Annotated in this window: 37 protein-coding genes; 24 read left to right on the top strand and 13 right to left on the bottom strand. The window is 67.5% G+C overall.

The annotated features are described in order from the left end of the window. Positions 1 to 200: hypothetical protein (locus IPJ59_RS29965; RefSeq protein WP_293274350.1), on the bottom strand; the 200-nt coding region annotated here is incomplete at its 3' end. A gap of 63 nt (positions 201 to 263) precedes the next feature. On the opposite strand from IPJ59_RS29965, the gene IPJ59_RS29970 reads away from it, so the two are divergent. The 4 genes from IPJ59_RS29970 (at position 264) to IPJ59_RS29985 (ending at position 3,891) form a co-directional block, all read left to right on the top strand. Beyond that, positions 264 to 533, top strand: coding sequence for a hypothetical protein (locus IPJ59_RS29970; protein ID WP_293274352.1), 270 nt, complete (start codon positions 264 to 266; stop codon positions 531 to 533). Between the two features lie 444 nt (positions 534 to 977). Beyond that, complete coding sequence (locus IPJ59_RS29975; protein ID WP_293274354.1) at positions 978 to 1,301, top strand: hypothetical protein; 324 nt, start codon at positions 978 to 980, stop codon at positions 1,299 to 1,301. 910 nt (positions 1,302 to 2,211) lie between these two features. Next, positions 2,212 to 2,568, top strand: coding sequence for a hypothetical protein (locus IPJ59_RS29980; RefSeq protein ID WP_293274356.1), 357 nt, complete (start codon positions 2,212 to 2,214; stop codon positions 2,566 to 2,568). A 69-nt stretch (positions 2,569 to 2,637) separates the two neighbouring features. Beyond that, the gene (locus IPJ59_RS29985; RefSeq protein ID WP_293274357.1) at positions 2,638 to 3,891 is read left to right on the top strand and encodes a site-specific integrase; all 1,254 of its coding nucleotides are present in this window, start codon (positions 2,638 to 2,640) and stop codon (positions 3,889 to 3,891) included. Between the two features lie 70 nt (positions 3,892 to 3,961). Here IPJ59_RS29985 and IPJ59_RS29990 read toward each other — a convergent pair whose 3' ends face one another. Then, on the bottom strand, positions 3,962 to 4,657 hold the full coding sequence (locus tag IPJ59_RS29990) for a hypothetical protein (RefSeq protein WP_293274359.1): 696 nt from the start codon (positions 4,655 to 4,657) through the stop codon (positions 3,962 to 3,964). A 391-nt stretch (positions 4,658 to 5,048) separates the two neighbouring features. Here IPJ59_RS29990 and IPJ59_RS29995 point away from each other — a divergent pair, with 391 nt between their 5' ends. From IPJ59_RS29995 to IPJ59_RS30010, 4 genes are all read left to right on the top strand, one after another. Further along, complete coding sequence (locus tag IPJ59_RS29995) at positions 5,049 to 5,315, top strand: hypothetical protein (RefSeq protein ID WP_293274360.1); 267 nt, start codon at positions 5,049 to 5,051, stop codon at positions 5,313 to 5,315. Between the two features lie 442 nt (positions 5,316 to 5,757). Beyond that, on the top strand, positions 5,758 to 6,552 hold the full coding sequence (locus tag IPJ59_RS30000) for a DEAD/DEAH box helicase (RefSeq protein ID WP_293274361.1): 795 nt from the start codon (positions 5,758 to 5,760) through the stop codon (positions 6,550 to 6,552). 30 nt (positions 6,553 to 6,582) lie between these two features. Beyond that, positions 6,583 to 7,365, top strand: a complete 783-nt coding sequence (locus IPJ59_RS30005; protein ID WP_293274362.1) for a helicase-related protein — start codon at positions 6,583 to 6,585, stop codon at positions 7,363 to 7,365. Beyond that, positions 7,358 to 10,441: an ATP-binding protein gene (locus IPJ59_RS30010; RefSeq protein WP_293274364.1), complete on the top strand. Its 3,084-nt coding sequence runs from the start codon at positions 7,358 to 7,360 to the stop codon at positions 10,439 to 10,441. The genes IPJ59_RS30005 and IPJ59_RS30010 overlap by 8 nt, the downstream gene beginning before the upstream one ends. A 125-nt stretch (positions 10,442 to 10,566) precedes the next feature. Here the strand turns inward: IPJ59_RS30010 and IPJ59_RS30015 are convergent, their stop codons facing one another. Together IPJ59_RS30015 and IPJ59_RS30020 are read right to left on the bottom strand one after the other, a co-directional pair. Next, entirely contained in the window at positions 10,567 to 14,613 is a 4,047-nt protein-coding gene (locus IPJ59_RS30015) for a TIR domain-containing protein (protein WP_293274365.1), read from the bottom strand. A gap of 234 nt (positions 14,614 to 14,847) precedes the next feature. Beyond that, a complete protein-coding gene (locus tag IPJ59_RS30020; protein ID WP_293274367.1) occupies positions 14,848 to 15,660 on the bottom strand; it encodes a toll/interleukin-1 receptor domain-containing protein in 813 nt (270 codons plus the stop codon). Positions 15,661 to 16,654: 994 nt separating this feature from the next. On the opposite strand from IPJ59_RS30020, the gene IPJ59_RS30025 reads away from it, so the two are divergent. The 4 genes from IPJ59_RS30025 to IPJ59_RS30040 all read left to right on the top strand — a co-directional run bounded on the left by IPJ59_RS30025 (position 16,655) and on the right by IPJ59_RS30040 (position 22,486). Further along, entirely contained in the window at positions 16,655 to 18,583 is a 1,929-nt protein-coding gene (locus IPJ59_RS30025) for a serine/threonine protein kinase (protein WP_293274369.1), read from the top strand. 9 nt (positions 18,584 to 18,592) lie between these two features. Beyond that, positions 18,593 to 19,480, top strand: coding sequence for a hypothetical protein (locus IPJ59_RS30030; RefSeq protein WP_293274371.1), 888 nt, complete (start codon positions 18,593 to 18,595; stop codon positions 19,478 to 19,480). A gap of 19 nt (positions 19,481 to 19,499) precedes the next feature. Then, entirely contained in the window at positions 19,500 to 21,227 is a 1,728-nt protein-coding gene (locus IPJ59_RS30035; protein WP_293274373.1) for a hypothetical protein, read from the top strand. A 119-nt stretch (positions 21,228 to 21,346) separates the two neighbouring features. Beyond that, positions 21,347 to 22,486 carry an HNH endonuclease gene (locus IPJ59_RS30040; RefSeq protein ID WP_293274375.1) on the top strand — a complete coding sequence of 380 codons (1,140 nt, stop codon included), beginning with the start codon at positions 21,347 to 21,349 and terminating at the stop codon, positions 22,484 to 22,486. Between the two features lie 126 nt (positions 22,487 to 22,612). Here the strand turns inward: IPJ59_RS30040 and IPJ59_RS30045 are convergent, their stop codons facing one another. The 7 genes from IPJ59_RS30045 to IPJ59_RS30075 all read right to left on the bottom strand — a co-directional run bounded on the left by IPJ59_RS30045 (position 22,613) and on the right by IPJ59_RS30075 (position 35,081). Continuing rightward, positions 22,613 to 23,017 (bottom strand): hypothetical protein, encoded by a 405-nt coding sequence (locus tag IPJ59_RS30045; RefSeq protein WP_293274377.1) that lies wholly within the window; start codon positions 23,015 to 23,017, stop codon positions 22,613 to 22,615. A gap of 35 nt (positions 23,018 to 23,052) precedes the next feature. Next, complete coding sequence (locus IPJ59_RS30050) at positions 23,053 to 23,490, bottom strand: hypothetical protein (protein WP_293274379.1); 438 nt, start codon at positions 23,488 to 23,490, stop codon at positions 23,053 to 23,055. 277 nt (positions 23,491 to 23,767) lie between these two features. Then, entirely contained in the window at positions 23,768 to 24,403 is a 636-nt protein-coding gene (locus IPJ59_RS30055) for an SMI1/KNR4 family protein (RefSeq protein WP_293274381.1), read from the bottom strand. Next, entirely contained in the window at positions 24,400 to 30,396 is a 5,997-nt protein-coding gene (locus IPJ59_RS30060; RefSeq protein WP_463673380.1) for an FG-GAP-like repeat-containing protein, read from the bottom strand. Before IPJ59_RS30060 ends, IPJ59_RS30055 begins: the two co-directional genes overlap by 4 nt. Before the next feature lie 168 nt (positions 30,397 to 30,564). Beyond that, positions 30,565 to 34,107 carry a hypothetical protein gene (locus IPJ59_RS30065; protein WP_293274382.1) on the bottom strand — a complete coding sequence of 1,181 codons (3,543 nt, stop codon included), beginning with the start codon at positions 34,105 to 34,107 and terminating at the stop codon, positions 30,565 to 30,567. 65 nt (positions 34,108 to 34,172) lie between these two features. Next, positions 34,173 to 34,445, bottom strand: a complete 273-nt coding sequence (locus tag IPJ59_RS30070) for a hypothetical protein (RefSeq protein ID WP_293274384.1) — start codon at positions 34,443 to 34,445, stop codon at positions 34,173 to 34,175. 144 nt (positions 34,446 to 34,589) lie between these two features. Beyond that, entirely contained in the window at positions 34,590 to 35,081 is a 492-nt protein-coding gene (locus IPJ59_RS30075) for a hypothetical protein (RefSeq protein ID WP_293274386.1), read from the bottom strand. Between the two features lie 124 nt (positions 35,082 to 35,205). On the opposite strand from IPJ59_RS30075, the gene IPJ59_RS30080 reads away from it, so the two are divergent. Further along, positions 35,206 to 35,562 (top strand): helix-turn-helix domain-containing protein, encoded by a 357-nt coding sequence (locus tag IPJ59_RS30080; protein ID WP_293274388.1) that lies wholly within the window; start codon positions 35,206 to 35,208, stop codon positions 35,560 to 35,562. 672 nt (positions 35,563 to 36,234) lie between these two features. Here IPJ59_RS30080 and IPJ59_RS30085 read toward each other — a convergent pair. Continuing rightward, the gene (locus tag IPJ59_RS30085) at positions 36,235 to 36,540 is read right to left on the bottom strand and encodes a hypothetical protein (RefSeq protein WP_293274390.1); all 306 of its coding nucleotides are present in this window, start codon (positions 36,538 to 36,540) and stop codon (positions 36,235 to 36,237) included. Between the two features lie 228 nt (positions 36,541 to 36,768). Next, complete coding sequence (locus tag IPJ59_RS30090; protein WP_293274392.1) at positions 36,769 to 37,539, bottom strand: hypothetical protein; 771 nt, start codon at positions 37,537 to 37,539, stop codon at positions 36,769 to 36,771. A gap of 355 nt (positions 37,540 to 37,894) precedes the next feature. Between IPJ59_RS30090 and IPJ59_RS30095 the strand changes: the two genes are divergently transcribed. From IPJ59_RS30095 to IPJ59_RS30145, 11 genes are all read left to right on the top strand, one after another. Then, complete coding sequence (locus IPJ59_RS30095; RefSeq protein WP_293274394.1) at positions 37,895 to 38,398, top strand: hypothetical protein; 504 nt, start codon at positions 37,895 to 37,897, stop codon at positions 38,396 to 38,398. Positions 38,399 to 38,466: 68 nt separating this feature from the next. Next, positions 38,467 to 38,841, top strand: coding sequence for a hypothetical protein (locus IPJ59_RS30100; RefSeq protein ID WP_293274395.1), 375 nt, complete (start codon positions 38,467 to 38,469; stop codon positions 38,839 to 38,841). Continuing rightward, positions 38,838 to 39,203: a hypothetical protein gene (locus IPJ59_RS30105; RefSeq protein ID WP_293274396.1), complete on the top strand. Its 366-nt coding sequence runs from the start codon at positions 38,838 to 38,840 to the stop codon at positions 39,201 to 39,203. Before IPJ59_RS30100 ends, IPJ59_RS30105 begins: the two co-directional genes overlap by 4 nt. Positions 39,204 to 39,262: 59 nt before the next feature. Next, positions 39,263 to 39,472: a hypothetical protein gene (locus IPJ59_RS30110; protein ID WP_293274397.1), complete on the top strand. Its 210-nt coding sequence runs from the start codon at positions 39,263 to 39,265 to the stop codon at positions 39,470 to 39,472. A 140-nt stretch (positions 39,473 to 39,612) separates the two neighbouring features. Then, positions 39,613 to 40,173, top strand: a complete 561-nt coding sequence (locus IPJ59_RS30115; RefSeq protein ID WP_293274398.1) for a hypothetical protein — start codon at positions 39,613 to 39,615, stop codon at positions 40,171 to 40,173. After that, complete coding sequence (locus IPJ59_RS30120; RefSeq protein WP_293274400.1) at positions 40,152 to 40,391, top strand: hypothetical protein; 240 nt, start codon at positions 40,152 to 40,154, stop codon at positions 40,389 to 40,391. Before IPJ59_RS30115 ends, IPJ59_RS30120 begins: the two co-directional genes overlap by 22 nt. Before the next feature lie 54 nt (positions 40,392 to 40,445). Continuing rightward, on the top strand, positions 40,446 to 42,074 hold the full coding sequence (locus IPJ59_RS30125) for a hypothetical protein (RefSeq protein ID WP_293274402.1): 1,629 nt from the start codon (positions 40,446 to 40,448) through the stop codon (positions 42,072 to 42,074). Next, positions 42,071 to 42,928 (top strand): hypothetical protein, encoded by an 858-nt coding sequence (locus IPJ59_RS30130; protein ID WP_293274404.1) that lies wholly within the window; start codon positions 42,071 to 42,073, stop codon positions 42,926 to 42,928. The genes IPJ59_RS30125 and IPJ59_RS30130 overlap by 4 nt, the downstream gene beginning before the upstream one ends. Continuing rightward, positions 42,925 to 43,962 carry a hypothetical protein gene (locus tag IPJ59_RS30135; protein WP_293274406.1) on the top strand — a complete coding sequence of 346 codons (1,038 nt, stop codon included), beginning with the start codon at positions 42,925 to 42,927 and terminating at the stop codon, positions 43,960 to 43,962. The genes IPJ59_RS30130 and IPJ59_RS30135 overlap by 4 nt, the downstream gene beginning before the upstream one ends. Continuing rightward, the gene (locus IPJ59_RS30140; protein ID WP_293274407.1) at positions 43,941 to 44,180 is read left to right on the top strand and encodes a hypothetical protein; all 240 of its coding nucleotides are present in this window, start codon (positions 43,941 to 43,943) and stop codon (positions 44,178 to 44,180) included. Before IPJ59_RS30135 ends, IPJ59_RS30140 begins: the two co-directional genes overlap by 22 nt. A gap of 182 nt (positions 44,181 to 44,362) precedes the next feature. Continuing rightward, the coding region (locus IPJ59_RS30145) for a hypothetical protein (RefSeq protein WP_293274408.1) at positions 44,363 to 45,526 on the top strand (1,164 nt) is incomplete at its 3' end.

Here is a 45,526-nt window from a genome sequence, read left to right on the forward strand (position 1 = left end):
GGTGTCCGCGGCTGATCGGTCGCTTCGCGCCCGGCGCCGCCCACCGCGAAGACAGTGACGAAGCGTGACGAGCGGGTACCAGAAGAGACACCTCTCGGCGACATCGGCGGCGGGCTATGACCGCCGGCGGGGCGGTCGCGGGCGGGATCAGCAGCGGCAATCAGGGCGGTCTCCGGCGCCGTCAGGTCAGTCGCGTCCATCGCCAGCGACGTGGCGAACGCGATCGCCAGCGCGGCCCAGGGGCGGTCGGCTCAGCGGCCCAGGTGTTCGTTACGATCGGCGCGGCGGCCCGGGTGCTGATCAAGAACGTCGCCACGGCTGCGCCCCGCCTGCTCGAGGACTTCGCGGGCACGGCGATCGCGGCGGCGACGCGGCTGGCCGATCGACGTCGCCGACGAGGTCACGGTCATCGCCCTGATCGTGGTCGACGGGGTGCAGGCATCGTCAAGACGGTGGTCGAGAACGTCGAGTCGGCGGCCAGGCTGGCGGTCGCGTTCTTCAAGCGCGTCGGCGTGAGTAGTCAGGCGTGGTAACTTCCTGGCCGCGCTGTTACGGCTGGGACGCGATCCGCGATCCAGAGCGACCTGAAGGCGATGTTCGACGCGCTGGGGCGTCGCTGGCGCTGATCGAGGACCAGCGGGCCGCGCTGCCCCGGGTCGATCGCGCGGCTCGGGCGGCCCTCTCCGGAGTCGAGCAGGGGCGGTTCGATTGGGGGCAGGGGCGGCTCGTCGATCAGTGCCTTCATAAACTCTCGGCGGCCAATTACGAGTACCTGATGGGCCGGCTCGGTCGTTGCTCGCCGACGCGTTCAGGACGTGCTGTCGGCGCTCGGCCCGGTCGGCGAGCAGATCGCGGCGTGGCCAGCGCGGTGGCCCGGCGAGTCCAGGCCTTCCGTCCAGTCGGTCGTGGCGTCACGTCCCCGCTGTTCGCGGCGGTGACCGACCCGGCAACTGATCGGCGTAGGCGCCGACGCGGTAATGAGCCTCGTCCGGCGTTCGCGGCCAGGCGCGCTCGGCGGCGTCGCCGCGAAGGTCCCTCGACGCGGTGCTGGCGATCGCGCCGATGCTGGCCTCGGCGATCCGTCAGGTCCTGCAGCGGCGGATCTCGTCCCGTTGCTGACCGGCTTCATCGAGCTGGTGGTGTTCCTGCCGCCGGCAGCTCAGCCTCGGTCGCTGATCACCCTGGTGACCGCGGCGTTCCTCCACTGCGCGCGCACGCTGTTCACTGCGGCGCGCGAGCTATCGTTCGACGCCGGCCCGGAGGGCCGATCGACCCCGAGGCGGTGCTGGCGATCGTGCTGAGCATGTTGACGATCGTGGTGACGGACTCGGCGATCTCCGGCGGCGAAACGGCAGGACATCGCCAGGGCGATCGACTCGATCTTCGGCATCCTCGGCACCTTGATGGCGCCACCGCACTCGGTCCCGCAGTCGAGGGCTTCTTCTTCCCGGCGGTGGGCGTGCTTGGGGCTTCCAACGTGCTCGCGTCAGTGGTGCAGGTGGCCGACGGTCAGCGGGCCGCCGGGGGGATACCCTCACTCGGCGGCTTACAGAAGGGCCTGTCCGGCCTACTTCGGGGTGTGCATCCTGGCCACGGCGGGGGCTTTGGCACGGGCTCCGGGTTTACCTTCGGCGGCGAAGGCGAGGCACCCTCACGGGCCTCGACCTCCCGGGAACCAGATCATGTCCGGGCTCAACGACTTCGGCCCGCTGCTCCCCTCAAGGCGGCCCCGGCCGCGACGATCGCGTCCTGTGTGGTCGGCATCGGCCTGGGAGTCGGGCATCCGCTTCTCGGTGACCTACCCCGACGCGCAGTTCAGGTGGGCCCCCGACGACGCCGTGGGCGGTCGCGCGACCCACGATCGTCGGATCGAGACAAATTGCCGCGTAACATTTGTCGCGGCATGCGCCACGCCCGGGCGCAGGGCGCCGACGTGCCGCTTGTCTGGCCCGTCGGCCCGCCTCTACGGTGTCTCAATACGGTTTGGCCGATAGGGATGGGGTCTTCGATCGTTGGTTGTTTTCTGAGCAAGGTGCAGCGATGACGCGGCCACGGCGAGCGCGACCGACAGCTCGTCGGGTGGTGGGAGCGACACAGGCACCAGCACGAGCGGCCTACTGCCACCGACCAGCGCGGGCGACGGGACCACGGAGCCCCGACGCCAGGGCGTCTCCGCGACCGGCACCGGCAGCACCGGCGGCACCAGCAGCGATGGGGCCGCCAGCACCGGCCCCATCAACACCACCGGCAGCAGGCACCGGCCCGGCGCCGACCTGCGGCGACGGTGTCATCGACCCGGACGGGCCTGCGACGACGGTCGAACAACGCCGACGACGGCCCCTCACCACCCAGTGCCAGCTCGCAGTCTGCGGCGACGGCCCGGTCGGCCCCAGTGAGACCTGCGACGGACGCCAGCCAGGTCGACGACGACGGGGTACCAACAACTGCGCGCTCGCCTCGTGCGGCGACGGCATCAAGCAGCCGGCCGAGGCCTGCGACGACGGCAATGTCGAGTACATGGTCCAATTTGGCGCATACTGCTCGAATTCGATATTTTATGTCTCTTAGGACAGGCCGGTTTAAGGCCTTGCGCTGGTTCGGTTTTGGATCGATTTGGTTAGGGGTCTGGAGGTTGCCATGCTCACGAACACGCAAGCCCGCGAGGCCAAGCCCCGCTCCATCCGCTACGAGATCACCTGCGACTCACTCCCCGGTTTCATCCTGCGAGTGCTTCCGACGGGCAAGAGAGTGTTTTTTGCCCGGTACCGGGACGCCGCCGGCAAGGACCATCGGCACCGCCTCGGGCTCATGAGTCCGAGCTTCGGCGCCGACGAAGCGCGCAGGGAGGCCATGGCCATCCTCGCACAACGCGATGAAGTAGCGAGCGCGGGCGAGCGGGCGCCGGCCGCGAAGACGGCTGTCACCGCGCCGCAGATCGGCCCGAAGTCGCCCACGATCCGCGAGTTCGCGAAGCGTTTTGAACATGACCATATCGACATGTACTTAAAGCCAGGTACGGCGGCGAAATATCGGAGCACGCTCCGCCTCTACATCCTCCCGAAGCTCGGCGACATGCGTCTCGATGAGGTCACGCCGGCCGACGTTCAGCGCGTCCACAACGCCCTCAAGACGATGCCGTGCGCGGCGAACTACGTGCGGTGCGTGTTGAGCGTGATGTACACGAAGGCCGTGGAGTGGGATCGCAAGCCGCTCCATAACCCGGCGGCGGCGGTCCAGAAGTTCAAAGAGCGGGCCGTCGAGCGCTTCCTGGACCCCGACGAGCGCCAGGCGCTCGAGCGCGTGCTCGCGGCGGCCGAGCACATCCCCTCGGGCCAGCCCGGCCACATCGGCCGCGAGGCGATCTGGGCCGTGCGCCTGCTGGCCCTCACCGGCATGCGCCGCGACGAGGTCCGGGACCTGCGCTGGGAGATGGTCGACTGGCGGCAGGGCACGCTGCACCTGCCGGAGACGAAGACCGGCAAGCGGGACATCGTCGTCTCCGACGAGGTCCTGTCGGTGCTTGCCAAGATCGCCGCCGAGAAGGGCAAGCCCAAGCGCGGCCTGGTCGTCTGCTCGTCACGGGGCAAGCGGCTGTGGAGCCTGTGCCGGAGCTGGAAGCACGCCCGCAAGCTCGCCGGGATCCCCGACGTGCGGCTGCACGACCTGCGGCACTCCGTCGCCAGCGACGCGATCATGAACGGTGTCCCGCTCGAGGTCGTCGGCAAGATGCTCGGCCACAAGAACTACCGCACGACGCAGCGTTACGCCCACATCGCCGATTACGTGCTGCGCGACGCGGTGAACCTGACTAGCAAGACGATCGTTCGGGCCGGTCGGTCCGGTCGCAAGGCCAGGCGGGCGCCACAGGGCCGCCCGCGCAGGCCGCGGTAGGTTCCGTGGTAGGCCGGGCTCTCGCCCCGCCGATGGACCAAACTCCCTCCCGCCGATGACCCAGCTCGGGTCAGGCTCTTCTTGGTGGTGATTGCACGGCAATTGATTTGATGTGCTCATCAAGATAAAGCATGTGGTAATTCTCCTTCATCCCCGCGATCCTTTTCGATGACTGAGCTAAAGTCGGCTCCGATTTTGAAGGATTGTTCATCACCATAACTGCCTTCGTAGAATAGTCTGGGATTACGGCCACCATTCCAGGAAGAATATCCTTGTCACCTGTAACTACTACGTGGGCCATTCCTGGGTTAGAAACGCCTTCGCGGACGATGCGCGCTACGAGCGCTGTGTCAGCCATTTTCTCCCGGTAGTTACTGCCGATGATCGCGCGCAGCATCCAGTCCTCATACGTCACTTCGAAGCATCCATTTTTCTGGAAGCCGGCACTTTGAGCGTCTCTGGCAAAGTATCGACGAGCATATACGAGTGCATTCAACTTGACTAAGGGGTCTTTAGGGTTACTGGGGTCATCGGGGCGTGGAACACCCCGGAAGAGAGCCATGTACATGAAGAGGTCTTGCCGTTGCAAACCATCGCCGAGAAATGATTTAATCTGTTCATCGAACAGATCGAGCATCTTGTTAAAGTCTAAACGGACAGTGGAAGTCGACCCGACTATCTTGGCCCAGAGCTTACCACCGCACTGCTTGAATAGCCAGGAGCCGTCAATGTAGACGTTGTAGCGGGTTGGTGAGACGACGTTCATGGTGTACTCCGTGTCGAGATCTGCCGTCTGGCGTTCGCAAACTTCGATGGCCTCAAGTAGACGACGCTACACGCGGGGTTCTGTTCTGTGCAAGAAGAATCAAGATCATTGACGTTTGTCCGCATAACTGCGTTCGGGTGGACCGTCAGACGGGTGGCCCGTGGGCGGACCAGGGTGGCCCACCCGCGGGCCAGAAAACGGTGGAACAGCGGTCGCTAGCGAGCAATGCGAGTTCATGGACGGGCGCCATGCCGCCGCGGGGCCCGACGCACGATCTTCAGTTGACCACCTGTCGCCGCCAGGCCGCGTCGGCGCTTCGCTGCGGATCCTGGCCGTCGTCAACAATCCCGGCTGCCAGGGTGGCGTTCCACTCTGGGCGAGCATCGCGGGCATGGTGTCGGCGGCAGGGCTTGCGGCGTTCGGCAGTATGGCGAGCAAGGCGGATGCACACGACGCCAACGCGGCGACGCCAGCGCCACCGGACCCCGCGGCGAAGCACGTCCCCGCCGTCGCAGCCAAGCCCGCCCCCGAGACGAGCCCGCCCCCGTGGATGCCGCTGACCCAGCAGGAGCAGCCCGCGCGCTGGGGCATGGGTCAAGCGCAAGGCGACCGCGCCGCCTGGACGCGACGAGGTGGACCCGATCCTCGCCGCCACTAAAGCTTCCGGAGACTCCGGCGAACCATGTCGTACTCGCCGGCTCGCGGAAATCCGGCCTGAAGACGCTTAATTGTAGCGGTGAGGTTCAGTATCATTCGCGCGTGCCCACTGCGTCCGCCGTTACATGGCTGAGCCAGTTTTGACCGACCGGTTCAACGCAGACGAGTTGCGGCAGCTCGCCTACTCACGGTGGGCCGGAACTCTACAAAGCATTGCCTCCGTCGCCCAATTCCACCGCTCAACCTCGCCTTCGACCTCGCCCAGAGGCTTGCGGACCGTGGCCTGCTCAACCGCGACTTATTGGCCGCGTTGGTCCGCCAGCGACCTGCCTTTAAAGCCGTACTGGTCCAGCAACATGAGCTCTTCGGCGGAGCATCGATACCGCCGTCGACGCTGAGCGACGACGAGGCGGGCCTGTACCGAGAACGTCTCGACGCTCGGGGTGTCGCTGACGGCACCGAAGGTCCCCGGCTCCTACTTCGACGGTGTCCGAGACAGGCTGAACCTCAAGACCCTGCGTACCTGCCAGCAGGAGGCGTTCTGGGCCCTTGCCGACTACTACGGCTCGGGCAGTCGGAGCGCTGCGTGCGTGATGGCCGTCGGCGCGGGCAAGACGGCTCTGGGTATCACGGCAGTGCTCGCGTTCACGCGCCGCCGGGCACTAATCGTGTCTCCGGGGAAAGTCATCCGCAGCACGTTTGATAAGGCGCTCAATCACACCGCACTGGGCAACGTCCTCTACGGCCTCCCTGGCGGCCCGCTGATCCCCGGCCTGCGCCCGCCCGCTGTTTTGACGCTCGACGGCGACGAGGGGCCCGTCCGTGAAATAACCGGCGACGCGCTCAGGGCCGCTGACATCATTATCACCAACTTCCATTTACTAGGCACCGGCGGCGACGCCGACGACCTGCTCGCCAAGCTCGCGCCGGACGACATCGACATCATCGTCGTCGACGAGGCGCACATCGCGGCCTCCGAGTCGTACCAGCGCCTATTTGCGCACTTCTCCGGCGCCCGGACCCTCTTGATGTCGGCCTGCTTCCAGCGCCTCGACGGCAAGCCCATCGACGCCGACATCGTCTATCGCTACCGCCTCATCGACTCGATCGCAGACGGCAACGCGAAGAACCTGCGCATCGAGCGTTTCGCGCCGGAGAGCGACGAAACCGTCTATGAGATGGTCTGGCCCGACGGCTCCCGTGAGGAGATCGTGGGGCGCGAGGAACTGCTCACCTGATCGGCGACGAGCGGAAACTCCGGGCGGATCGTGGCGAAGTCTGACGCGTCCATCCGCCAGGTCATGCGGGTAGTCAGGGACTGCCTCGACCGACAGCGCGAGGTCCTTGCCCCGGTCAAGCCGCGGTGCCTCTTCTCCGCACTCAGCGATCGGCACGCCGCACAGATCAGGCGCATCGCCGAGGCGTACGGAATCGCCACGGCGTACCTGCACCACGCCATGACCGACAGCGCAATTCGGGCAGTGCGGAATCGCTTCGAGCAAGAAAGCGGCGACCTCGACGCCGTCGTCCAGCTCAAGATGCTTGGCCAAGGCTACGACTTCCCGCCGATCAGTATCGTCGTGCCGATGCGCCCATACGGCTCGTTCTCGGAGTTCTACCAGTTCGTCGGTCGCGGGATCCGCGTGCTGCTTCACCCCGCGGTTATTGGCCGTGTCGCCCCGGACCAGCAGTTCCTCGACGTCGTGTACCACGCTGAGTTCGGGCTGGACGGCCACATCGACACCATCTACCGCGAGAACGACATGGACCGGCCCATGGTCCACAACCCGCCGACGTTAGGCAAGTCCGGCCTGGGCGATCTACCCGGATCGGCCGGTGTGGACACGGCCACGCGCCCGGACACCTTCGTGTTGTTCGAGCCGGGCTCCATCACGAGCCGTGTCGTCCACGACCGAGCCCGCGTCGAGCAGCGGCGGCTCGAGCGGGAGCGGGAGGCCCTCGCGGCTCAATACGCGGCATACGCATCCAACTCGGACAGCCCCGTGACCTTCGACAAGTTCACGCAGCTCCTGAAGGAGATGAGTGAGTAGCGAGGCCGCCCGCAAGATCGAGGCCCAGGCGATCGAGGCGGTCGAGCAGGGCGACTACACGAAGGCAGCCGGCCTTTGGCGCAAGGCACTCGAGGCCGAACGCCGCTCTCGCGACCGCGACGACGATTTCGGACTCAGATACATCGAGGGCCGGCTCGGCGACGCGCTACTGAACGCGGGCGACCCCATCGAGGCAGAGCGCGTGCTCGAGGCCTCCGTGGCCGCGGGTTCCGACATTCCGGCGACGATTGGGATGCTGCACCAGTTGTGGCTCGCCGGCGACGAGTACGACAAGGTCGAGCAGGCGGTTAGGACTGACGCAGAGAGGGTGCGAAGGGCACAGGGGCCCTTCTGGAACGATGCGAGCCTGCTTCTGCGACTCGCGGGTCGGGCCGTCCACTGGGCCGAGGCGGGCCGCGACCACAAGGAGCCGCTCGTCCGCGCTGAGGCGCTCGCCCACGAGATCGGGAACCGCGAGGTTGAATGGCTCGTGCGCCAAAGGCGGGGCCTCGCCGCGGAGGCCCTCGGCGACACCGATGGGGCCATCGCGTGCTACTGCACGCTCGTGAACGAGGGGTGCGACCACGAGGAGACGATCGAGCGGCTCCTGATCCTCCTCGAGCGTACCGGTCGCAGTTCCGACGCCCTGCGGATATCCACCGCGCTCGCTACGCAGCTCCGTCCCGGGACGCTCCGCGACAGCGTGGCGAAGCGTGCGACGCGGCTCGCCAAACAGGCCAGCAAGGTGCCAACGAAGGCGCGCAAGCCAAAACCTATCACGCGACAGACCTTCGGCGCCCGCGTGGCCCTTGCCGAACTCCTGAGCGACGTCCTAGCCCTTGAGGACACCAACAATAGGTCCGCGAGGTTCCGTGCCCTCGACGCACTCACCGGCCGTCTGCTCGCTGCGAGGCTCGCCGGCCAGCCAGTTGCGACCGCGCAGAGGAACCGCGACCGGGTCGAGCTCCCATCGCTGACATGTGAAGAGCGCGACCTCATCGTCGAGGCGTACTCCGTCGAGCGGATCGAGTCGCGTGGGTCGTGGTCCATCCCCGACGAGATCCGGGTGCCCGGCTCGGTCATGGACCCGAACCGGACGGAGATGGAGCGAGGACGCTCAAAGGTGAAGGGCAACCCGGAGGCGGTTTATCTGTGGGCAGTACTCGCCCCAGCATTTGCAGCAATACACTCACCGATCGAGGTCAGGAAGCGCGTTGGAAGCTCGCCAGCACAGCAGAAGGCCCAGTGGCAGGGCGTGTACGACCTGTTCGAGCAACTCGGCGTCGACGTCCGTCTTCTCATGGACCCGATGCGATACGGCGGCGGTTGGTCGCGATTGACTGCCGATCAGCGCGCGGCCGTCGTCGCGCGTCTCACCGGCGCGCTGTCGGAGTGGGCGCCGGAGGCGGCCCGGCGCTGGCGCGCCCTGGTCCTGCGGGACCTCGTTCGCGCCTACTACGCCAAGGCAGATGCCGACGGTAGGGCGCTGCGTACGCGGGTCGTCACCGCAAGCCTCAAGCCGGACCTCGTCGCGTACTTCGGGGGCGACTGGCTTGCCTTCCTGGAATACCTCGGCGAGCTCCCGCACCCCAGCGAGCAGATCGCTACCGCGCTCCCCAAGTCTCGCGTGCTGGTCGCGGGCGCATCGAAGGCCGCGGCCGCCGCAGCCGCCCTCGGCATCCCGCCTGAGGAGGCGGCCAAGATCGCCGCCTCCTACTGGTCGGCCGACTCCGGCGTCTCGCCCGTGGAGGACCGCGTCGTCGCCCTGAAGCGCTACTGGGCGACCTTCGACGAGGTCCACGCGCGCCACGCGAAGGGCATGCCCTCACTGTGGGGCCTGGTGGCCGAGCAGGATCTACCAGTCGACTTCGGTGGGTTCGGCGACGGACGATCGACCCCATACGCGTTCGCGGCGCTCCTGCCACCTGATCTCCTCGGCGAGATCGACCGGCTGTGGGGCCGCCAGATGTCGCCGACGAGCCCGGACGTCGTCATCAGCACCCCGTCGCCCCACTACATCGTCGCACAGGCCCTCGGGCCCGCCCTGGCCTTCTGGCACGGCATCGCCCTGACGGCATGGTTCATCTGCGAGGGCCCATACAGCCGCACCAGCTTCGAAGGCGCCACCGAGTACTACGCGAGGAATCTCGCCGAGCTAGAGGCCCTTGGGGCCCCGGTGGACCGCGCACTCTTCTCTGACCTCGTCGCGGGGCAGCGCCATCTCCGGCCGCGAGTCCGACGGTACAAAGACAAGGGCCCCAGCACCAACGGTCCTGCGATCGTCATCACGATGTCGGTCGGCGGCGACCAGTACGACGGGTTCGAGCACTTGCGCGACGTGATCACGCGCTATCGCCGCGCCTGGGCGACGGCCCATCTCGACGCCTACCTGCGGCGCCGTTGGGACGCCTCGATCCGTGGTGCCTCGGTCCTGTACCACCGCCTGCTGAACGAGAATGGGCGACCGCCAACGCTCAAGGCCTACGGGCGGAAGGTCGCGGCCACGGCCAACACCTGGTTCGGCGGCGACGTGTCGATGCTCTACGCAGCGATCGGCGAGAAGTGCCCCGGCCCCGTGCGGACCGCGGACCGCATCCTGCCCGCCGACCCGCGCACGCTCTGGCTGGGGCTCGCGCCACTCGTCCCCGCCCTGCCCACCGCCAAGGGAACAGACGAGGAGTCGAAGCGCTGGGACCAATGGACGCTGGCTGCGTCCATTGGCCGCTTCGCGTACCGATGGGTCGCCGTCTGGGAGACCCTCGGCCGCGAGCCGTCCCTAACGGAGGCGGGGTCCAGACCGTTCATGACCGCGCAGACCGTCCGGCTCCGCTACGAGAACTACCGCGAGTACCGAGTGTTCGGACTCGACCCGGGCGACGCGTATGAACGCTTCGCTGCCATGGCCCGCCAGGCACTCGCAGCTCCACCGCCCGGCCCGCCGACCCTCCGGACGTACGAGCGCGCGCCGGACACCCGGATGACGATCCCGATCGAACTGCCGTCGCCGCAACCGAAGTCGACGGGGCTTGTCGGCCGGCTCCTCGGGTCGCTCCGCGGCACTCGCCGCCAAGGCTGATTCCCGATGCGGCGGCACCTCGTCGGGCCCTTCGAGGCGGTCCGCTGCGAGCTACTCGACCGGTACATCAACAACTGCGGCTGAGCCGACCTCCTCGTATGGACGTTGCGCGCCCGCCACCCGCGTCAGGGCTCCTGAATCTTCAGGAGCGCCAATTTAACGACATCGTCGACTGATCGCTCCCTCAGATCCAGATAACCTACCGTGGGGTGCATGCCAGGGATCTCGGTATCGTCAAGCCGCAGCGGCAAGATGTACTCCCTGCTGTCGGTGAAAGCACGTGCCTGAGCAGCCCTTCGTTCGTGGTTTGTCCAAAGCTTGGCGGCATAATGCTGGCTGATGAGCATGATGCAAAACCTTGCTTTGTGGCGGTGGATATCGGCCAGGTACTCGTAGAGATCCTTGCCCCAAAGCTTATCTACTTCGAACTCATCATAGAATACGGAGATACCTTGGGTCTTCAACTTCTCCGCCAACTCTTTGACGACAGCGCGATCTTCTCCAGCGAAGGTGAATGCGAACTGGTAGGTGTGGCTTGTTGTAGGGGCGGCAAGAGCTGGAGCGGCCACCTTCGCCACCTGGGCGGGCGGCGTGGCGCAAGGTGAGGGCACCGCAGCTCCTGTCCTCGCCAGTGAGTCCAAATGGCGGATGGCACCAAGGCCAAACTGGCGATAAAGTTGCACCAATCGAGCCTCGGCCACGATCGACGTAATTCCAGCGTCTGCAACCAATCGTTGATCTGCCAAATGAAGCAACCAGTCACGAATCCCAGCCAATGCCGGGCTGTTTGCGGCGCCACGAAGGGCCGCTACGGAAGCCTCGCCCGGAATCGCCGCGAGCCAACCCGGCAGCTTATCACGGAAATCTTGAGCATGCTCTCGAGGCCCAATGAAGTGAGCCACTTCATGCTTCAGGTCGCTCTCCGGCGTTATGAAGGTATGAACCAGCGGCAGCAGTCGGGATAGGGCCGCTGGATCGTTTAGCACGTACAGCGGTAGGAGGCTATGGCCCTTTGTACAGTCATGAAGCCGATTGCAGACCCCCTCCATCAAATCAGAAGCTTCCTGGTGCGGGATTTCGGAAAGCGCTTCCACCAAATAGTCCAGAGCACGAGTGCCGTCTAGATTGAGCCAGCAGTGCCACCAGACCACGAAGCGGGGTCGATCGGAAATAGCGGCTTTGCACCTGGTTTCGGCCACGCCATCGAGTATCGAAACGGCCTCGCTCTCGGTCGACAGCAGCACGGTCAGCGCATGGCGCAGCGCCTCGAGTGTCGGAGGGTCCCGAGACTCAACCAACTGGGCCACGATTGGCGCACAAACAAGCCGTATTCTGACGTCAGCATGTGAGAGCTTGGCCAGGACATCGTTAACTGCCTCTGTTGAACCGTAATCTGCTGCCAAAGCTGGTTCGAGGGTCTTGGCCACCAAGGCGGGACGAACCTCGGCCAAATCCGCTAGCCACGTTGGGAACTGGTTCAATTCGGAGGCCGCGTAACCTGTTGCCCTAATGACGAGCAAATCACTAAGCGTTGAAACACCAAGTCCGTCCGCGAACTCGGAGTGAAGTCCCGTCAAGCCAAGCAGGACGGCACCCGGCGTGGTATTCCGGTGTTCTCGGGCATGGGGTAGCACTGGCTCTAGCTTACGCCAGATGGCTCGCCAACCGTCGCGGGCAGCCTCAGCGATCTGATTGCCATACTTCGCCTTGAGGGATTCGTGCGATGCCCACGTCCAAGAAGAAGTATGCGTTGCGTTGGACCAAAGGAACCAGAGGTTAGCGATGTCGTCGCCAGACCTCAGCAGATCGATCTGCTGAAGCAGCACATCGCAGTCATGCTCATGCTGACGCTCGCGGGCATTGTCTCGAGCTTTGCTCTGCCGTTGAAAGACTTGCGTCTGATGATGAAAATACGGCCGAGGGTTCAGCCACCGCTTGAGCCGCTTGTCTAGCGCAGGGTCCGTGTCAGCGACTTGACGCAAGAACTCCAGGTACCGAGCGCGCTCCTCCTCTGGACGTGGCATGTTCAACAAGACGTCAAACGCCAGCAAGCGTTCTCGTACGTCATCGCGCGCAATGGCGTCACGGGTCAGCCAATTGACGTCCGTCAAATTAGGCTTGTAGAGCTCAAGGCTCCAGACGACCTCGTTCTGCCGTGTTGGTGGGTGCCCGGCCCTTCTTTGGAGGGCATCGACATGTCGCCAGAACAGCGCGCGCCGTACTTCAGGGTATCGGGTCACAGCCGTGCGTACACCGTCCAATCCGTACCACTCGCGCATTCCCGCGCGGCTACACGACTGGACGAGGTCCAGCGCCTCCATAACCTGGGTGGGCAGTTCGACCGCGCCTCCTAGTTCTTCCAAGAGCGCCTCGACGAGTCTTCCCATCATCGGAAAGAGCCAATTATGCTCATGGCCGACCTTGGTCTGGCCATCGTGACAATGGACGCACATATGTTTTAGGAGCCGTTCGAGAAGGTCTAGGCGATGTTCAATATCGCCCAGTTTCTGGATCTCGTATTCAAGTACCACTTGAAGACTGGTCGTCTGATTCCGGGGCTTCCTTGCAGCCCGCGCAATTACTCGAAGTACACCATCAGCATCTAATGGGGCCGGGTAAAGTGCACGTACAAATGACCCGGCGACGTCCTGATCCCACACGTCAAGTTGATCGATAAGAGCTAGTAAGTCGTCCTTCCCCCCTAACGCGGCTGCCGCGCGGACTGCATACGAGCGGACATAATTGGGTGTCCTTGGGCCCATGGCCAGACTTAACGCAACAGGTGCGCATTCCATGATCCTGCCATGCTCGGCGAGCTGGAGCAGCATGGCAGCCAGATCCTCAGGTGTTTCCGGCAGGGAGAGTAGCGCGGCTATGGGCTCCGCCAATACAGGCGAGGAGAAACGGTCGAGGCTAGGCAGATCAAATCTTTGGAACTGACGTTCACGTTCTTTGTAACGGCTGGCATAGGCCGTCAAGATCGTACGCCGCTCGTCGTCGGAGAAACCACTTGGGTCGCCGTGACCGATCAGGAGAGCCGGAATCTCCGTGAGCATTTTGCGACGAAGCTCAACATCCCAAAGGCACAGCCAAGCCAAGACCGGACCGAGATGCTGGGGGACGGCCTGCTCTCCTCCGGTCCGACGCAGGAACAGAGACTCCAACGTCGTTCGTGTCATCCCTGCGGCTAGGAGTTCATTGAACCAACGTGCCGCGAGAAACTCCTGGACCGAACGATGGTGAATACGCACGCAGCCATAGCTTGACTCATCGAAGATGGGTCGGCGTAGAAGTTGCTGAATCTCATCGTCAGACCAATCATGTAACACCTCGTGAGGGTCGACGGCCGAGTCCCCTCGGGCGAGCGCAAGAGTCTCGTCAGGGACAAGAAATGAATAACGCCGCGTGAGGGTGGCGATGCCAGCAAGCGCCTGCAATCCCTCTACAGCCTTGGTTGCGGGCAGCGTGGATACACGCCCAGGACGTTCCCGTAATTTTTCACGAATGTCATCATCAATCAGTTCTCGTAGACTCCCAATTCGGCGGTGAGTATTCCAGTAACCACCAAGCCACTTCACATCGAGCGGCCGTTCGATAAATGCTTGAGCATAGTTGTCTTTGATCGCCGTCATGAATGACGCAACATCGGTGACCCCCACATGGGCTGCGAGCGTTGCGACCTGTGGGGACTCTAGCGGCGCGATCTGTACGACGTGAACTGTCGCGGCCGAACTATCCGGAATCACTGCCGCGATTTCGTCGCGATCTGCTCCTGCCATCCAGTCACTGACGCGACAGGAGATCACCAAGGCCACGCGACTCCATTCGGCGTGAATCGCATGGCGCAACTGGCGAAGACCGTCGCGGAGTGTGTGCCTGTAGAGTTTTGCCTCATCGAGTGAGTCGAGGAAAAAGATTGCTCGCGCGTCAGTGCCGCGCCACGCCGTAATCCGTTCCGAATCCTCCGGATCTACGGAGTTGATGAGACCGTTACTTGCAAGGGAAGTGATCTCTACAAAGAATGCCCAGTGCCCCTCTGAGGACAGTTGAGCCGCCTGTCGATCAAACTCGGTACTCTTTCCGGTCCCGGCCTCACCGAGTACGACAACGTATGGACGTTGCAAAAGCTGAGCCCAGGTTTCCTCCCGATGAAGGGTACGCGCGACTGCCACCGCTTGCTCAGCCGAGAGCCCCGCAGTTTCGTCATTAACCGCGACGAAACTGCGGTCGAGCGCCACACTATTCCGTGAGTAGCGGCCTGGCATGTCTTCCGCCTCGTATTATCGGCCTCGTAGCCTCGGTCTGCGCGCGAGGCCGCTCAAGTCGATGTGAGGTGCTCCACGAAGTGCCAGAGGTCAGCAATCTCGGTGCTACCGACCTGGTAGTTCTAAACCGCATCGAGAACATTACGTGAGCTTTTTCAGAAGGAGCTCAACGACCTTAGCGATCGTAGTGTGGCGAAGGTCAACGTACCCTACTGTATTCAAGACGCCCGGAATCGGGGTGTCGTCGATTTTAATGGGAAGAATATATTCCTTGCTCTCGGCAAATGCGCGAGCTTGCGCGGCTTTGCGCTCGTGGTTGGTCCACAGTTTTTTTGCATAGTGTTGACTGAGAATCATCACGCAGTATCGAGCCTTTGTCGTGTATACCTCGACGAGGTGGGTATAGAGATCCTTACCCCAAAGGTCCGCCTCCTCGTATTTATCGTAGAAAACCCGCACACCCTTTTTCTTCAAGAGCGATGCGAGCGTTTCCGCTTGGGCACGATCCTCTCCCGCAAATGAAAGGGCTACGTCGTAGTCGAAGCCGGCGGAGGTTGACGAGCCGGGCGTTGTTGTCGGGGTTGCTTTCACTGTCACTTTACGCGCTCCAGGAACGCTGACGGATTTTGCATTTTTCTTCGACCGAGAATGAACCTTGGCTTTGGCGATCTTCTTCGTTTTGCGTGTGGAGGAACGACGCACTGGTTGCGGCCAGTTGAACTTAAAGGTGTTCTCGAGTTTTTTGGAGCCAATCGTTCGGCCGAGAGTCCACTCGATCTCCTCGAGAGATTCATCCGTCCACTCTACTAGCAACTCACGGAGATCTTTATCTCCGCGAGCGTCTTTAACTGTCTTACCTCGGAGGCCTTCGGGAACATACGTAAGTACATCCTCGATCGCGTCCTCTTCGTCCTGAAAGGGCCTTTTGAGAGCGGATTTCAGGGCTCGCGTCACCTCACTGGTCGTCCTGTCCAATTCGAGGCTACGTCCCACAGTAGATCTTCGTCTGCCAGCACCTCTCGAATTGTGAGTTTTCCGTGGACCATGGTGATGCGCGCTCTTGGCACGGGAGGCTACTCCTCCGCATGCGGGAGTGCAACGGCGAAGCGCGACCCTCGAGCAACAGGTAGCAGAGGTGTCATCCACCGGCTCGCGGCCCACGTTTCCTCCACGAGCAGGTCGAAGGCACGGCCACCCGGCTCCCAGTGCACGCCCTTGGTCTCGAACGTGTGCCCGGTCAGCCGCGCGAGCAGCGGCGTCGTAGCGAACAGGATTTTAAGTACAATCTGACTGACGTGGTCTTCACCGTCGCAGCGACGGCACCAGCGCTGGGTACTCGAACAGCGCGTTCCGCCCGGAAACAGCCCGGATCGTAGGCTGGGCCAGACGTCTCCGCCGGCACGACCAGCCAGCCGCAGAACACCCCGAGCCGCGGGTCAGACGCGGCCGCGAGGGCTGCCGTTCCGTCACGGCTCGCACGGCGCCCGCCCAAAAGCTTGGCGCCGATGGTCCCCTCAGCGGGGCGTCCGAGCATGTGGGCGTGGGCCCGCGGGCGGAGCAGGCAGACGGTGCCTTCGCTGTCTTCGGCGCCGAGGTGCTCGGATGGCGCGTCCCATGACTGGCGAAGCCTGCTGGTGAGAGCACGGCCGGACCCAAAATTTCTTCTGCCCAATCTAACCAGGGCGCCGCACCACGTTGCCGTCCCCGAACTTGTCTTCGCGGCTCGCCGTCGTTGCGTGCGTGCCTCGTCGTACCGGCGAACGTCGTCACAGCGCCTCGTCGTGCCTGTAGCTGTCGGACCGAAGCCCACGCCCCATTTTTGTTGATTGGCCAACGGTTTCCAACTCGTGTAGGTGGCGCCCTACAGCGGGAAGTCGTCGTTGCTCGATTGCGCGCAGATACGCCAGATTGCGTGGCTGAGGGGCGCTGCGGTAGTAGTGGTGCGGTGATGGACGGCGATCTTCTCGGTGAGGCACAACCAACGGCCGACATGCGTCAGCTCGACGGCCACGCAGACGACGAGGCCGACGATGACGGCGAAGCAGACGATGGCGAAGCGGAGGACGACGACGGCGACGCGGACGACAACGACGATGATTGCCGTTTCCTGCTCGACGAGGACAGCGACGCGCCGAACCTGATCCCGGAGGATCATCCGCGCGGCATCCTGGCCGGGCGAATCGAGATGCTCGATAAGATCGGCGAGGGCGGCATGGGGGCGGTGTGGCGGGGGCATCACCTCAAGTTGGATCGGGCGGTGGCCGTCAAGGTGCTCGACGAGACGCTCCAGCTCCGCACCGATGGCCGCGAGCGGTTCATCCGCGAGGGCAAGGCGCTCGCGCTGCTCGACCACCGCAACGTCGTCCGCATCTACGACTGCGACCAGCTCCCGGACGGCAAACTGTTCCTGTGCATGGAGCTGCTGGAGGGCGACACACTCCGGGCGCTGATCAAGAGCGGTGTGCGGCCCGACCCGCTCGAGGTTATCGACACCGGTTTGCAGGTCTGCGACGCGATTGAGGCGGCGCACAGGCGGGGGATCTTGCACCGCGATCTGACGCCCGCGAACATCATGCGCCTGCGCGACCCGGCGAAGACGATCAAGGTTATCGATTGGGGGCTCTGTAAGTACCTCGATCTTTTTTACATGCGGGTCTCGCAGAAGTACGGCGCGCCGCCAGGCTCGCGGCTCGTGACGCCGCTCGGCTGTCGCTTCGGTACGCCCGAGTACATGGCCCCGGAGATGATCCTGCGCGAGAATCCGGGCCCGCCGAGCTTCTGCACCGACGTCTACGCGCTGGGTGTCGTGCTGTACGAGCTGTTGACGGGGCGCCATCCGTTCGCGTTCGGCGACCGGAAGCACCCACGACCGATCGACACCTTCCTACCGGGCTTCGACTACGCCGACCTCGAGACGGCCCTCCGCGACGCGCTGCGCTTCGACCCGGACGCGCGGACGCCGAACATGGGGGAGCTGCGGGAGGCCCTCGACATGGCGCGCGAGTGCCTACTTGCGCAGCGTGCAGCCCCGACACCCTCCCCGGCTGGGCCACCCGTGCCACCCGCTCTCGCGCCCCCGGCCGCGCCCCTGGCAGTGCCCGCCGCGCTCAGCAGGCCGATGGTGGACATCTCGACGGCTGGGCCTGCCGAAGTTGCTGCCAACACGTGCGAACCTCGGCCCGCTCCCGCATCGGCGCCGCAAACACGGCCACGCGGACGGCTTGTTGTAGTGCTGGCCCTCCTGGTCGGGGTCGGGGTCGGTGCCGGCGGCATGCTCGTCGCGCAACGCCTGGGCGGCGCGGCGGACATGCCCTCGGCGGATGCGTTCGCGCTCGCCATGATGCCGGCTCGAGAAACGCCTCGCGCGAGCGCGGCGGAGCTGCTTGCCGAGCGCTGCCAGGCCGACGTGGCGAGGAGCCCTGCCGAGCTGCCAGGCTCTCAGGGGCACACGCAGGCGGCGATGGGCACACCCCCTCCGCCGACCGCCACGGACGCCGCCACACCCCCACTACCGACGCCAGGCCGCGCTGGAGAGGACACGACCCCCAGGGTTCGGACGCGGGCTGCTGTCCTCGCGGCGATGACGGGCTCCGCGCGGCAGCCAGCCGCATCATCGCGGCCGGCACCGGCGGCCCAGACGTTCCAGCAGGCGATGGCACGACTCGAGCCGAAGATCCGCAGCTGCGCGCGGGAGGCTGACATGCCCGAGAGCCCGGTGACTGTCCAGGTCCGGCGCAAGGGCGGAGCGCTCGACATGGTCAAGGTGGTGAAGCTGTCCAAAGTTCACCCGTTCGCGATCTGCGTCGACCGGATCGTCCGCCAGGCGCCCCTCCCGGCAAGTGATGGAGCGGTCGAAGACTTCACGTTCTTCAAGTAGGAGGCTGCGATGCTGGCGATCGTTTTTCTGTCCCTGGTACTGAGCGAGCCGCAGATCGCTACGGCGACCGGCGTCTCGCAGGCCGAGACGTTTGCAGCGGCCGCGGACGCGCACCTGAAACTGGCGACGACGTCGGCCGAGCGCCCGCTGGACGAATTCCACAACGCCCACACCAAGTTTGACGCGGCATTTTTGGTCGACGGGGCCACGGTGTACCTGTGCCGCGCGCTCGGGGTCGCGGACCTCGCGTTGCGAACGGCCACCTTCACCGACGAGCAGGAGCGGCTGTCGTGGGAGGAGACCCGGCGCGACGACCTCGATCGCCTGCGAGACGACGCCGCGCAGACCGGCCGCGCAAACTGCCGCTACGGCGCAACGGGCAAGCCGCGGGTCGTTCTGCTCGCGGCCGACGATCCCCCGGCGCTCGCGGCCGACGATCTCGCGGCGGATCCACCACTGTCGACCCCGCTCGCCGCGCCGCCGGCGGCCGTACATCGGGTGCTCACGGTGCCGAGTCGGAGGCAGGTTCATCGCGCTCGGGCGCACACGGCCATGGGGGCTGTCTTCACCGGCGCCGGTATCGGCATGCTCGGGATCCTCGCCGGTGTTCTCCAGCTCGAGCGTCAACGAGCTGGCGAGATCCGCGGCATCATCGACGTGGCCAAGGCGGAACATCGTGGCTACACGCCAGCCGAGGAGCGCCGCTACTTCGACCTGCGCGACGACTTGCTCCGCGGTCGTGACGCGGCGATCGGTGTCGGCGTGGCCGGCCTGGTGAGCCTGGGTACCGGCGTCGCCCTGCTGGCGACGCGGAAGAAGACGAGGTCGCGGACCTACGCGCTCCAGCCCTACGGCGGCCCCCAGGGTGCCGGCGCAGTCCTACGGCTGCGGTTCTGATTCGTGAGGAGGCATGACCATGCGCAGCTGCACGTTGATGGTGTCCCTACTGGCTCTGCTTCTGGCCGGATGTATCCAAGGTCTTCTGGACGAGGGCGACGGCCTGGTCTCCATCACCGCCACCGTGGACGTCAGCTCGTCGTCCTCCACGGGCGAGCCCTCGACGCCGACGACCTCGGCGGGCTCGGAGGTGCAGACCGTGACGGGCGACGAGGAGAGCACCGCGCCGAGCACGACCAGCTCGGCCGGGGACCCGGGGTCGAGCTCTGGCGACCCGGTCAACCTTCCGCCGACGATCGAGCTGTTCGACGTGGTGCAGGACCACCTCGACGAGGCCGGACCCGCCGACCTGCAGCTCATCGCCAGCGACGACGTGGTCAAGGTCCGGCTCACGCTCGACGGCGAGAAGTTGGCCGACCTCACCCTGGCCGACTTCCCGCGCACGTGGGACGTGCTGTCGGCCAAGGACAACGGGCCGGAGCGCAAGTTCAAGGTGGTCGTCGAGGACGCCGAGGGCCTCACGGCCGAGGCCGAGGACAAGCTCAGCGTGTTGCTGCCGCAGTCCGGCGCCGAGCGCTGCATTTTCAAGGACCCGGTCGACGGGGCCGTCCTCAGCATCATCTCCGCGCTGACGTACACGCCCAAGGGAGAGATCCTCGCGGTGGGTACACGCGGCCCGCCCGGCGCGCTCCGGCTGACGGCATGGATGATCGACCCGAAGTCGTGTCAGTCGCTCCCCGGCTGGCCGAAGTCCCTCGAGAACTGGAGCGAGGATGACGGGTTCAAGAAGACGACCTCGTTCGGCACCGCGGTCGCTCTCGACGAGGACGGCAACTTGATCGTCGCTGGCAACTTCCTCGTGGCCAACGAACCGCAGGGCTACGTCGCGCTGCTCAACTCGAGCGGCTCGCTGCTGTGGGAGAAGGCGGGCCAGGTCGGCGACGAGATCACGAGCGTCGCGGCCGGGACGGCGCAATTCAGCAACCGCGTGTTCGTCGGCGGCGCGCAACGCACGAGCGACAACCCGGTGCGCACCGATGGGGCCGTCTGGGTCTACATCGCCGACGGCGAGTCCGTCTTCATCCAGCCGCCGACCATGTTCCGGGCCCCGTTCACGCCCGACGAGTTCGACCTCGACCTGTTGAATGAGCGAAGGGAATGGGTCCGCGCCCTCGTGATGCAGCCGAGCACCGGCAACGTCCTTGCTGTTGGTGAACGGGAGTTCTCGCCCAACGATGTCGACGTCTTTAGCCGAACGTTCACAGCCCGCCTTCACCCGCTCGCGGGTGTGGTGGGCACCCCATGGACCTCTACGGCCGATGCGTCGTTCATCCATGACGCGGCGCGATCGGTCACGGTATGCGGGGACGGTTTCGTGGCCGGCGGGTGGACCCGTGACCTGCCCGTCGATGCCAAGCCGCAGCCGATGATCTTCTGGCTTGGGGACGACGGAGCTGCGACCCAACACCGAGCGGAGCCGCAGCTACCGTCGACGCAGATCAACGGGATCGTGTGCGACCGTGAAGGCAAGATCGTTGGCGCTGGCGTCCGATCCATGGGGCCGCCTGATGCACAGGTCTTCGCCGTCTGGGACCCCTTTGGCCCGCGGATCCCGTACGATGCCGGTGTCATCGGTGAGGATGGGGCCGCCGCGGTCGCCTGTGACTCGTGGGGCTTCTGCGCGTGGGGCGGCTACCGCACGGCTAACGCAAAGCCGTATGCGGTGATTCGAGTTCATCATCCATAGGGGTGGTGGACCAAGCTCTTGGCCTCGTGCCCTCGTACCGGGCGGCAGACTGCGCGCCAGACGCTTGACGCAATATTCGGATTCTTGTAGAAAGGCGCGGTTTTTCAAGGAGGTTCATGATGTCCCAAGTCCGCGTGGTGGTTTGCAGAGCATGTCGGGTCCAACCAGCCGACTCGGTCGAGCATGTGTTTCACAGCGCTTTGGGAGGGACGCTAAAGGTTCCGGACGTGCTCTGTAAGGCGTGCAACAACGATCTCGGCCGCACCGTGGACGCTGCACTGGTTGAGCAGTTCGGCTTTTTTCGTTCTGCACTCGAGATATCTGGCGATCGCGGCCAAATTCCGGAGTTCTCCGCCGAGCATCCCGAACTCGGGAGACTAAACATTGAGCAGGGTCTTCACCCAAAGCTCGGAGCACGCAAACCTGATGTGCAGCCCCTCGGAGACGGCACCTTCAGAGTAACGGCCGCCAATGAGAAGATCGCCAAGGAAGTGCTTGCAAGCGCCGCACGAAAGAACCCGGACGTCAACGTTCTCTCGGCTGAACGTGAGATCATCCCCCCGCCCACCGTCGAGTTCCGTGTCCCTTTGGGCGGAGAGGATTTCCGACGTAGTTGTCTCAAGGTCATGCTGGTGTACATCGAGCATCTCGGGCTTGTGCCGTCAGAGACGCTGCTGGACGCTTGGGATTATGTCCGTTCTGGACGGCCGACATCGTCCGTTCGCATCTCGAGCACTCCATACTTCAGTCCATGGCAACTTCCTGCGACGATGTCCGAATTCTCGCATCAGTTGCTGATCGAGTCCATCGGCGAGGGCACGCCTCTTCGCGCGGCGCTGAGCATCTTCGGTTGCCCTTTGCTCATGGCCGACTTCGGCCCAGCATCGGCAGCGAGTTGTCGCGCAGGCGTAGCTGAAGATCCCGTTAGCCATCAACGCTGTGAGGCTACGAATTGGCCATCGTCGCTGCCGAGTATCCCCGATACTATTTCTTCCGATGTGGCCGAAGCTTACATGAAGCAGCTTGGCCGTGTGATTGAGGCCAATGCAACAGCACGAGACGAGCGGGCGATGATGGAGATGGCGCAACTCGCATGTCGTCCGTTGGTTGAGGATCTTCAAGAGGGCGATCCGATTACCGAGGAGGTTCTCCGGAAGATCGTCCAGCGGGCGGCGGCTTTGATGGTCGGTCGGCAATTCAATGAGGCGGTCACATTAGAGGATCCTGGTCTGCTTCAGAAATTGCGTGGCAAGAAATAGCGCGGCGGCGTACGCCACGGCCACATCCTGAGTCCGACGGCGGCGATCTTGCCAATGGAGTTCGCTAACGGACGAGGACTCTCCGCGACCGGAAGCCGCGGAGGCCGGGAGTCGGCGGCGGGCGCTTCAGCCCGGCGGTACGAAGTCGTCGCAGAGATCGACGAGGTACGTCACACGCTCCTTGAACCAGTCGTCGTATCCCTCCATGCAGAGGGAGCCGACGAACCCGTGCTCGACGCCATCTGCCAGTGTGCGAAGCCGGTTCGGATTCGGGTTGTACTGGTTCGGAAGACAGAGCTGCTGATACCCAAGATCGACGTCCGTCGTCAGCACGAGCACCATGAAGGCGTCGTCGTCGCCGTTCTTGGCGGTGCGCAGGGCCGTGATCCACTCGTCAACCGTGCCGAGCGAGTCCGAGTCGTAGGTGTCCTGGATGATGGTGACGACCAAGAGGGCGTCGCTGCGGAGGAAGCCGCCGTTGCAGGCGTAGTCGTCGTTAGGGTCGTTGATCTCCGGCTGAAGTGCAGCCACCATCGCCTCTCCTGTTCGACCTGCACCCCCGCCGCCTACCTGCGCGATGCGCATGCGAATGCCTGGGCGATGTCCTGCTGACCACTCACGAGGTAGCGCGCGTCGCCAGCGATTTCGCAGCGACGATTCGAGGCGTTCGTGCCCGCGGGGTAGGTGACGCCTGCGCCGATCTTCTTATCGCACGCTGTGAGCGTCGCGCCGCACAGGGGCGGCTGACCCTGGGGGTCGCAGTCGTCCATGCACAGCCCACAGTCGTCCATGATCCAGCCGGGCTTGGGGTTGGGGTTGGCGACGAGGATGTGGACGTCGAAGTCGGGTAGCTGTTCCTGGATCGCCTCCATGAAGCCGGGGAAACTGGCGAGGAGCCGATCTTGCTTCAGCTTCATCGTCCCCTGAGCGCTGATGACGAATAGGAAGTCGATCTTCCCCTCGCAGCCGGCGGGTTGTAGCGGACCGAAGTCCGGCATGCCCATGTCCCACACGACGCCGTCGCTGGTTGAGCTGGTGCTCGTCGACGATGTCGAGGAAGTCGAGCTCGAGCTGTCAGCCGCCGACCCGCTCGACGATGACTCGGCGGCGGTCGACTCCGCGGACCCGGCGGACGCGGTCGAGACGCCGGGCTGGGTCATCCGCCGAAGCTCGTTGCGTTGCCCCTCGCCCCCACAGGCCCGACGACGCTCAAGAGAGCCAGAGCAAGGGTGGTGCGCATGATCGGGTTGAGCCTAGCGGGTTGGGTTACGGATGTCACGGTCACTCCTTGACCACCAACCGGATCTGTGTCCCGTCCGGCAAGTCGTGGATCTTCTGCGCGATCGGGCCTCGAATCCGCATCCCCGTCACGGCATCCTTTGCCACGAGATTGTCGACTGTGAACTCTCCGCCGAGCGTGAACAGCAGCGTGGGGATCAGGCGCTTGGCGGGATCCAGGGGGCCGTGCTTTTCTTGCCAGGCCAGCGCCAGCGGTCGCCCAGTGTAGAGGTCGGTCTCGTCGAGCATGCGCGAGGCCCATCCCTCGAGATCATCGGCAAGCCACTCGATAGCCCCTGTCTCGGGCTCAAACAGGAAGACCTTGCTGTCCTTGATGCAGAACTGTCCGCCGAAAATATCGTCCGCGAAGAACAAGAGGCCCTCCGCCAGCGAGCCGTAGGTGTCGCGCCAGAGGCGAGGCTTGTTCCAGCCGCTCAAACTGAGAGGGTGGACCGGGCGTGCCGCCGGGAAAACCCGCAGAGCACGGTCGAACGCGATGAACCCATTTTTGGCAGCGTACATCTGCTCAAGCTCTGCCAGGCGCGCGCCTGCATGGCGACGGACCCATGCATCGAAGTAACACGGCCCTTCGGCGAGTCTCTCGTCTGCGTTCTCGAGTAGCTGTTCCATGCCGGTCATGACTCACTCCTTGACGACGATGCGGATCTTGGTCCCGTCTGGCAGGCCGCGGCAAGCGTTCCCGACACACGCGCCGGCCCCCCGATTGTCGCTGGGGTCGATCGGGCGGACGCTGGAGCCCGCCCCGCCTTCTTGGGTGAATGCGGGAGGATACTCATCGCGATCCTTGCCGGAAACCTGCGGCTGCCTTTCATCGCGCCCGAGCGCCGGCCTGAAGTACCGGGGCGGGCGACGGTAAGTGTACTGGGGTGTCCCGCCCGCTGGGCGTCGAAGATGTGCTCGGCTGCTTCCGGATGGCTCGAGCGGTGGACGGCGACTTCTTTGAGGCGCTCGGCGGCATTGCGACCCGCCTGGATCGCGTCGTCCAGGCCTTTGCGGACCGCCCTGCGGGCTTGCCTCAGCGCGAGCTTGGCGCCCTGCTTGCTGAGCTTAAAACCCACCCCAGGGAGGCCAGCGGCCATGCTCGCGGTGTCGGCGACGTCGGAGGCGGTCATCGCCCAATCAAGGCCGGTCAGGGCGACATCGAGGACCCCCAGGGCCATGCTGGCGAGCTGGGCGCCGCGGTACTCGGCGAGGGCCCGGTCGTGGGCCACGGCCGCCATGCGGCTCTTGAAGCCGGGGTTCGGGCTGTCAGGGTAGTTGTCGAGAACGCCGGGGCGGTTCTCGCTGCCGTGCGCGAGGCCCTTGCGGCCGGTCGGGTCGGTGAAGGTGACGGGGTTGCCGCCGACGTAGCTGTAGGGGTTCGCCTCGCCGGGCGTGGCCAGGGCGGCGTCCGGGTTCTCGATCAGGAAGTGCGGGTCGGGGCTCGCCCAGCGGCCGAGCTCGGGGAGGTAGTGGCGGGCGCCGATGGCGATGGCGCCGCTCAGGGGGTCGTCTTCCTTGCCGGTGAAGCGGTAGGTCGGTGCGGCGGTGTCCTCGTCGGCGCGCCAGGCGAGGCGCGAGGCGCCGTAGGGGTCGGCGGCGTCGCGGGTGAGCACGCGGCCGCGGTGGTCGAGGACGAGGGACGCGGAGCCGAGGCGGTCGGCGACGTGAAAGCGGGTGTGCTCGTCGGGGGTGAGCGTGTGGTCGGGGTTGCTGTGGCAGCTCAGGGTGGCGGCCGTGCTGGCGAGCGTGAGCGCGGCGGCGGCGGCGAGGAGCCGGCGGGGGCGCATGGCGAGCACGCGCGTGGCCAGGGCGACGAATGCGAGCAACAGGAGGGCGAGCAGGTGCCGCGGATCCAGGGGCGGCGGGCCGACCGTCAGCGTTTCGGCGGGCAGCTCGGGGAAGCCGCCCGCGGGGAGCGGGGTGGGGCTCTCGGCGATGCGCTCGCCCGCGAAGTACACCCAGCGCACGAGCTTGCCGTCGCGGACCTCGAGGTTGCGGGTGAAGTAGAGGACCTCGCGCGCGAGCTGGCCGGCGGCGTCGTACTCGCGGCGGATCGCCCGCTCGCCGGTGTAGCCGTGGACGTGCTCGACGCGGCGGCCATCCGCCGCGGTGAACGATTGCACGCGGCCATGCGGGTCGAAGCGCCAGGCGCCCGCGGGCAGCGGGCCGTCGCCGGAGACCTCGGCGAGCTGGCCTGCCGCGTCGTAGTCGAGCGCCTGGCGGTCGAGGGCGACGGCAGCATGCGGGCGCTCGTCGTCGTAGCGGAGGGTGCGACCCGCGTGCGCGAGCAGATTGCCGTCGTCGCTGTAGCGCCAGGTCTGCGATGTACCCGCGGCGGTATGGCCGACCAGGCGCCGCAGGTCGTCGTAGACGAAGGTCTGCGACAGCGAGAAGCCCTCCGCCGCGAGGTCGTCGTCGGTCTCGGCGAGCTGGCCGGCGGCGTCGTAGCGGTGCACGAGGTCGAGGAGCGTGCGCGAGCCGGCGGTGACGCGCTGGCCGAGCACGCGGCCGCTGTGGTCGAGGTCGCGGTGCAGCGTGACGCCGGAGGGCAGCTCCAGCTCGCGCCAGCGGGCGAGTGCGTCGAAGTCGGCGCGCTCGATGAAGTGCTCCAGCGGGCGCTCGAGGCCGCGGGGCGAGTAGTCGTGCTCGAGGGTGCTGCCGTCCGGGAAGATGTCGCGCAGGATCCGGTCCTGTGCGTCGTAGACCTGGCCCGCGGTGAGAGTGAGCGGGCCGTCTTTGGCGGCGAACGTCCGCGTGGATGTGACGATGCGGCCGCGGGCGTCGTAGGTGAACGCGACGCTGCCGGCGTCGTCGTCGACGCGCGCGAGCTGGCCGCGGGCGAACGGGCCGCTGCCGTCGTATTGGTGGCGAACCTCGCCGACCTGCGCGCCTGCGGAGCTGTAGGCGCGCTCATGCAGGAGACGGCCGAGCGGGTCGAAGGCCCAGGTGACGCGCGCGCCGGTCGCGTCGATGCGCTCGGTGATGCGGCCCGTCCGATCGAAGCGCTGGCGCAGCGTGCCGGCGTCGGGCGAGTCGATCTGCGTGAGGCGCCCGGCGCCGTCGCGCGTGAAGGTCGTGATGTGGCCAGCGGGGTCAATGGTGGCGGCGAGGCGGCCCGCGGCGTCGTGGGCGTAGGCGTGGACGATGGTGCGATCGGCGAGGAGCTGCTTGCGCGCGAGCGTGTGGCCGAGGCCGTCTTGCTCGCTGCGTTCCGGGGTGTCCTGGTATGGAGGTGCGGGGTGGAGATCCTCGTGATCTCGGCGCTCGGTCCACAGGGGGCCGTGGGTCGTGGCGGTCTCGCGGCCGTCCTCGTCGCGCGTGAAGACGACGCGGCCGAGCGCGTCGGCATGGGTCACGCTGCGGGGCCAGGTGCTCGCGATCTCGACGGTGGCGCCGGGGGCCAGCGCGGCGGCGGGGAGGGGCTGGCCTTCCACGTGTTCGGCGACGGCGCCCGCGTCGCTGTAGATGCGGGCCTCGCTCAAGATCGCGGCGGTGCCGGTGTCGTCCTGCGTGACGCGAAGGCGCGGGCGGCCGAGGCCGTCGAGGTGCGCGGCGACGACATCGACGTCCGGCTCGCCGCTGATGCGGCGCAGCTCGGTGACGATCGTCGGGCGCGCGGCGGCGCCGTCGAGGTAGTAGGTGTGGCGCGTCGTCGGCAGCTCCGCGGTGTCTCCGGGGAGGATCTCGGCGACCAGGCGGCCGAGGCCGTCGTAGGTCGCTCTCGTCGTGGCGCCGCTCGGGCCCGTGACCGCGAGCGGATGGCCGAAACGTGCGTCCCACTCGGCCGTGGTGATCAGCGCGTCGCCGGGGAGGTGCAGACGCTCCTCCACGGGGAACAGGCCCGCGGCGTCGTAGCGGCGCTCGAGCGTGCCTTCCTCGGCGTCACCGACACGCGTGACGTTGCCGTGGGGGTCGACGGTCTGTCGTAGCGTGGGGTCCCAGGTGTCGCCCGCGATCCACGTCTCGGTGCGAGCGACGACGCCGCGGGCCGCGAGCTGGCCGAGCGGGAGACCCTGCTCGGGCTCGCCGTCGTAGTAGGTGCGCGTGGCGGTGATCTGGGCGCCGTCCGCGTCCATCACGATCTGCTCGGCGATGCGGTCGCGTGGGCCGTCGCCGCTGCCCGGCGTCGCGTAGCTGTAGGTGGTGATCCGCTCGTCGCCGGGGAGGTCGGCGCCGGTCTGGCGATCGACGCGGCCGAACGCGCGTTCCTCGAGCACGTTGGCCCAGGCGTCGTGATCCCACTCGGTGCGCACGCGGACGGCGGCGGACTCGGGGCCCGCTTCCACGTGGTAGGTGTCGCTCGCGGTGCGGTGGACCGCGCGAACGCCCGCGGTTGGTGTGTCGACCGCGAGTGTGTGGGCCTCGCGGACCAGCACGCCGCGGGGGCTGCGGGTCTCGGCGGCGAGGAGCTGGAGGGCGCGGGCCTCGTCTTGCTGGCCGAGGTCGTAGCTTCGCGTGATGGTGGCGGCCTCGGTATAGGGGTCGCCGGTGGTCGCGTCGCGCAGCTCGGCGAAGCCGCGAAACTCGCCGCGGGCCGGGTCGTACCAGCCATCACGGAGAGCGCGGCGCAGCGTGCTCGACCAGCCGGCGCCGTCGTCCTCGCGGGTCTCGGTGAGCACGGGCATCGCCTCCGGTGGCGTGGTCGTCCACGGCGCGCCCGCGGCGGCGTCCTCCGCGGCGAGCTGCGCGGCCGAGCGGTAGGTGTGCTCGCGCGAGTAGCCGAGGCCATTCTCGAAGCGCGCGAGCAGGCCGGGGCGCTCGGGGAACACGGACCACGCGCGCCAGGGCTGCGAGCCGTCCGTGTCGGCGCGCAGGATGTCCAGCGTGCCGCTGCCGTCGATGTCGGTCACGAGGACAACCTCGTCGGCCTCGAGCGCGGGCCAGTCGACGCCGCCGGCCTCGGCGAGACTGCCGTCCAGTTGGTTGATCCACAGGCCGAGCTGCGCCTGGCCGATGCGGAGCAGATCGGCCGCGCCGTCGCCGTTGATGTCGCTGATCTCCCAGCGATCGGTCTGCATCATCGGCGGGACACCGCCCATGTCGCCCGGATCCTCGAACGATCCGAGGCCCGCCCCGGCGGCGACGAGGATGCGGCTGTCTTCGGCGATCACGCGGACGAGGTCGGGGACGCGGTCGCCGTTCATGTCGGCGAGCTGGACACCGGGATCCCCGAGGCGCATCCCCGCGGGCGGCGGCGGGACGGCCTCGGCAGACTCGTAGCCGGCGGCGTCGCGGCGGCGCAGCCAGATCCAGCCGTCCGCGTTATCGTGGCGCAGCACGTCCACGCGGCCGTCGAGGTTCATGTCGGCGAGCGCGACGCGGGGATCGGTGAGATCGAAGCTGAGATCGAGGGCGATCGACTCCGCGGACCCGAACGGGGTCGCGCCGCCGCCGACGAAGCTCCACAGCTCGCCAGGGGTCGGCTGCGCGAGCAGGTCTTGCACGCCGTCGCCGGTGAGATCGGCGAAGCGGGTCGTCGGCGCGAGCGCCACGGCGGGCGACGCGAGGTCTGTCCAGGTCGCGGCGAGCTGGCCCTCGCCGATGTTCCTGCGGTAGCGCCACGCGCCGGGCTCGGCGTCGAGGAGGTCGGGGAGCGCGTCGCCGTCCACGTCGACCCACGCGCGGCCGTCCGCGGTGGGGTCGAGCGCTGGAGCGCCGGCTACGTCGCGCGCCGTGGCCGACGCGGCCTCGCCGGTGTAGGTGAGGCGCCAGGTCGGCAGCGCGGCCCCGTCCGCGGCGACGGTGGCGATCGTGGCGAGGCGGCTGCTTAGTGCTTCCACGCTGCGCGCGTAGGTCAGCGTCGTGGTCCGCACGGCCTCGCCCGCGACCTCGGTGCGGATCTCGTCGAGGCGATGCGCGAGCGCGACGCGCCGGCCCGTCGCGTAGCTGACGAGGATGTCCGGGCGCGCCTCGTAGTCGAGGACCACGCGCGCGCGTCCCTCGTTCCAGGTGATCGACGTCAGGAGGGGCGCATCGCTGCCAGCCTGGCGCGTGTAGATGAAGTCGATGCGGTTGCCGTGGACGTCGGTGATCGCCGAGAGCTCGAGGCGGACCGGGCCGGCGTCGCCGACGAGGCGGGCGTCGTCGGTGAGGCCGAACAGGTAGCCGGTGCCGTCCGTCGCCAGGGCCGACATGGCGCCGCCGGGCAGCGTTCGCACGACGATCGGGGCGCTCTGCTCGATGCGTTGGCGGTAGACACCGGGCGTGGTCTCGATCAACTCCTCGCCGTCGCCGATGTGGCGGAGCTGCCAGACCACGGGGCCGTCCACACGCGGGATACCGGCGCGGGTCGACCGCTCGATCGCCGGGAGATCCAGCGACCAGCCGAGGCCGAGCACGTCCGCGCCGCCGCCCGCATGGTAGTGCAGCGCGAGCTGGGGCGCGTGCCCGGCCCGGCCCGGCGGGACCTCGATCGGGTAGCTCAGCGACGGGAGACCGCTCGCGGGGCTGACCTCGTAGGCCCTACCAAAGCCCTCGATCGACGCGGGGCCCTTCGGGATGTTGATGGCGGTGGCCAGCGTGGCGCTGGTGTCGCGGCGCGGGCCGGGCCCAGGCGGACAGCAAAGGGCGCGGAGAGGACGTGGACGACATGGCGGGCCTTTCGGAGTTCTGATCGCCAGCGGACCTATCTGGGGGACTTATCGGGCCGCCATGGCGGGACCGTTCGCGGGAGCGGAATGAGGACCGGCCGCGGGCGCCAACCGCCCAGGCCAGATCTCGCCATGGGGCGAGGCTGGAGGGCGGGCGTTCAGGTGGCCGGTCGGGCCAGCCAGTGGCGACGGCCACCTGCGCGGCCTTCACCCGCAGCTCGGGGTGAACGTGCCCTGTCCCGCGGGCGCGACGGTGCCGGCGCGATGGTGCAGGCGGAGGACGACGTCGGAGATGTGCGCGAGGTCGAGATCGAGGTTCGCGGGCGCCAGCTCGGGCGGCGGGATCGTGAGGGTCCACTGCTCGCCGTGGACGGGCCACGCGGCGTAGCCCGCGTTCGGGCCGGCGGTGCCCCAGTCGTTCACGCCGGCCTGGATCACGAGCTGGGCGCGTTCGAAGCCGTAGGGCACGTAGGCGGACCATTGCGGGAGATCGGCGCCGTCGCAGCGGCGGACACCGGCGAGGCCCTGGCGCGTCAGCATGACCTCGGCCTCCTTGTCGCCGAGGTAGTCGCCGACGAGCTTGACCTCGATCTTGTCGATCCGGTCGTCGCACAGCAGCGCCGAGAACTGGGCGTTCTCGAAGGCCGAGAGCGCGAACGGCAGCGCGACGCCGCCGTCCGCCTGGCCGTGCAGGGGGTCTTGCAGGAGTGCGGCGAATTGCTCGGCCGGCGTTGCGGGGCTGCCGTCGACGTCGGGGATGTCGTCGACCATGCCGAAGATGTCGGCGCGCAGGCTGACCTCGGTGACGTACGGCTGGCCGTAGCCGTGCCCGAGGCGGTAGTCCTCGGCGATGCCGTCCAGGCAGGCCACGAGCCCGGCGAGATCCTCGGGCGCGCGGGCCGTGGCGAGCGTGTCACGCAGCGCCGGCAGCTCCTGATTCAGCTCGTACTCGAGGGCGCGCAGGGCCAGGTACACGCGGCGGATCGTCCGCTCGCGCACCGGCAGCACGCGGGCCGCGGCCGCGAGGCGGGCTTGCAGGAAGTGCGGCCGGGTGAGGGCGTTGTCGGGGCTGTCCTCGACCATGAGGCCGACGACGCCGGCCTTCTCCTGCGCGAGCGCGGCGACCTCCTGGTAGGCGCTCGACATGGCGGTCATCGCGGTGCTGCGCGCGAGCTGGGCCTCGTCGGTCTCGATCGCCAGCAGCAGACCCTCGGCGCGGATGTTCTTGATGAGCGCGACCGAGGAGGCGCGCTGACTCTCGAGGTCGCTGTCGCGGATGGCCTGATCGATCTCGGCGTTGATCGTCATGATCTCCTCGTCCTCGCTGCGCTGGAGCTGCTCCTGGTCGGCTTGCAGGCCCGCCTGCCCGCGCACGCTCTCGCACTGGTTGTCGGACGAGGTCTCCAGGCTCGCCTTCTTGGCCTCGCAGGTCCGCATCGCCAGCAAGAGGCCGGCGATGTCGGGCGTAGGGATCCCGAAGATGGGCGGGCCGCCGGTCATCTTCGCCACGTATTCCTCCTGGCAGCCGTTCGTCATCGCCTCCAGCTCGGCCTGCGCGTTCTCCTCGATGCGGCCGCACTCGGCCATCGCCTCGGCCTGCGCGAGCGCGGCGTGCTGCTCGCCGTACTGATCCTTGACCTGGAAGATCTTGCCGTGGGCGGCCTCGATCTCGGCGGAGAGTCCGAGCTGGATCTCGACCTGCCGGGCGAAGCGTTCCTCCTCGACCGCGATCGTGTGCAGGTTGTTCTCGCTGGCCTGGCGGGCGTGGCGGATGCGCAGGCCCGCAGCTTCGACCGCGGCTTTCAGGTCCGCGACCTGGCCGCCGTGCTGGCCGCACGACGCGAGCGCCGGCTCGGTCTCACCGGGCAGGCTCCCGCACAGGGCGCGTAGCTTGCCGTTGTAGTCGGCCTCGATCTGCTGGGCGGTCGTGGCGAGCGCGTGCACCTTCTGCTCGTAGTCGCGGGCCTTTTGCCAGGCGTCGGCGGCGACCTGATCAAACTGTGTGACCTCGTCGGTCGCGAGCGCCCGCACGGCGTCGTAGTTGGTGCGGCTCTTGGCGATGTCGTCGGGGCCGAGGGCGATCGGCACGTAAGCGGCGGGGTAGCCGAAGATGCCCGCATCGGGCGACAGCTCGCCGTAGGCTTCGCGCAGCGACTCGATCGCCGGGCCGAGCGCGTGCAGGCCGACAACGGCATCGGGGTTGTCCTGCAAGCGGACGTGCAGCTCGGCGCCCGCGGCATGCATGGCGATCACCGCGAGGCGGAGCGCGGCCCGGACATCTTCCGGGTCCTGGCCCGCCCGGTGGGCCAGCCGCGACCATGCGACGGTCGCCCGCGCATAGTCGGCGATAAGCGCGAGCGGTGCGAGGTGGGCCCGCGCGGTGTCGTAGTCCGGGTTGCTGTCCGCGACGTATGCGAGGCCGCTGGGGTAGGCCGGCGCGAGCGTGGGCGCCAGCGCGGCCGCCAGGCGTTCGCGGTCGGCGGTGAGGGTGCCCAGCTCCCGGCCGAGCGCATCGGCGACCGGCTCGCCGACGCTGTCGCGGAAGGAGAAGACGGCCTCGACTTGGGCCTCGGTCGACAGCAGCGCCGCCGCATGCGCTTCGTCGGCGGCCAGCATCGCCGTCAGGCTCTGGAGCGCCTCGCCCCACGCGCCGGGGATGTCGACGCTCCCGCGGCGCACGAGCGCATTGCCGCAACGCAGGGCTGCGGCGTCCAGGCAGGCCAGGCCGTCCGCGCCGTAGACCGGCGCCGTTGCGGCGCAGTCGTCCCACGTCCACGCGCCCGCGGGCGGCGTCACGTCGCCGTCCCCATGCAGCGCCGAGAGCACGGCCTCGACGTTGTATGCGGCTTCCCGCACTGCAACGCCGCACTGGACCTTGTCGTCGGGCGAGCCGTTGCCGAGCTTACAGGCGTTGCAGGCGGGCTCGGGCTTCGGGAGCGTCGCGGCCGTGCCGTAGGCGGTGCCGAGGCCCTCGCACGCGTCGGTGTCGAGGCCAGGCGGGGCCAGCCACGTCGGCGCGGGGGCCCCCTTCGGGATGAAGTCGGGGGCGTGGACGATGCCGACGAGCGGGCCCTGGCGCCGCAAGGTGAACGCACCCGCGAGCGGCACGGCCGCCGTGCGCAGGCCGGTGATCGTCTCGGCGGCGGTGCCCTCGATCCCGGCGGCGGTGCGTGTGCCGGTCAACACGAGCACGCGCCCCAGCTCGCGCGCGACCGGGCTCTGGCGCCACCCGTCCGCGGGCAAGCGGTCGCGCAGCTCGATCACGACGTCGCCCGCCGCGGTCCAGGTGCCCGTCAGCGCGAGCGGCAGCGGCCACAGGAGGCTGACGTCGTTGTCGACGCGGCCGACGATCGTCCCGTCCGCCCGGAAGTCGAGGTCCACCGCCAGGTCGCTGCTGCCGAGGCTGAAGTCTGCGGCGGTGAAGCTGACCGCGCCGCGGAAGTGTCCGGCGCCCGGCAGGGCCTCGATCTCGATCGTCCACAGGATGGCGCCGCCGCTGGTGATGATCTGGATCGGCAGCACGCGATCGTCGGCCGTCAACGCGGCGAGGTCGACGTCCGCGACCAGCTCGATCTCGGCGCCGGGGGCCAGCTCGGCGGGCGCGGGGTCCAGGGCCAACGCCGGACTGGCGGCGGCGAGGCGGTAGGCGAGCGGCGCGGCGCCGTCGTTGCGAAGGAGGGTGCGGGCCTGCGTCTCGCCGAGCGCCAGCAGGGTCTGCCGCTCGGCGAGCGCCGGAGTGCCGGCGAGCACGGAGCGGCCCGGCGCCCCCTTCCTCTACCTGACAACGACCGTGCGGGTCGCAGACCTGGCCCGCGTCACACCCCGCAGCGTCGACACACCCGGCGACGCAGATCCGCAGCTCGCAGCGGCCGCCCGCGTCGCAGTCGGCGTCGACCTGGCAGGCGACGCCGCCGGGCCAGGGATCCGCGCGGGGTCTCCGGCTCCGGCTCCGTCGCGTTGGACTCGGTCGCCGCCCCGGTGGCGGTGCCTGTCGAGGTGGAGCCGTCCTGCGCGACGTCGTCGGGCGCGCAGGACAGCGAGAACAACAAGGCCGACGCGGCGGCCTGGAACATCGGTGTTCGTTTCACGGCAAACCTCTCCTGTGGCGCTCACGCGAGCGCTGTTTTCGGGCGATGGCTGGTCTCGGCAGTCAATGCCGGCGCAGCGCCACACAGGCGGGCCACAAGGCCCGCGCGGCGCGTCTGTCAGGTCCGGCGCGTGGCCGGTCAAGCTCAGGTGGCGTCGATGCGGCTCGCCGCGTCGTGGACGTCCTGGCCGAGCTGCTCGGCCTCGGCCTCCGTGAACGGCACGGCGCCCGCGGGGAGCGCCGCCACACGCTCGAAGCGAACACCCCCATCCCGCTTCAACTCGAAGACGCGGCCCGCATGCACGTGAAACAGGCGCGTGCGCCAGGCGTAGTAGTCCGCGAGCGTCAGCGGCGACAGCTCCTGCCCCCCGCGCCCAAGCGACGCCGCCGCCCTGGCCATCATCCACATGTCGGGGTCGGGGATGTCCCGGGTCGGCTCCGCGTCAGCAGGCAGCTCGCCCTGCCGCTGGAGCATCGCCCGCTGGCCTGGGGCGGCGAGCAGATAGACCTCCCCGGTGTTGTCGACGAAGTAGGTCCGCGTGCGGGTGACGTGGAAGCCCGGGAGCGGCCGGGCTTCGGCGCTCTCCTCGACCGTCAGCTCAAATTCCGGCGCCACGGCGCCCTGGGTCCCGTTCATGCTGGTTTCCTCCTAAACTGTTGACCATCAATAACCCAATTTGATATTTTTAGAGTTAAATAACAAATGCCATCCAGCCGCCAGTCTGGCGGTCCTGGTGGCCGTGGTGTACCCTGCGCCCGCCATGCCGCGAGAACTCCGGGAACCCAAGGACCTGGGCAAGGACTTCGTGACCACAGAGGAGGTCTCCGAGGTCGCCGGGGTCGGCCGTCCGTCGCTCTACGAATGGCTGCGCGAGGGCCTACTGCCGGCGCCGAGGACCACCGGCGGTCGCGGCATCATCGCCAAGTGGCCGATGTCGACGCTGACGATCGCCAAGTTCGTCCGCAGCCAGCGAGAGCTGGGCTTCGGCCTGCCAGAGATCCGGGCCCGCATCATCGCTGCGTTCGGCCAAGCGGTGCTCGAGATCCTGTCTGAACCCCGTGGCCCACGCGCACGCTCCCGCAAGGGCAAGAAGCTCGCCAAGATGCGGAAGAAATGACGGCGACGCGGGGCGACGCCGCCTTGCGTACGGCGCGTCCAGGCGGACGACGCCGCTGACCGGGGCGGCCAGCTCGTCACCGGGCAGCCAGGGCGAACTCCCACTCGCGCCTCACTCGTGGCGAGGGGCGTCGACGAGGGGGACCTCGTGGTCCGGCGTCGCTGTGTTCCACGTGCACAGTTAGCCACGACCTGGTGGCGATTCGTGGTGCGACACACCCCACGCCGCTCACGGGTTGCACGAGGCGAACCGACGACGGCCCTTGCAGCCGGAGGGTCTCATCCGTCCGGGAGGGTCGCCCGGGCTCGATCAGCATGTCGCCGTTGAGAGGCGGGTCCATGTCCGCCGGCGATGTTGCTTCGCGCGGCAGGGGCCAGGCGAGCACGTGCCAGGCACCATCCACCGCCTCTGCCCACCGGCCCGCTGCTGCCAGGGTCCGTTCGGCAGAGCTGATCGCGGCAGCGAATGACCATCGCTGCCCGACACCTTGACCACCAGCCGCGTCGGCCTGACCCGCCTTCGACGTTGGCGTCGGCGGCGGGACCTCGCGCTCGGTCGGCACCGGGCCGGGCGCAGCGACCCCAGGCGACGCCGATCCTGCGGCCTGAGCCGCGGTGAGACTGGCCACCGCAAGCTCATGAGCTTCCAACACCTCCCGGCCGAGCACGAGCATCACCCCCACCGCGAGTTGCAAGAACTCGCGGTAGGTCGGACCTGACGCGGCCGGGCGACCAGGCGGCGGCCCGCTGGCGGTCCCGCCTCGCCGGCCACGTGCGCCACTGGCTCGCGCGCGGCCACCGGCTCGCGCGCGGCCACCGGCTCGCGCGCGGCCACCGGCTCGCGCGCGGCCACCGGCTCGCGCGCGGCCACCGGCTCGCACGCGGCCACCGGCTCGCTGGCGTTGGGGACCTGCCTGATGGCCCGTGTCGTCGCCGCGCTGGATACCGGCTGGGTCGCCCGCAGCATCGCCAGGTGCATGGGGTGCATCGACCCGGATGGCCTCGCCGACCTCGATCACGTACCTCTTGGAGAAGCCATGCCCCTTCGCCGGAGGTGGCTGCCATACGAAAAGGCAGCCGAGCTCGCACAGCAGCCGCAGCACCGGCGCCACACAGCCCGCTGGCAAGTCGACGCCATAGACCGCGAGCTGCTCGCGGATGGCCTTCTCCCGACCGCACAGGCGCAGGCAACCTTTTGCAGCCGCGGTCAGAATTCCCGTGAGGACCTCTGGGGCATACACTCTGGCCTTGTCGCACGCCGAGCGGCGCGGGTGAGGGGCCGTGGCCTGCCTGCCGACTTGGTCGAGGTGGAGGCGGAATGCCTCGAGGGGGCAACGTCCGGCCCGCGTCCACAGCCGAGTCTTGCGTACTCGGTCTGAACTGCCTCGCCTGGGGTCGGCTTGCTCCGCCTTGCGCCCACCCGCCTCGCCGCCTCGACTGTTCTGACCCTCGCCTGTTCGGCCGCACGAGCGTGCGCGTTCGTCCCGGCATCCACGTCATGCCCGTCGACCTCGTCGGCGTCCAGGTCAAGGTCCAGGTCAAAGGTCGCTCGCCAGTCCTCCGCGAACCTCGACTCTTCCATGTCGCTCTTCAGGATCCCGGTGATCATGAGGCCCGCGCCCACACTCGATAGCAGCAGCAGGGTCCCGTTCCTGTCTGGCCGGCACACGCCGATCAACGGCCACCTGTAGGTGGCCTCGAACGTCCACCACTTGCCATCGAGCCGGACCTTGTACGGGACCCTGCCCGCGAGCGGGAGGGACCGCACCCGCTCAAGCGCCTGAGCCACCTCGGCCTCTTCCACGATGTCGAGGATGTCCAGGCACCCGTCGTGGCGGGCGTGGACGATCACGCAGCGACCCGTCCCTCCTTCTCCCCGGCACACCTCGATGCTCCCCGCGTCGCGGACAATCCGGCGACTTCGGTGCTCTGCGAACTGATCGGCCTCGCGGCGACGATGCTCGAGCGACGGTTCCAAGGCCCCACGACGGTACCCCCGCACGCGGCGGATTCCCATGTGCAAGTGCGCGCATCCAAGTGGTGATGAGTTGGCCGGAACATTAAGCGGAGATTGGCAGCACTTGTGGTTGACTTGTGATCGACTTGATCGCGCACGCATCAAAACCTGTACGCCTGTATAGATGTACGAGATCAAACATCAAAGCGCAATTATATGCCTATACATGTGTATAGTGTACATAAACAAACACCGAACGCGATTACCTGGGCGAAAATAATTCTCGACCACCCCCTCGACGACTTATTAAAATTCTGAAATCGTGGTTTGACCGATGGCTCGCGTCGTACTCACTGCAGCGGATGGGCTGCCCCTCGTGGACAAAGAGGTTCCGGACGCCATCGTCATGCAAACCGCTGTCGGGCTGATCGAAGCTCACCCGGACCTTCCCATCTATATCGAGGGCGAGTTGCTCCTGCCCGAGCAGCGGGCCGCCCTCATCCATCAAGCGGAGGCGCTACGTCAGGCCAAGCTGCGGATCAAGGAAGACATGACCCCCGAAGAGTTTCGGCGCAACGCTGCCACCTTGCGGGAGTGCTACGAGGACCTGCGTCGGCTGCACTTCAGCAGCGCCCGCGAGCTCGGCCTCCTGGTTCAGGCCCACAACGCGGCAGTGGTGGAAGAGGGCATCAGGGCCCGCTTCTACCTGCATCAAAGTCTTGAAGACATCGACGCGATCGACACGAGCGCCACCGTCGCACGAGTGCGACGGCGTGTAGAAGCTCCGGACGCCCGGAGCTTCGCGCCCATCACTGTTACCGCCGACGCCCAGAGACGGGTCTTTGGTGAACGCGGCAAACAAAACCGGAGGAAACAATGAGGCAGAAATACTACTCGACATCGAGCGGTGATGTTTTGGCGAGCGCGAATCGCTCGCTCGGCACGACGATGAAGACCGCCGTCGCCACCTACTACCAGGGCCAGGACATGGAGACGGCGCAGACGATCCGCGAGGCCGCGACCGTCAGCGAGGCCACCGACATCGTCCGGGCGATGCGCCAGGGCAGGGCCATCGACACCCTCATGGTTGGCGCATCGGCGGCCTCGGGCGCCGTCGCGGGCGCGCTACTCCAGCGCACCCTCGGCAACCCGACGATGTTTGGCGCGTCGCCGGTGGGCGGGCTCGGCTTGCTCACGATGGCCGCGGGCCTCGCCGCGCCGCTCGGGCTCCCCGCCCGCGCCGCGCTCGTCGCCGGCGGGGCCACATACCTGGCGGGAGCGCAGCTCTACAGCCACCTGTTCCCGAAGGAGGTAAGCCCATGACCACGACGATCGTCGCGCAGATCCGGGCCATCCGCACCGGGCATTCGGAGCGGGCGCAGGTGCATGCGGTCTGTGCCAGGGGCCGCGACTTCAAGATCGAGGTCGGCACCGACGAGGTCCCCGGCGTCGTGGGCGACCTGATCGTCCTCTCATGGACGGCGCACGCCAACCCGGTCTTCGCCACGTCGACCGCTCCGACGCCCGAGGCGCCCGCGCCAGCGCCCGCGCGGGCGACGGGTGAGGCGGCAGACGTAGATCACCAGTTCGATGCCCTGATGCGTGGCGCCGCCGCCCGCCAGGCCCCCACGCCCGAGCAGCAGCTCGCCGCGTTGCTCGGCGTGCCCGGGAACAAAGCAGGCTGAGGCCGGCTCGACATTCGTTGTCGCGCTCTCGGCGCGAAATCCAACAAGGAGAAGATGCGATGAGCAACAAGTTGGTTCCGGTCGACATGATCGACCTTCAAAGCGAGCGCAACCGGGCGCTACTCGAGCACAGCATAAAGGCATGGATCGAGGAGACTTTCGGGATGCAACCGCGGCGCAGGCGAGACGAGTACGACGAGTACAGCGACGACTCGCAAGTCTACCTCGGGGACATCTTCCCCGACGACATCGAGGACATCGTGCCCTGACGCGAGGCGGTCCCGCCCGCAAGGGTGGGCACAAGCCAGGCTGACGCCCGGCTCGACATTCGATTCCATACAGTCATGTTCTCGCGCTCTCGGGCGCGGGATGAGGGTTTGTTTGTGCGTTCAACAAAGGAGAAGAAGCGATGAGCAACATTGGCAAGTTGGTTCCGGTCGAGATGCTCGGCCGTGATGGTGAGTTTGTGTTCAACCAGGAGCATGTGGACCGGCTCCGCATGCTGGCCTGCACGCCCGGGCTGTTCGAGCGGATGAAGGAAGTCTTGGAGCGCTTCCCGTACATCGAGTCGTGCGTGGCGCGGGTCGAGGGGCAGTGCCGGACCGTCAACCAGCGCTGCGACGCCACCGACATGTTCTTGCAGGGGTATGTCTGCCCGGGCCAGGTCAACTACTCGCAGCGCACGCTCGATGAGTACAGCGACGATTCGCAGGTCAACCTCGAGGTCATCGTGACCGGGCTCGGCGGCGACTTCGTCAACGCCTTCCCGGTGCCGCCGACCAAGATGATCCGGCTGACCCACCTGGCGCGGCCGGGGTACACCCCGACCAAGATCGCCATCGATCTTAATTTGGCCGGGGGCGGAAATAACTACCTCGATTTCACGCTGCATTTTTTCTCTTCCCCGGCGGCGTTGGCAACGGGCAGGGCCTCGAGGTCGGTTCGCAGATGCGCGGCAACCAGTTCCTGAACAAGGACGGCACCCAGATCCACGTGCCCTTCCCCGAGTACCGCAACAGCTCGATCGACGTGGGCAGCCTCGAGACCCTCGCCCTCGTGATCAAGAACAACGGCGCGGCCAACAACCTCGATTCGGCCTTCGTCACGGTCTACTACAACAACCGGGAGTTCTACGCGCTCTGCAAGAAGCGCTGCGGATGCGTCACCCCCGGGGCCGCCCCCATGTGATGCCAGGGCCGGGCCCGCCTCGCACGCGGGCCCGGCCTCGGAGAAAGGAACGTCATGACCGAACCACTCTATATCGAGCTCAACAAGGAGGGCGACTTCGACGGCGTCACTCCGATGCTGCAGACTCGGGACGACTTCACTGTCTCCGGCCAGCGCTACTACAAGACCAACGTGCCCGGCCCGGCCGGCGTGATCGACTCGACGCTGTTCGGGCTGTTCAGCAACGCGAGCCCGAAGCTGGTCGGCTTCGCCGGCTCGTCGTTCAACCCGCAGTCGATCGCCCGCGTCCTCGCGTCCGACCCGCTCAATTCGATCCGCGAGGAGATCCAGCTGACGCCCTACGTGCAGCACGTGGTGGTCTTCCCGGGCGATCGGATCGCCCTGCTCACCAGGGAAGGCGGCCGGGCGCAGGTCGTGCTCATCGTCAACGAGCTCAACGAGGGGGACAACGTGCAATACGCCCTCGGGCACGAGACCTTCGCGCAGGTCCGGCGCCTGCGCTTCATCCGCGAGTCCGGGGTGCCCTTCGCCCCGAACCTGAACGGCGCGCCCTGGCAGCCGAACTTCGTGTTCAGCCCGCTGAGCGGCCTGCTCGTCACCAACGAGAATAACACCGGCCCGATCCCCACGTCGGAGCTCTCACTGTACCCGCGGCACCAGGGCGTCTACCTGACGCTGCGCTACGCGGGCAACGGCACCTCCCCGGGGCAAGCTCCACCTCGTCGACGCGGAGACGCGGCAGGCGCGGGTGGTCCAGGCGAACCTGACCGCGGTGCGCTGGTCCCAGGTCCAGTTCGTCAGCCACGACGACATGATCGCCCTCGAGGCGAGCCCGAGCATCCCAGGGGAGAAGCTGGTCGCAGACATCGAGATCGTCCGCGTCTTCCCTGGCGATCGCCTCCGCGGTCGATACGAGGGGGGCCTCTAGCCATGCCGCTGCTCGATCGACATCGCGTGGACAAGCTCATCACCCTGACGGACCTCGAGCGGACCGTCGCCGGCCCCGAGCGCATGCTGCGGGAGTCAGACGTCGCCCTGCTCATCAAGGCCGCCTACGACGATGCCGTGGACACGGCGCGCGTGGCCTTCATGGCGCGCGTGCAGAAGATGCCGACGAGCGCGTGGCCATGGAGCGCCGTGCAGGCGCCGCCGCCTGCCGCCCGTCCGCCACGGGACGTGCGGCCCCGCGGCGGCGGCGGCATCGGCACCATCGGCGTGCCGCAGCCGGTGGTGCCGACCACGCCGGCCCTGCTCATCCTCCTGCGCGGACAGGCCGACACCGCCGACGCCGACCCCGGCAATCAGCTCCCCGCCCGGGGCACGCCCGACGGGGCCGCCTGGGAGGGCCTCCAGAGCGCGCTGGACCGCTGGGACACGGCGGAGATCCGCCGCTACATCCGACCGCAGGGCTGGACCGTGCCGGGCGCGGAGGGGCCCAGGGAGAGCCAGGACGACGGTGCCACGAGCGGCGCCCCGGCTCCGGCGCCCGGTGGGACCTCGCCGGGTCTCCCGGCGACCCAGCCCGCCGCTGTGCCGCTGTGGAAGCAGCCGGCCGTGCTGGCCGCCGGCGCCACCGCGCTGGTCGCCACCGGCGTCACTGTCTATGCGCTCACGCGCGACAGCGCCAGCCGGCGCCTGGAGGCCGAGCTCGAGCGCCAGGCCGGGGAGGCGCGAAAGCAATGAACCGCAGCACCTGGATCGGACTGGCCACGACGCTCGGCCTCACGGGCGTCGCTGGCGGCGCCCTCTTCCTCAGCCGCCGCGCCAGCGCGGCGGCTCCACCCACCCCGCAGGACCCGGGCATCGCGCCCGGCCCTGGACCGGCGCCGCAGATCGACCTGCCCCCGCTGCCGACCGCGGCCGACGTCGAGGGCGACCTCTCGCGCAACTGGGGCGATACACCCTTCGATCTGCGCGCGCTCCTCCTGCTCATCGAGGAGACCTCGAGGATCTTCGGCGCCGCCCGCTATCTGGCGATCGTCGCCAAGCGCGAGTCGGCGTTTGTCACCGCCGCGCACAACGGCAACGCGGCCAACGAGCAGGACGAGCGCGACGATTCGCGGCAGGCGTACGTCAACAACAAGGATCGCAACCCCCCGCTGCGATACGGCGAACAGGCGGCCGACTTCGGCAGCGGCGGCCTGTTCGGGCAGCTCGCGCCCTACTTCCTGTGGACCGGCGTCCCCGAGGTCGGAGCCAAAGCCCCGCTGCTGAACGCCCCGCCGGAGATCATGTTTCAGCCGCGCGCCGCTGCCTTCGGCGCGGCCGTCTACATGCAGCGGATCTTGAAGAACTACCGCGTGGACGACGTGCCCGACATCAAGGTCGGCTGGGCCAACCCCGGACTGCTCGGCAAGGGCCGCGGCGGGGCGACCTACAACGACGTGCGCACCCGCTTCCTCGCCGACGCCAAGTCGCTGGGCATCGACCTCGCCGACGCCACCACGATCCCCGCGAAGCTCGACCCCTCCGCGTGGCCCGGCGTCCCCGCCGTGTTCGCGGGCCTCGTCGGCGCCTTGCCCAAGGAGCTGGCATGACCACGACCCTTGACTGCTACGGCCCGGAGATCGAGCAGGTCGCGGACCTGGTCGGCGACTTCAGCCTGCGCTCGCGCCTCGACCTCGACGCCTGGTACGCCATCCAGTGGAAGGCGCTGGCCGAGCTGCTCGGCTTCTCCCAGCAGCTCGCCGCGGCGCCCTCCACCCGCGGCGACAGTCCGATCGGCGCGGCCCAGGAGGCCGGCCTCGCCGCGTTCGAGCGATCGCTGCGCGACGCTCGGCCCGGGGTGAGCGACGCGCAAGGCCGGGTTCAGCTCGCCGCACTCACGGGCCTCGCCAGCGCCGGCCGTGAGCGCGGCGAGCTGTGGCGGGTGACGGTCGACCCGACGACGCTGCCGATGGGCGCGTGCTTTACCGACGGCGGGCAATCCCTGCGCGCGTTCTACCCCGACACCGCCCCTGGCTACTTCGGCGACGGTTGGGATGGACCGCGGCCGCGGGCCGCGAGCGCGTGCGGCTGGCAAACGCCGCTCGTCCTCCACCTCGGGACCTTCCCGTGGATCTACAGCACACGGCTCGACGGCGCGGGTCCAGGTGCGCGGTGGGTCTCATCGACGACGCAACCGGCGCTCGAGGGGCTGCGGGCTGCTGTCAGCCTGATGGACCCCGTGACCCCCCTCCTCGCGCGCGTGCCTGTGCTCCAGCCGGGTCGTGCCGAGGCTGGCCGCCTGTACCGCCGCAACGGCTTCCTGCACGTCCACCAGGGCAGCTTGCACGTCGCCGGCCTGGACGGCCCGCGCGGCCGGATCTCCGCGCCTGCCTACAATCACATCCTGCGCCGGTTCGCGTGCTTCTTCGCGGTTCGCCGGTCGACGCTCCGCGATCTGACCGCCATGCCCAGGCGACGTCCAGCGTCTGACCCGCAGCTCCGCCGACCCGTGCCTGCGTGCGTACGCGGAGGAGGTGGTCCGTGCGAGCTGACCAGCGCCGTATCGGAGCGGATCGGCCGTGGGCGCTGGACGGGCGGACCGCGCAGGGCTACCGTAGCTGCATGTTCAAGCCCACCGTCCTGATCCCCCTCCTGTTCATCCTTGGCGTCGGCTGCAAGGAAGACGAGCCGACCGCGAAGTTTGGCGAGCCATGTGGTCGTGACGAGTCGGAGCCCGATTGTGCCGATGATCTACAGTGCGAGGGGTATTGCGCGCCCCTGTGTGAACAAGATAGCGACTGCCCGACGATCGAGGGGTATCGCCATGAGTGCGTGCTCGGTCAGTGCTTTATCTTCGTGTGACGAGGTCACGCGCTCGTGCCCGCAGACCCTCGGGACACCCTTGAAATGCGGCATCAAGACCTGTGAGCGTGATTCATGATCATCGATCGAACAACCGCCTTTTCGACCGCGTCCCGGACCTCTTCCTGAGCCCATACCCGGCCGATGAAGCCCACGTTAAGGCCGAGGCTTTCCAGAGCCTCTTGGAGCGGGCCAAGGGAAGCGGGCAGACCACCGTTGGCGAGGACCTCCTGAGCCAAGCAGGCGCTGAAGCGTGGAACCAGGCCACGCAGCTCCTTTGGAAGAAAAAGGCGACCCTCAGCGGCGACGTGCTCGGCGAGGTCTGGGGGAAGGTCGCGTGGATCAACCCGAAGAGTGACTCCATCGCCGGGCTCCTCGCAGAAGTCCCGTTCGGGCTCACGTCGGACCCCACGGCGCTGCTCGGAGCCATGGCAAGTGTAGCGATCGACATCGCCCTGAACGCCGTCTCGGCCATCCCTGTCGCGGGGTGGATCATCGGGATTGTCGTTGGAATTGGAAAGGCCCTCGCAAGCCTCTTCAAGGGGCTGGCGACGGGTGACCCCGTCGAGGAAAGCGCCAAGCTGCCGTGGGGCCGATACAACCGTGATGTCGATCAGGAGTGGGTCCGCACCTTCATCAACATCGACGGACCCGGCGTCGACTGGACCCCGATGTTCGCACCGCCGACGAAGGCGACCGCCTGGTCCCTGCTTGACGGCGTCGAAAAGGACGGCAAGACCGTGCTCGGCAAGGTCCTCGCCCCGTTCACCAACAAGACCGTCGCCTACAACGGCATGTACGGCTGCATCCCGGGCACCTTCCGCGTCGCGGGCCTCCTCCAGTACCGGGGCCGGCCCCAGCCCCCCGCCGACGCGCTGCGCTTCTACAACGATGCCACCCTGATCCACCGCTACGGCGACTTCACGCAGACCGGCGACTTCTTCCCCGCCCTGCAGCAGCTCGCGGGCGCCACCTGGCAGCAGGTCGCCGCAGGCGGCCCGGACGCGTACAAGGTCGACTGCGCGAAGCTCGAGTCGATGTGGCGCGACTGGTTCACCGCGCTCTACACATCTGCGATGGAGCAGGGTTACGGCGACTATCTGCTCCCCTACCTCGCCCGCGAGGTGCTCGGCGAGTGGCGCCTCGGCGCCAACGCCTCCGGCATCATCTGCCCCGACGCCACCGACGGCACCACCGTCCCCCTCGTCACGGACGGCACCTTCAAGACCGGCGCCCTCGCCACCGCCGCCTCACGCACCCCCTGCATGTACACCGAGGGGCGAGGTCAACGGCGCCGCGTCGACGGCAACGACCTGGCCCGCAAGTGGCTGCGCGACGCCAAGACC

It is taken from the genome of Nannocystis sp. (assembly GCF_016714285.1).
In the GTDB taxonomy this organism is placed as follows: Bacteria; Myxococcota_A; Polyangia; order Nannocystales; family Nannocystaceae; genus Nannocystis.

Bases quoted from the DNA above. Each gene is read 5' to 3' on its own strand.
- IPJ59_RS29975 (WP_293274354.1), top strand. From the start codon at position 978: ATGAGCCTCGTCCGGCGTTCGCGGCCAGGCGCGCTCGGCGGCGTCGCC.
- IPJ59_RS29980 (WP_293274356.1), top strand. From the start codon at position 2,212: ATGGGGCCGCCAGCACCGGCCCCATCAACACCACCGGCAGCAGGCACC.
- IPJ59_RS29985 (WP_293274357.1), top strand. From the start codon at position 2,638: ATGCTCACGAACACGCAAGCCCGCGAGGCCAAGCCCCGCTCCATCCGC.
- IPJ59_RS29990 (WP_293274359.1), bottom strand. From the start codon at position 4,657: ATGAACGTCGTCTCACCAACCCGCTACAACGTCTACATTGACGGCTCC.
- IPJ59_RS29995 (WP_293274360.1), top strand. From the start codon at position 5,049: ATGGTGTCGGCGGCAGGGCTTGCGGCGTTCGGCAGTATGGCGAGCAAG.
- IPJ59_RS30025 (WP_293274369.1), top strand. From the start codon at position 16,655: ATGGACGGCGATCTTCTCGGTGAGGCACAACCAACGGCCGACATGCGT.
- IPJ59_RS30030 (WP_293274371.1), top strand. From the start codon at position 18,593: ATGCTGGCGATCGTTTTTCTGTCCCTGGTACTGAGCGAGCCGCAGATC.
- IPJ59_RS30035 (WP_293274373.1), top strand. From the start codon at position 19,500: ATGCGCAGCTGCACGTTGATGGTGTCCCTACTGGCTCTGCTTCTGGCC.
- IPJ59_RS30040 (WP_293274375.1), top strand. From the start codon at position 21,347: ATGTCCCAAGTCCGCGTGGTGGTTTGCAGAGCATGTCGGGTCCAACCA.
- IPJ59_RS30050 (WP_293274379.1), bottom strand. From the start codon at position 23,490: ATGGGCATGCCGGACTTCGGTCCGCTACAACCCGCCGGCTGCGAGGGG.
- IPJ59_RS30055 (WP_293274381.1), bottom strand. From the start codon at position 24,403: ATGACCGGCATGGAACAGCTACTCGAGAACGCAGACGAGAGACTCGCC.
- IPJ59_RS30075 (WP_293274386.1), bottom strand. From the start codon at position 35,081: ATGAACGGGACCCAGGGCGCCGTGGCGCCGGAATTTGAGCTGACGGTC.
- IPJ59_RS30080 (WP_293274388.1), top strand. From the start codon at position 35,206: ATGCCGCGAGAACTCCGGGAACCCAAGGACCTGGGCAAGGACTTCGTG.
- IPJ59_RS30085 (WP_293274390.1), bottom strand. From the start codon at position 36,540: ATGCACCTGGCGATGCTGCGGGCGACCCAGCCGGTATCCAGCGCGGCG.
- IPJ59_RS30100 (WP_293274395.1), top strand. From the start codon at position 38,467: ATGAAGACCGCCGTCGCCACCTACTACCAGGGCCAGGACATGGAGACG.
- IPJ59_RS30105 (WP_293274396.1), top strand. From the start codon at position 38,838: ATGACCACGACGATCGTCGCGCAGATCCGGGCCATCCGCACCGGGCAT.
- IPJ59_RS30110 (WP_293274397.1), top strand. From the start codon at position 39,263: ATGAGCAACAAGTTGGTTCCGGTCGACATGATCGACCTTCAAAGCGAG.
- IPJ59_RS30115 (WP_293274398.1), top strand. From the start codon at position 39,613: ATGAGCAACATTGGCAAGTTGGTTCCGGTCGAGATGCTCGGCCGTGAT.
- IPJ59_RS30120 (WP_293274400.1), top strand. From the start codon at position 40,152: ATGCGCGGCAACCAGTTCCTGAACAAGGACGGCACCCAGATCCACGTG.
- IPJ59_RS30125 (WP_293274402.1), top strand. From the start codon at position 40,446: ATGACCGAACCACTCTATATCGAGCTCAACAAGGAGGGCGACTTCGAC.
- IPJ59_RS30130 (WP_293274404.1), top strand. From the start codon at position 42,071: ATGAACCGCAGCACCTGGATCGGACTGGCCACGACGCTCGGCCTCACG.
- IPJ59_RS30135 (WP_293274406.1), top strand. From the start codon at position 42,925: ATGACCACGACCCTTGACTGCTACGGCCCGGAGATCGAGCAGGTCGCG.
- IPJ59_RS30140 (WP_293274407.1), top strand. From the start codon at position 43,941: ATGTTCAAGCCCACCGTCCTGATCCCCCTCCTGTTCATCCTTGGCGTC.